At 64.7% G+C, this 57,671-nt stretch carries 53 protein-coding genes and 1 tRNA gene (2 of these 54 cut by a window edge); 37 read left to right on the top strand and 17 right to left on the bottom strand.

Translation table 11 applies throughout. The annotated features are described in order from the left end of the window. Positions 1–1,079: the 3' portion of a cisplatin damage response ATP-dependent DNA ligase gene (locus LB538_RS09870; protein WP_224526786.1), read on the top strand. 523 nt of this gene lie to the left of the window's left edge; the window shows 1,079 of its 1,602 coding nt (coding positions 524–1,602); the start codon falls outside the window, past its left edge; its stop codon occupies positions 1,077–1,079. A gap of 37 nt (positions 1,080–1,116) precedes the next feature. Here LB538_RS09870 and LB538_RS09865 read toward each other — a convergent pair whose 3' ends face one another. Continuing rightward, positions 1,117–2,313: a hypothetical protein gene (locus LB538_RS09865; RefSeq protein ID WP_224526789.1), complete on the bottom strand. Its 1,197-nt coding sequence runs from the start codon at positions 2,311–2,313 to the stop codon at positions 1,117–1,119. Positions 2,314–2,650: 337 nt separating this feature from the next. On the opposite strand from LB538_RS09865, the gene LB538_RS09860 reads away from it, so the two are divergent. The 9 genes from LB538_RS09860 to LB538_RS09820 all read left to right on the top strand — a co-directional run bounded on the left by LB538_RS09860 (position 2,651) and on the right by LB538_RS09820 (position 9,727). Continuing rightward, positions 2,651–2,726, top strand: a tRNA-Thr gene (locus LB538_RS09860). Between the two features lie 1,437 nt (positions 2,727–4,163). Further along, complete coding sequence (locus tag LB538_RS09855; RefSeq protein WP_095766010.1) at positions 4,164–4,352, top strand: YodC family protein; 189 nt, start codon at positions 4,164–4,166, stop codon at positions 4,350–4,352. 154 nt (positions 4,353–4,506) lie between these two features. Continuing rightward, positions 4,507–4,950 carry an EF-hand domain-containing protein gene (locus LB538_RS09850; RefSeq protein WP_224526792.1) on the top strand — a complete coding sequence of 148 codons (444 nt, stop codon included), beginning with the start codon at positions 4,507–4,509 and terminating at the stop codon, positions 4,948–4,950. A 45-nt stretch (positions 4,951–4,995) separates the two neighbouring features. Next, positions 4,996–5,538, top strand: a complete 543-nt coding sequence (locus LB538_RS09845) for an RNA polymerase sigma factor (RefSeq protein WP_224526795.1) — start codon at positions 4,996–4,998, stop codon at positions 5,536–5,538. A gap of 74 nt (positions 5,539–5,612) precedes the next feature. Further along, positions 5,613–6,062: a hypothetical protein gene (locus LB538_RS09840; protein WP_224526799.1), complete on the top strand. Its 450-nt coding sequence runs from the start codon at positions 5,613–5,615 to the stop codon at positions 6,060–6,062. Then, positions 6,059–6,502, top strand: coding sequence for a periplasmic heavy metal sensor (locus LB538_RS09835; protein WP_224526801.1), 444 nt, complete (start codon positions 6,059–6,061; stop codon positions 6,500–6,502). The genes LB538_RS09840 and LB538_RS09835 overlap by 4 nt, the downstream gene beginning before the upstream one ends. Before the next feature lie 108 nt (positions 6,503–6,610). Then, positions 6,611–6,898, top strand: a complete 288-nt coding sequence (locus LB538_RS09830; protein ID WP_224526803.1) for a GCG_CRPN prefix-to-repeats domain-containing protein — start codon at positions 6,611–6,613, stop codon at positions 6,896–6,898. Positions 6,899–6,995: 97 nt separating this feature from the next. Beyond that, a complete protein-coding gene (locus LB538_RS09825; protein WP_224526805.1) occupies positions 6,996–8,453 on the top strand; it encodes a DUF1800 family protein in 1,458 nt (485 codons plus the stop codon). A 35-nt stretch (positions 8,454–8,488) separates the two neighbouring features. Beyond that, positions 8,489–9,727, top strand: coding sequence for a DUF1501 domain-containing protein (locus tag LB538_RS09820; protein ID WP_224526807.1), 1,239 nt, complete (start codon positions 8,489–8,491; stop codon positions 9,725–9,727). Positions 9,728–9,778: 51 nt separating this feature from the next. On the opposite strand, the gene LB538_RS09815 is transcribed toward LB538_RS09820, so the two are convergent. Continuing rightward, positions 9,779–10,045: a GCG_CRPN prefix-to-repeats domain-containing protein gene (locus LB538_RS09815; RefSeq protein WP_224526809.1), complete on the bottom strand. Its 267-nt coding sequence runs from the start codon at positions 10,043–10,045 to the stop codon at positions 9,779–9,781. A gap of 67 nt (positions 10,046–10,112) precedes the next feature. On the opposite strand from LB538_RS09815, the gene LB538_RS09810 reads away from it, so the two are divergent. Continuing rightward, positions 10,113–10,571: a hypothetical protein gene (locus tag LB538_RS09810; RefSeq protein WP_224526811.1), complete on the top strand. Its 459-nt coding sequence runs from the start codon at positions 10,113–10,115 to the stop codon at positions 10,569–10,571. A gap of 22 nt (positions 10,572–10,593) precedes the next feature. On the opposite strand, the gene LB538_RS09805 is transcribed toward LB538_RS09810, so the two are convergent. The 5 genes from LB538_RS09805 to LB538_RS09785 form a co-directional block, all read right to left on the bottom strand. Further along, a complete protein-coding gene (locus LB538_RS09805; protein WP_224526812.1) occupies positions 10,594–12,165 on the bottom strand; it encodes an indolepyruvate oxidoreductase subunit beta family protein in 1,572 nt (523 codons plus the stop codon). After that, positions 12,158–14,311, bottom strand: coding sequence for an indolepyruvate ferredoxin oxidoreductase subunit alpha (locus tag LB538_RS09800; RefSeq protein WP_224526814.1), 2,154 nt, complete (start codon positions 14,309–14,311; stop codon positions 12,158–12,160). The genes LB538_RS09805 and LB538_RS09800 overlap by 8 nt, the downstream gene beginning before the upstream one ends. A 61-nt stretch (positions 14,312–14,372) precedes the next feature. After that, positions 14,373–14,855, bottom strand: a complete 483-nt coding sequence (locus LB538_RS09795; protein ID WP_224526817.1) for a MarR family winged helix-turn-helix transcriptional regulator — start codon at positions 14,853–14,855, stop codon at positions 14,373–14,375. Beyond that, positions 14,855–16,426, bottom strand: coding sequence for a phytoene desaturase family protein (locus LB538_RS09790; RefSeq protein ID WP_224526819.1), 1,572 nt, complete (start codon positions 16,424–16,426; stop codon positions 14,855–14,857). Before LB538_RS09790 ends, LB538_RS09795 begins: the two co-directional genes overlap by 1 nt. 303 nt (positions 16,427–16,729) lie before the next feature. Continuing rightward, entirely contained in the window at positions 16,730–17,521 is a 792-nt protein-coding gene (locus tag LB538_RS09785) for a cyclase family protein (protein WP_224526820.1), read from the bottom strand. 121 nt (positions 17,522–17,642) lie between these two features. On the opposite strand from LB538_RS09785, the gene LB538_RS09780 reads away from it, so the two are divergent. The 13 genes from LB538_RS09780 (at position 17,643) to LB538_RS09720 (ending at position 31,564) form a co-directional block, all read left to right on the top strand. Continuing rightward, positions 17,643–19,217 carry a phytoene desaturase family protein gene (locus tag LB538_RS09780; protein ID WP_224526822.1) on the top strand — a complete coding sequence of 525 codons (1,575 nt, stop codon included), beginning with the start codon at positions 17,643–17,645 and terminating at the stop codon, positions 19,215–19,217. A 91-nt stretch (positions 19,218–19,308) separates the two neighbouring features. Continuing rightward, entirely contained in the window at positions 19,309–20,835 is a 1,527-nt protein-coding gene (locus tag LB538_RS09775; RefSeq protein ID WP_224526824.1) for an ABC transporter substrate-binding protein, read from the top strand. A gap of 181 nt (positions 20,836–21,016) precedes the next feature. Continuing rightward, a complete protein-coding gene (locus LB538_RS09770; protein WP_224526826.1) occupies positions 21,017–22,024 on the top strand; it encodes an ABC transporter permease in 1,008 nt (335 codons plus the stop codon). Further along, a complete protein-coding gene (locus LB538_RS09765; RefSeq protein WP_224526828.1) occupies positions 22,017–22,865 on the top strand; it encodes an ABC transporter permease in 849 nt (282 codons plus the stop codon). The genes LB538_RS09770 and LB538_RS09765 overlap by 8 nt, the downstream gene beginning before the upstream one ends. After that, positions 22,862–23,740 carry an ABC transporter ATP-binding protein gene (locus tag LB538_RS09760; protein ID WP_224526830.1) on the top strand — a complete coding sequence of 293 codons (879 nt, stop codon included), beginning with the start codon at positions 22,862–22,864 and terminating at the stop codon, positions 23,738–23,740. Before LB538_RS09765 ends, LB538_RS09760 begins: the two co-directional genes overlap by 4 nt. Then, complete coding sequence (locus tag LB538_RS09755) at positions 23,733–24,557, top strand: ATP-binding cassette domain-containing protein (RefSeq protein WP_224526832.1); 825 nt, start codon at positions 23,733–23,735, stop codon at positions 24,555–24,557. The genes LB538_RS09760 and LB538_RS09755 overlap by 8 nt, the downstream gene beginning before the upstream one ends. Positions 24,558–24,635: 78 nt before the next feature. Next, on the top strand, positions 24,636–25,235 hold the full coding sequence (locus LB538_RS09750) for a VOC family protein (protein WP_224526834.1): 600 nt from the start codon (positions 24,636–24,638) through the stop codon (positions 25,233–25,235). A gap of 192 nt (positions 25,236–25,427) precedes the next feature. Continuing rightward, positions 25,428–27,722 carry a bifunctional salicylyl-CoA 5-hydroxylase/oxidoreductase gene (locus tag LB538_RS09745; RefSeq protein ID WP_224526837.1) on the top strand — a complete coding sequence of 765 codons (2,295 nt, stop codon included), beginning with the start codon at positions 25,428–25,430 and terminating at the stop codon, positions 27,720–27,722. After that, a complete protein-coding gene (locus LB538_RS09740; protein WP_224526838.1) occupies positions 27,719–28,492 on the top strand; it encodes an SDR family NAD(P)-dependent oxidoreductase in 774 nt (257 codons plus the stop codon). The genes LB538_RS09745 and LB538_RS09740 overlap by 4 nt, the downstream gene beginning before the upstream one ends. After that, entirely contained in the window at positions 28,486–28,950 is a 465-nt protein-coding gene (locus tag LB538_RS09735; RefSeq protein WP_224526841.1) for a MarR family winged helix-turn-helix transcriptional regulator, read from the top strand. The genes LB538_RS09740 and LB538_RS09735 overlap by 7 nt, the downstream gene beginning before the upstream one ends. Then, positions 28,947–29,759 carry an enoyl-CoA hydratase family protein gene (locus LB538_RS09730; RefSeq protein ID WP_224526844.1) on the top strand — a complete coding sequence of 271 codons (813 nt, stop codon included), beginning with the start codon at positions 28,947–28,949 and terminating at the stop codon, positions 29,757–29,759. The genes LB538_RS09735 and LB538_RS09730 overlap by 4 nt, the downstream gene beginning before the upstream one ends. Positions 29,760–29,990: 231 nt before the next feature. Further along, on the top strand, positions 29,991–31,139 hold the full coding sequence (locus tag LB538_RS09725) for an acyl-CoA dehydrogenase family protein (protein WP_224526849.1): 1,149 nt from the start codon (positions 29,991–29,993) through the stop codon (positions 31,137–31,139). Between the two features lie 29 nt (positions 31,140–31,168). Then, on the top strand, positions 31,169–31,564 hold the full coding sequence (locus tag LB538_RS09720) for a RidA family protein (RefSeq protein ID WP_224526853.1): 396 nt from the start codon (positions 31,169–31,171) through the stop codon (positions 31,562–31,564). On the opposite strand, the gene LB538_RS09715 is transcribed toward LB538_RS09720, so the two are convergent. Further along, positions 31,565–32,656 carry an LLM class flavin-dependent oxidoreductase gene (locus LB538_RS09715; protein ID WP_224526856.1) on the bottom strand — a complete coding sequence of 364 codons (1,092 nt, stop codon included), beginning with the start codon at positions 32,654–32,656 and terminating at the stop codon, positions 31,565–31,567. 120 nt (positions 32,657–32,776) lie between these two features. Between LB538_RS09715 and LB538_RS09710 the strand changes: the two genes are divergently transcribed. From LB538_RS09710 to LB538_RS09690, 5 genes are all read left to right on the top strand, one after another. Next, positions 32,777–33,547, top strand: a complete 771-nt coding sequence (locus tag LB538_RS09710) for an HpcH/HpaI aldolase family protein (RefSeq protein WP_224526858.1) — start codon at positions 32,777–32,779, stop codon at positions 33,545–33,547. Positions 33,548–33,705: 158 nt separating this feature from the next. Then, positions 33,706–34,905: a pyridoxal phosphate-dependent aminotransferase gene (locus tag LB538_RS09705; RefSeq protein ID WP_224526861.1), complete on the top strand. Its 1,200-nt coding sequence runs from the start codon at positions 33,706–33,708 to the stop codon at positions 34,903–34,905. Positions 34,906–34,978: 73 nt separating this feature from the next. Continuing rightward, positions 34,979–35,776, top strand: a complete 798-nt coding sequence (locus LB538_RS09700) for an ABC transporter substrate-binding protein (RefSeq protein ID WP_140543112.1) — start codon at positions 34,979–34,981, stop codon at positions 35,774–35,776. Between the two features lie 216 nt (positions 35,777–35,992). Next, positions 35,993–36,667 (top strand): amino acid ABC transporter permease, encoded by a 675-nt coding sequence (locus LB538_RS09695; protein WP_095766038.1) that lies wholly within the window; start codon positions 35,993–35,995, stop codon positions 36,665–36,667. Positions 36,668–36,709: 42 nt separating this feature from the next. Continuing rightward, a complete protein-coding gene (locus tag LB538_RS09690; protein WP_224526863.1) occupies positions 36,710–37,996 on the top strand; it encodes a cysteine desulfurase-like protein in 1,287 nt (428 codons plus the stop codon). Between the two features lie 208 nt (positions 37,997–38,204). Here LB538_RS09690 and LB538_RS09685 read toward each other — a convergent pair whose 3' ends face one another. The 5 genes from LB538_RS09685 to LB538_RS09665 are packed head-to-tail and all read right to left on the bottom strand — an operon-like array spanning position 38,205 to position 43,443. Further along, positions 38,205–39,029 carry a dipeptide ABC transporter ATP-binding protein gene (locus LB538_RS09685; RefSeq protein WP_095766040.1) on the bottom strand — a complete coding sequence of 275 codons (825 nt, stop codon included), beginning with the start codon at positions 39,027–39,029 and terminating at the stop codon, positions 38,205–38,207. Continuing rightward, a complete protein-coding gene (locus LB538_RS09680) occupies positions 39,026–39,877 on the bottom strand; it encodes an ABC transporter ATP-binding protein (protein WP_095766041.1) in 852 nt (283 codons plus the stop codon). The genes LB538_RS09685 and LB538_RS09680 overlap by 4 nt, the downstream gene beginning before the upstream one ends. Further along, entirely contained in the window at positions 39,877–40,785 is a 909-nt protein-coding gene (locus tag LB538_RS09675) for an ABC transporter permease subunit (protein WP_095766042.1), read from the bottom strand. The genes LB538_RS09680 and LB538_RS09675 overlap by 1 nt, the downstream gene beginning before the upstream one ends. Next, a complete protein-coding gene (locus tag LB538_RS09670) occupies positions 40,786–41,793 on the bottom strand; it encodes an ABC transporter permease subunit (RefSeq protein WP_140629740.1) in 1,008 nt (335 codons plus the stop codon). 51 nt (positions 41,794–41,844) lie between these two features. Beyond that, on the bottom strand, positions 41,845–43,443 hold the full coding sequence (locus LB538_RS09665) for an ABC transporter substrate-binding protein (RefSeq protein ID WP_095766043.1): 1,599 nt from the start codon (positions 43,441–43,443) through the stop codon (positions 41,845–41,847). A 458-nt stretch (positions 43,444–43,901) separates the two neighbouring features. On the opposite strand from LB538_RS09665, the gene LB538_RS09660 reads away from it, so the two are divergent. From LB538_RS09660 to LB538_RS09635, 6 genes are all read left to right on the top strand, one after another. Next, positions 43,902–45,860, top strand: coding sequence for a long-chain fatty acid--CoA ligase (locus LB538_RS09660; RefSeq protein ID WP_224526866.1), 1,959 nt, complete (start codon positions 43,902–43,904; stop codon positions 45,858–45,860). Continuing rightward, positions 45,857–46,558, top strand: coding sequence for a class I SAM-dependent methyltransferase (locus LB538_RS09655; RefSeq protein WP_411909001.1), 702 nt, complete (start codon positions 45,857–45,859; stop codon positions 46,556–46,558). The genes LB538_RS09660 and LB538_RS09655 overlap by 4 nt, the downstream gene beginning before the upstream one ends. 157 nt (positions 46,559–46,715) lie before the next feature. After that, the gene (locus LB538_RS09650) at positions 46,716–47,594 is read left to right on the top strand and encodes an alpha/beta fold hydrolase (protein WP_224526868.1); all 879 of its coding nucleotides are present in this window, start codon (positions 46,716–46,718) and stop codon (positions 47,592–47,594) included. Positions 47,595–47,634: 40 nt separating this feature from the next. Further along, a complete protein-coding gene (locus tag LB538_RS09645; protein WP_224526870.1) occupies positions 47,635–47,961 on the top strand; it encodes a hypothetical protein in 327 nt (108 codons plus the stop codon). A 37-nt stretch (positions 47,962–47,998) separates the two neighbouring features. Continuing rightward, complete coding sequence (locus LB538_RS09640) at positions 47,999–48,868, top strand: DMT family transporter (protein ID WP_224526872.1); 870 nt, start codon at positions 47,999–48,001, stop codon at positions 48,866–48,868. A 12-nt stretch (positions 48,869–48,880) separates the two neighbouring features. Beyond that, on the top strand, positions 48,881–49,435 hold the full coding sequence (locus LB538_RS09635) for a CGNR zinc finger domain-containing protein (protein ID WP_224526874.1): 555 nt from the start codon (positions 48,881–48,883) through the stop codon (positions 49,433–49,435). 26 nt (positions 49,436–49,461) lie between these two features. On the opposite strand, the gene LB538_RS09630 is transcribed toward LB538_RS09635, so the two are convergent. Both LB538_RS09630 and pgi read right to left on the bottom strand, forming a co-directional pair. Continuing rightward, on the bottom strand, positions 49,462–50,187 hold the full coding sequence (locus tag LB538_RS09630) for an HAD family hydrolase (RefSeq protein ID WP_095766047.1): 726 nt from the start codon (positions 50,185–50,187) through the stop codon (positions 49,462–49,464). 6 nt (positions 50,188–50,193) lie between these two features. Beyond that, on the bottom strand, positions 50,194–51,837 hold the full coding sequence (gene pgi, locus LB538_RS09625; protein ID WP_224526877.1) for a glucose-6-phosphate isomerase: 1,644 nt from the start codon (positions 51,835–51,837) through the stop codon (positions 50,194–50,196). A gap of 459 nt (positions 51,838–52,296) precedes the next feature. On the opposite strand from pgi, the gene LB538_RS09620 reads away from it, so the two are divergent. Further along, the gene (locus LB538_RS09620) at positions 52,297–53,790 is read left to right on the top strand and encodes a PLP-dependent aminotransferase family protein (protein WP_095766049.1); all 1,494 of its coding nucleotides are present in this window, start codon (positions 52,297–52,299) and stop codon (positions 53,788–53,790) included. A gap of 221 nt (positions 53,791–54,011) precedes the next feature. Beyond that, positions 54,012–55,601, top strand: a complete 1,590-nt coding sequence (locus LB538_RS09615; RefSeq protein WP_224526879.1) for a trimethylamine methyltransferase family protein — start codon at positions 54,012–54,014, stop codon at positions 55,599–55,601. Positions 55,602–55,777: 176 nt separating this feature from the next. On the opposite strand, the gene LB538_RS09610 is transcribed toward LB538_RS09615, so the two are convergent. Further along, entirely contained in the window at positions 55,778–56,176 is a 399-nt protein-coding gene (locus tag LB538_RS09610) for a hypothetical protein (RefSeq protein WP_224526882.1), read from the bottom strand. 130 nt (positions 56,177–56,306) lie between these two features. Then, a protein-coding gene (locus LB538_RS09605; protein WP_224526886.1) for an IlvD/Edd family dehydratase crosses the window boundary here: on the bottom strand, positions 56,307–57,671 show its 3' portion. Its footprint extends 441 nt past the window's final position; the window shows 1,365 of its 1,806 coding nt (coding positions 442–1,806); its start codon lies beyond the right edge, outside the window — the gene reads right to left on this strand; the stop codon is at positions 56,307–56,309.

Here is a 57,671-nt window from a genome sequence, read left to right as displayed (position 1 = left end):
TGGCGCCGCCTTACACCGAGCTGTTCGCTTGGCTCGAGGGCCGGGCGGAAAAGCCGACGAGCGCCGCGCTGGCGCTGTTCCGTCCGGTGATGCTGTCCAATGCCGTCGACGACGGCGACCTCGAAAAGCTCGATCCGGCCGATTATGCGGCGGAATGGAAGTGGGACGGCATACGCGTGCAGGCGGTGTGCGAAGGCGGTGTGCGCCGGCTTTATTCGCGCACCGGCGACGACGTGTCGGGCGCCTTCCCGGACCTTGCCGCCGCGATGAATTTCGAGGCGGCGCTGGACGGCGAGCTTTTGGTCGGCGACCCGCGCGAGGCGACCGGAACCTTCTCCGACCTGCAGCAGCGACTAAACCGCAAGAGCGTGTCGCCAAAGATCCAGCAGCAATATCCGGCCTTCATGCGCTGCTACGACGCGCTGCAGATCGACGGCGAGGACCTGCGCGCGCTGTCTTTCGCCGAGCGCCGCAAGCGGCTCGAGGCTTTCGTCAAAACCCTCGACCCCAGCCGCTTCGATCTCTCGCCGCTGGTCGCGTTTTCCGACTGGGAGACGCTGGAGCGGCTGCGCCAGGCGCCGCCGCATCCGATCATCGAAGGGGTGATGCTCAAGCGCTGGGATTCGCCCTATCTTGCCGGCCGGCCGAAAGGCCCGTGGTTCAAGTGGAAGCGCGACCCGCACACCATCGACGCGGTGCTTATGTATGCGCAGCGCGGCCACGGCAAGCGCTCGAGCTTTTATTCCGACTACACGTTCGGCGTCTGGTCCGGTCCGGAGGGCTCGGAAGAGCTGGTGCCGGTCGGCAAGGCCTATTTCGGCTTCACCGACGAGGAACTGAGAGAAATCGACAAATATGTGCGCGACAACACGATCGAGCGTTTCGGGCCGGTGCGCTCGGTGCGCGCCGACCGCAGGAACGGCCTGGTGCTGGAGGTGGCGTTCGAAGGCCTCAACCGCTCGACCCGCCACAAATCTGGCGTCGCGATGCGCTTTCCCCGCATCTCACGGCTGCGCTGGGACAAGCCGGCGGCGGAAGCCGACCGCATCGAGACGCTGCAGGCATTGCTGGATAGCTAAAGATCGAGCGCCGGCGTTGGCGGATAGAGCGGCGCGATCACTGCGCTATCGAGACGCGTATCTCGTAGATATCGACGGACTTGCCCTTCTGGTCGAAATCGGAATTGACGGCGATCGTGCCGGCGGCGCCCGGATGCTTGTTCGGGAACTGCACGTCGAACAGATATTCGTTGCGCTCGTGGCCGACCGCGTAGCGCTTGCGGCCGCAATCGCCGAGATCGCCGAAATTGCAGTCGATCGAGATCTGCGTCTCCTTGCCTTCTTCCGAACGCGCAACGATGTCGAACATGGCGTGCTTGCCGGCAAGTTTCTCCAGCACGCCCTGGCCGACGTCGAAGGCGATGGCCGAACCGGACGCGCCCGAGCGGATGCGCAGGAACTGGCCTGTATCGTCCTTCATCACCTCGGCGGCGGCGTCGGACGGGGCGCTGACATGGGTCGGGTCGGCGGGCGAGAAGACGTTGATCCAGTTCTTCGACTGGTCGGCCTCGCCCGGTTTCTGCGGCGAGCCTGGCTCGGTCGGCTGCGAGGAGTCCTCGTCGTCCAGCGCCGGCGCCGGCTCCGGCGGGCCGGTGTTGAGCTCGGCCGCCGTCTTGAAGACACCGGTCTGCTTGGCGAAGTAGAGGCCGATGCCGGCGGCCGCGAGCAATGTCGCGACGACGAAGATCGCGGTGAGCGGCAAGCGCCCGCCCCTGATGCGCCGCTCGTCGCGGTCGGGCGCGACCTGGGCGCCATTGCCGACGGGAGCACCCGGCGAATCATCGAGCGAGGGCGCATCGGGAAGCGCTGTCTCATCCGGCATGATGTCGGGCACGCGCGGCAGCACACGCGCACGCGGCCGGTCCGACGCATCGGGCTGGACCGGGCCGTCGACGGTGATCGAGGGCGAGGGCGCGGTTTGCGACGGCGGCAGCGGCGCGTCGACAGACGGCGCGGCCGATTCGGACGGCGCTTCAACGCGGGTGGCCGGTGCGCCATTGCCGGTGGGCGCTACGTTTTCCGGCGGCAGCGTCACCTCCGGCACGGCCGGCAGGAACTCCGATTCGATCTCGGTGATCTTGGCCTGGACTGCCTTGCGGCGGCTGATGGCGGCCTCGACCGTGACGTTCGGATTGGCCTGCAGGACGCGGTCGAGCGCGGCAAAGGCGGATCGATAGACCCTCTCGCGGAACGCCCGGTCCTCGGCATTGCCTTTCTCGAAGGCATTGCGGATCGCTTTCTCGATAGGGTCCAAGCGAGCTCCCTCTGCGCGTTCGCTCCCGGTTGTCTGGTCGTCAGCCGCAGACGACCGATCGATCAACGGCGAGCGGCTGCCTTGCCGGCCAAAGCCATTTCGGCATTTTTTGTTGAAGAATCAACATTTTTCGTCACCGCGGCTGCAGCCGCGCCGGCCAGCCGGATGCGAAGGACCGCTTACCCGCACGCCGCCGCGGGCCGCTCCGGCGCCCGTCGCGTGATAACCGTAGATCGGAATTGCCGCCGGCGAGGCCGGAATTCACTGCTGCCCATCTTGAATTAGGGAGCGGTTGAGTCTATCACCCAGCCCATTCTGGAAGCTCAGCGCTTCCCGGGCCGCTTTAGCTCAGTTGGTAGAGCACATCATTCGTAATGATGGGGTCGCGTGTTCGAGTCACGCAAGCGGCACCAAAAGACCTGAGCGACCGCGAACTTCACCGTCTGATCAGCTAACTTTCTCCCTGCTCGCCTAGACCGTGCTTCGGAATTTCCTTTAGCCCTAACATTTGTAGGCGCGACCAGTTCGGCCGTGTGCACATGATAGGGCGCTCGGTCCTGGCGGGGCCGAGCCCAACCACCTTCACCCGCTGGCTTCGGCCGGCGGGTTTTTTCATTCTGTCACAGCTCGGCGACAACCGTCTAGGCATTCCAGTCAATGGACTTCGGTCGTATGTACTTTAAGACTGTAGCCCGAGTGCGGAACAAATACCACAAAGTTCTCTTTTCTTCCGAGTGAGAACTCAAGAAAAGGAGAAAAGCCATGTCTGACGGCCCTACAGTCGTAAACTCTGGTGGTGGCGGAACAGCCGTTGCGATAATCCTTGGCATCATCGCAGTTGTTGCCCTACTATTCTTCACGGGGGTGATAAACATAAATGGGGGCGGAGGTAAGGATGTGAACGTTAGCGTGAACACGCCCAAGGTTGAGGCGCCGTCCGCACCGTCCGTCTCCAAGCCCGCCGCTCCCGCCAAACCGGCACCGGCACCTGCTAACGGGGGCTAGGGCGGATCTTCCTCACAGGCTCCGGCGAAATGCTGGGCCTGTGAGGTCCAGCGGTTCACGTCCCGCGATTCGCCGGTCCCCGCCATCTCTGCCCAGGCGCATTAGCGGAGGCCGAGCGCTTGAGCGGTCTGCCGTGAACCATGGGCCATCGGCGGATGACAAAAAGTCACCGGCGGGGGCAACCTGCCCCAACGGAATAAGGGGCTATATCTTTGGTCCTTTCGGACCAATGCGTTCGGCAGGATGGACCTCGGTCGATTGTGGGCTGGCGGGCAAATCAGACAGTCTCGCGATCGCACCGGCTGATAACCCCAAGCCCCCCGCCCTATCGGTCGGTGCATGCCCGGCTTGCGGACCTCAAAATCCTAACCACAAAAGCGAGCCGGGCTTCCATCCGCGTGTCCACGCCGAGACGCAATTTTTGTCGGAATTCAATGAGGAGTTGGACGGTCTATCACGTCGGTTTCAGAGCAGGGGGCGGCAGACCGCTTCTAACTGAAATCGGAAGCGTTGAAGCAGACGATCTTTTGGCAGCGGTGACGAAGGCACAAGCGTTGTGGCCCAATGAAAGGTCTATGACCGTCCGCCCAGCCGAAGACAACCAATCGGCACAGCCGCCGGCCCCACTGCGCGACACCGATTGAACCCAAGGAGCGGTCGGGTCGCTCGCTTCGGCTCCAAAGCACCGGGATGATTCGGCCACGCATAACCGTGCTACCCGGCGTGTCACACAAGCGGCATCATTCTCACGCCTTCCCAGGCTGCACCACGTGATCGGCGCATCTCGGCCATTGTCGGGAACAGCTGTTGGTGGGAAACTCCCTTTGTCAGCATGGGAGGTCGAAATGCCCAATAGTTTCAAGACCGGAGACGTCGTCAGGCTGAAGTCCGGAGGCCCCGAAATGACTGTCAGCGACGGGGCGGCTTCCGGCACGTATCTGTGCCACTGGTTCAACCGCGAGGGCGACGTCTGGACGCCGCAACATGCAGGTTTCAAGCAGGACCAGTTGGTGGCGGTCGACCAGCCGAGATAGCCGTCGCCTCCTGTCCTTAGCAATCCTTCGATCCGGCTGCGCCGGATCCGGTAGGTTGGTGTCCGGTCGAAAAAGGCCGACGGATTTTGCTCTGTCTCGCGTTCAATGGTTGAAGCGTGGCCGCCAATGGCCGCGCCCAACCGGAGACGAGAGCATGATCCGCCCCACCATATTCGTCGTTGCCCTTGGCCTGCAGACCGCGGCCGCGGTCGCCCAGACAACGACGCCGCTCCCTGCCCCGGCCCAGACGGCGCCGAGCAGCCCGGCTCCGGCCGCCAAGTCTGACCAACCCCAATCCGGCCTGACGCTGGAAAAGTTCGAGGCGCGCCGGGAAAGGGCGTTCATGCGGGCCGACACAGACAATGACGGCAAGGTCAGCCTCACCGAATGGACCGCTTTCCAGACCGCGCGCAAGGCCAAGGGCGATCCGGCCAAATCCTTCGCGCGCATCGACGCCAACAAGGACGGTTTCGTCGACAGGGGCGAGCTCGACGCCTTTCTCGCCGAGCGCTTCGCCAGGCTCGACAAGAATAGCGACGGCGTGCTCGGCGCCGACGAGAGGCCGGGCCATAAAACCGCTCCCAATCAGGAGCAATGACCAAGAGGCTATGCCGCACAATGACAGCCGCGAGCGCCCGACGTGATGGGCGCCGATCCGGACGAGGAACTGGTACGCCGCATCGGCACCGGCGACACCGCCGCGGTGCAGGCGATGGTGGCGCGCAAGCTGCCGCGCATCCTGGCCCTGGCCGCCAGGATGCTTGGCGACCCGGCGGAAGCAGAGGACGTCGCCCAGGAGACTTTCGTGCGCATCTGGCGCCATGCCTCGGGCTGGCGCCAGGGGCACGCACGCTTCGACACCTGGGTCCACCGCGTCGCGCTCAACCTCTGCTACGACCGGCTGCGGCGCCGGCGCGAATGGACGACGGACGAGCTGCCGGAGGTGGCCGATGAAACGCCGCTTCCCGATGCAATGCCTGGCGACGAAGAGCGCAGGGTCAACCTGGCGCTGCAGCGCATCGCGCCGCGCCAGCGCGAAGCGATCGTGCTGGTGTATTATCAGGAGCTATCCAACATCGAGGCCGCCGGCGCCATGCAGGTCAGCGTCGATGCGCTGGAAAGTTTGCTCGCGCGGGGTCGTCGCTCGTTGCAGGCCATGCTCGTTGGAGACGATGGCGATGACTGAGACAGCAAAGGCATTGCCGGCGTTGCGGGCAAGGACGTGGGGGGCCAGGTCGGGATGGCGGAAGGGGGAACGGGATGGCTGAGAAGACCGCAGACGGGCCAATGGATTCCGGGCGCTTCGCTGCGCTGGCGGATGCCTATGGCGGCGCCTTGCATCGCTGGCCGCCGGGCGAACAGGCGGCCGCGATGCTGTTTGCCGACACCAACGAGGGCCGAGCTATCCTGGCGCGCGCGGGCAGGCTCGACGCCATGCTCGACCGGCATCGGGTCGACGCACCCAGCCCGGCGCTCCATCGCACCATTGTCGTCCGGGCAGCGGCCGAGGTCAGGCAGAGCCGCCGCCGACGGTTCTGGTGGCTGGGCTTCGGGCTTGCGGGTGTCGGCCTGGCCGGCGCCGTGGCCGGGCTGGCGCTGGTGGCCGTCGTCAGCCCGGATATGCAGCCCGACCATTATGTGATGGATGCCAACGCGACGTCGTTCGGCGATGCCGGTCCCGACGCCGATCCTTACGAGGAAGATTTATGAGCCCCCGTCTTGTCGCGGCATCGCTGGTGCTGAATGTTTTTCTGATCGGCGCGGTGGCCGGCGGCGCCGGCTGGCTGATCGGCAAGTCCAATCCGGGCTATTCGCTGGAATCGGCCGGCGGCAGGTTGCCGGCCGCCGACCGCAAGGTCTTCCGCCAGGCGTTACGCGAGGTGCGCCGGGAGTCGCGGGACGTGATCCTCGACGGACAGGCCGCGCGGCGCGAGGCGGCAAACCTTCTGCAACAGCCGGCTCTCGACACCAACGCGCTTGCCGCCGCCCTGGAGCGCGCGCGCAATGCCGATGTCACCGTGCGCACCCGGATCGAGCAACGCATCATCGAATTCGCCGCATCGGGCTCGCCGGAGGACCGCCGGCTGCTGGCGGACGCCTTGTTGCGACGCGCCGGCCGGCAGCCGCCGCCTGCAAAAAAATCGCCATAGGCGGCGACGGAAACGGCGAGCACGCTCCGTTCAAGGGGAAGAGGGACAGGCCTGCGACCGCCTTTGGCGGCAGGTTCTCTTCAACCTCGAAACTCTCGGGAGTATCGCATGAACAGTCTGACAAAATATTCGATCGCGGCTGCCCTCGCCCTCGGCGGAACGGCCGCCGCAAGCGCCGCCTCTGCGATGCCGATCGCACCGGTTGCGCCCTCACCGGCGCTTGTCGAGCACGTCGCCTGGGGCTGCGGCCCGGGCTGGCATCCCAACAACTGGGGCCGCTGCGTGCCCAATCGCCGCGTGATCTATCCCGGCTATTACTATTGGGGCGGACCGCGCGTCTATATCGGCCCCGTCTGGCATCCCTACCATCGCTGGCACCACTGGCGCCGCTGGTAACTACCCTTCGCGATGCCGGTGCTGCGGCCGGCATCGTGAGTATCCCCGATGATCCATGAAACCGACGCGATCTGCGCCGGGTTCAACGGAGGCTTCGTTGGCCGCACCGTTTGCAAATTCCGTCTCGCCGGACCCCGCCCTGGTGGCGCTCAACCGCTTCGGCCTCGGCGCGAAACCCGGCGACGAGTTTGGCAAGATCGCCGCCGATCCGCGCGGCTACCTCGAGGCCGAGCTCAAGCAGCAGGACATCGCGCTCATTTCCCCCGACGACCCACGGAATGCCGGGTTGCTGGACAGCACTGCGGCGATCCAGGCCAGCATGGCGGCAGCCATGGAGCGCAAGGCGGCGCGCGCCGAGACGGCGGCCGCCGCTATGCAGCCGATGGCAACGGATGATCCAGCCGGCCCGGCCGCGGCGAAAGCCAAACCCGCGGTGCCGCATGTCGAGGCCGATATCTATCGCGACGAGGCGCAGGCCCGGTTCGACAAGGCGCTCACTGCGACGCCCGGCTTCGTGGAGCGCCTGGTCGGCTTCTGGTCGAACCATTTCTGCGTTTCCGTCGCCAAGGCGCCGGTCGTGCGGGCCTGCGCCGGCGCCTTCGAGCGCGAGGCGATCCGCCCCTTCGTGCTCGGCCGCTTCGCCGACATGCTTTTGGCCGTCGAGCACCATCCGGCCATGCTGTTCTATCTCGACAACCGGCAGTCCATCGGCCCCGATTCCCGCGCCGGCAAGCGGCGCGGACGCGGCCTCAACGAGAACCTCGCCCGCGAGATCCTGGAATTGCACACGATGGGCGTCGGCAGCGGCTATGCCCAGGCCGACGTCACCAGTTTCGCGAACATGCTGACCGGCTGGACGATGGCCGGCCGCGAGGGGCGGCTGGGCGAGCCGGGAAGCTTCGTCTTCAACGCCAATGCGCATCAACCGGGCCAGGCGGTGCTGCTCGGCAAGACCTATCCCGACGACGGCATGGGCCAGGCGGAGGCGGCGCTCAACGACATTGCCCGTCACCCGACCACCGCGCGGCACATCGCCAGCAAGCTTGCCCGCCATTTCATCGCGGACGATCCGTCCCCGGCAGCGGTCGCCCGCCTGGCCACGGTCTTCAGCAAGACCGACGGCGACCTGCTCGCGATCGCGTTGACGCTGATCGACATGCCCGAAACCTGGTCGACGCCGCTCACGAAGCTGCGCTCGCCACTAGACTATGTCGTGGCGCTGCGCCGGGCGGTGGGCACCATCGCCGGCAACGAACCGCAACGGTCGCTTCGCTGGCTGAGCGTACTCGGCGAGCCGCTGTGGCGACCGCCGGGGCCGAACGGCTTTTCCGACCGGACGGATGCTTGGACCTCGGCCGAGGGCCTCAAGACGCGGCTGGACATCGCCTGGCAGGCGGCGAAGCAGGCGGACCATATCGGCGATCCAGACGAGATGCTGGCGTCGCTGATCGGCACCTCCGTCTCGGCCGAGACGCGGCAGGCGATTTCGCGCGCGGAGTCCAGGCAGCAAGGCCTGGCGCTGCTGTTGATGGCGCCGGAATTCCAGCGACGGTAAGCCCCAGCGCCGGTAACAGTGATGGAGATGCGGCCATGAGCCTTTTTTGCGAAACCCCCAGCCTGTCCCGGCGCGCGGTGCTGATGAGCGGCGGCGCGCTGTTTGCCTGGGCCTATCTGCCGCGCTTCGCGCGCGCAGCCGACAAGCGCGACCCGCGCCTGATTGTCGTCGTGCTGCGCGGCGCGCTGGACGGGCTGTCGACCGTCGGGCCGGTTGGCGATCCAAACTATGCCGGCCTGCATGGCGACATCGCGCTTTCGCTCTCAGGCGCCAACCCGGCATTGCCGCTTGACGGTTTCTTCGCCGTCAACCCGGCAATGCCGGTGTTTGCGCGCCTGTTCAAGGCGGGCCAGGCGGCGGTCGTTCATGCGGCCGCGACCGGCTACCGCGACCGCTCGCATTTCGATGGCCAGGACGTGCTGGAAACCGGCCTGCCGGGCCCCGGCAACGCCACCACCGGCTGGCTCAACCGGGCTTTAGCCAGCCTGCCGGCGGGCGAGCGCGTGGCGAGGCTCGGCGGGCTGGCGGTCGGGCCGTCGACGCCGCTGGTGATCCGTGGCGCCGCGCCCGTGCTCGGCTGGGCACCGCAGGCGCTGCCGACGCCCGGCGATGCGCTGGCGGAGCGTGTGCTCGATCTCTACAACCATCGCGATCCTGCGCTGGCGGCCGCGCTTCAGAAAGGGCTCGACGCCGACCGCATGGCGCTGGGCGACCAGCTCGACGGCAAGACGATGAAGCCGAAGGGCGGCCTCGACAATGCCGGCGGCATGCGGCAGTCGGCGCAAGGCGCGGCGCGGCTGATGGCTGCCGACGACGGACCGCGCATCGCGGCGCTCGCCTTCGACGGCTGGGACACCCATGTCAACGAAGGCGGCGCCACAGGGAGGCTCGCCAATCTGCTCGGCGGCCTCGACGGGGCGTTCGAGGAGCTCGAGAAAGGGCTTGGCGAGCGTTGGCGCGACACCGCGGTCGTCGCCATCACCGAGTTCGGCCGCACGGCGCGCATCAACGGCACGGTCGGCACCGACCATGGCACCGGCACGGTGGTGCTGCTCGCCGGCGGCGCGATCAAGGGCGGCCGCGTCATCGCCGACTGGCCGGGACTGAAGCCGGCGCAGCTCCACGAACAGCGCGACCTGGCGCCGACCAGCGATGTGCGCGCGGTGCTGAAGGGGCTGCTGGCCGACCAGTTCGGGCTGTCGCCGGCGGTGCTTGGCGACAAGGTGTTTCCGGAGTCGGCGGCGGTGAAGCCGATGCGGGATTTAGTGGCGTGAGCCGTGAGTTTGCCGGTCAGCGCGGGCATCGACCGCGATCCTCTCGACGGATCACCAGCTCCAATAACCGGGGTGCCAGCGGTGATGCGCCCAGAAGCCGGGATGCCAATGGCGCACCGGCCGGATGAACCGGCGGCCGTTGGGCACGCAATTGCCCCAGCGGTTCACGTGCCGGCCGGGACCGCAGCGCCAGCCGACGGTTTCGATGGGCAGCCGCGCAGCAATAGGCTTGGCCATTGGCATGGCCTGCGAGCCGACACTGGACAGCATCAACGTGCCGGCAGCCATGGCGAGAGGCAGAAAGTATTTTGCGAACATGCGTTGTCTCCGTAAATTTCCCTACCTCCGTGAAACGGAGTACAGGGCCGAATTCCGTCGGAGCGCGATGGATCACATCCTCGTTAGCGGCCAGATCGGCGGCAGCAATCCGGATATCCTCTCAATTCCCTTAGTCCCTCGACATTTCCAAGTTGTTTTGCTTTTTTGTCTGGAGATGGGGGAGAATATGTCTGTTTTCGTTCTTGTTGTTATTGGTGCCGGTGCGGCTGGCTTAGCAGGAATTGTCAGCGCTGCAAAAAAGTCTGCACAGAAGAAACGTCGCGCTTTGCTTTTAGCAAAATATGGCGACGAGGAGATCGCGGATTGGATCATGATCCGGCGAATTTGGCAGGGCATGACCTTTGAGCAATTGATCGATTCCTGGGGAAAGCCAGCGGATATGACCGAGCGGGTCTATAAAACGAAAGTCGCGCACACGTTGAAATACAACCAAACTGGCAAGAACCGCTATAGCGATCGCGTTATAGTAGAGAATGGCATAGTGGTCGGCTGGGATCAGAAATAATCGCCATTTATTTAAGGTGATTCTAGTTGAGCGTCGCCACGGTCTTCAGCGCGCCGTCCAGCATGTCGCCTTTCTCGTCCTTGAGAGCCGCCTCGCGCAGGCGGCGGATCCAGTCGGCGGCGTCCTCCCTGCCCTTGAGCATCGGCAGCGCCGACAGCACGCGATCGAATTTCGACTGGGCGCGGGCGTGGGTGTCGCTGTAGCCCTTGATCAGCCGGCGGCAGTTCAGGATTTCGGTGGCAAGCGCGTAGTCCTGCGGCACATAGCCGAGCGCCAGGCCGTACCAGCGTTCGAGATGTCCTATCTCGACCCTGTGGCGCAGCAGGCGGCGGCGCCAGCGGCGCAGGCCGCCGATGAACCACAGCATGGCGAAGCCGGTGAAACTGTCGGTGCGGATGTGGCGGCCGCGGTTGATGCGGCGATCGAGGAAGGCGGCGAGTTTTGGGCGGCTCTCGATGTAGCTGCCAAGCCCGGCCGGCAGCGTGCCGCAGAACTCCTCGATGCGCGGATGGAAATATTCGGTGACCTGCAGGACCGAGCCTTCCTTGACGCCGACCTCCTTGCGCACCCGCTTGTCTCGCGTCGAGCGTGTCTTCAAATCCGCGACGCGGATCATGTCGTCGTAGCACATGGCGTTGGCGAGATGCTTTGCCGCGGCGATCGACAGCGCGTAGCCGCGCTCCGCATTGTCAAGCGCCACCGCTCTGTCCAGCCGGTCGAGATACTCGCCGCCATAGGCGATGTCCTGGTAATCGACGACCTTCTTCAGCCCGCGCTCGGCCATGTCGCGCACGGGCTCAGGGAGCGAGGCGACGCGAGCGGCAAGCGCCTGCCAGCCCTTGAGCAGGGTTTCCGGGCCGCTGACCCGCCCCGTTGGCCTGGGCTGGGCAACGGCAGGTTCCGCCGCCGCCTTTTCCCCGGCCGGCGCTGCCGCGATCCCGCGCGCGCGGTCGTAGGCCGCGCCGAAGGCGGCGAGGCTCGGCTTGACGCCACGGCCGCCGGCGCCGATCGCCTGCTCGTAAGTCTCGCGGGTGAAGGGCAGCGCGTCGGAACCGGCCAGCGCGCCGAGCAGGCTGGCCGAGATCATCGTGCCATTCTCGGCGGCGATCTTTTCCATGTCGAAGGCGATGAAGCGCCTGGCCGCAGCCTGCGCCGTCGCGTGCACTTTTTCCGATGAGGCGCGGCCGTCGCCCGGCTCGATCTTTTCCGAGACGGCGGCGATCCGGTGCGAGGACGCAATCAGCGTCGTGCGCTCGGGCGTGACGAAACCGCGGATGATGGCGCGGCCGGCTTCCATCAGCTCGGCCGCGATCAATATGTCGACATCGCCCTGCGAGGGCGACAGCGCGAAGACCGGCAGCCGGCCGGTGTCGCGGGCCATCTCGATATAATAGATCGTGGCGCCGGTGCGCTGCGCGACGCCGGCCACGGAGGTCGATTGGGCGATATAGCCGTTGCGCTCGGCGACGTCGGTGATCCAGTCGGCGAGCACGCCGCCGCCCTGGCCGCCGACGGCGAGCACGGCGAGTTTTATCACCCGCTCGTCGTCAGAGGCGCCCGCCTTCGGGCGCAGGGGAGAAGCCTGGTCAAGCATCGGCAAACATCAAGCGGCGGCTCTCCCGGCGGCGCTGCAGAAGGCCGATCGCGGCGCGGCGCGCGCTTTCGAGGAAACGGTCCCAGCGGCCGGGATTGTGGACGACATCGGCGCGGTAGAAGGATGGGCAGAGCACGGCGGCGTCCGCCACCTCGCCACAATTGCCGCAGCCGACGCAGTTCTGATCGATCGAGGCGACCGGATCGTCGCGCAGCGGATCGTCGAGCGACTTCACCGACAGCGACGGGCAGCCGGACAGCCGCATGCAGGCATGGTCGCCCGTGCAGATGTCCTCGTCGACGCCGAATTTCGGCTTGACCACGCGCTCGCCGCCCTTGATCGCCTTGTCGACCAGCGGCTTCTCGCGGCGCTGGCGGTTGAGCATGCACTCGGACGAGGCGACGATAACCTTCGGACCCTTCTCCTCGGTGGTCAGCGCCTCGCGCAGCGCGGCTTGCATCTTGCCGACATCATAGGTGCGGTCGATGTGGCGCAGCCATTTGACGCCCATGCCCTTCACCGCTTCGTCGATCGGATGCTTGGTCGACTTGGTGCGGTTGTTGGCGCGCGAGGACAGGATGTCCTGGCCGCCGGTGGCGGCGGAGTAGAAATTGTCGACTATGACGATGACGCCGTCATTCTTGTTGAACACCGCATTGCCAATCGAGGAGGTCAGGCCGTTGTGCCAGAAGCCGCCGTCGCCGACGAAGGAGATCGAGCGGCGCTTTGCTTCCGGCGAATTGAAGGCGGAAGCCGAGGCCGGTCCCAGCCCGTAGCCCATGGTGGTGGCGCCAAGCTCGAAAGGAGGCATGATCGAGAACAGATGGCAGCCGATATCGGAAGCGATGTGGTGCTTGCCGAGCTCTTGCTCGACAAGCTTGGTCGCGGCGAAAATCGGCCGCTCAGGACAGCCGACGCAGAAGCCCGGCGGACGTCCAGGCACGACATTGATGAGGTCGGCCGTATCGACGCCTTCACCCACCTTGTTCGGAGCCCGGACCTTGCCCGGCAGCAGATGCGGGGCATTGGCGCGCAGGAAGGAGCCGATGCCGTCGAGCATCACCTGGCCGGTATATTCGCCGGCCATCGGCAGATGCTCCTTGCCGACCAGTTTGGTGCCGCGCCCGGCCTTGTGCAGCATCGCGGCAAAGGCCTGCTCGATATAATTGGGCTGGCCTTCCTCGACGACCAGCACCGCCTGCTTGCCCTCGCAGAAGGCGAGGAACTCATCGTCGACCAGCGGGTAGACGGCGTTCAGCACGTAAAGCGGCACGTCGGTCTCGCCATAGGTGTCGGCAAGGCCGAGCCGCTGCAGCGCGCGGATGACGGAATTATACATGCCGCCCTGCATGACGATGCCGACCGAGCCGTGATCCGGCCCGAACATCTCGTTGATCTTGCGGCTCTTGATGAAATCCACCGCCGCCGGCCAGCGCTTGGCGACCTTCTCCTTCTCATGCAGGAAGGAGGCGGGCGGCAGCACGATGCGGCCGGTGTCGCGGCGCGGCGCGGACAGCGCATCGGCGACCGACATCGGCGGGCGCTTGTTGTCCTTGGCGATGAAGTGGCCATGGACGTGACAGCAGCGGATGCGCACCTGCAGCATCACCGGCGTGTTCGACACCTCCGACAGCTCGAATCCGTCCTCGACCGCCTTGACGATCGATGGCAGGTTCGGGCGCGGGTCGAGCAGCCAGACCTGGCTCTTCATGGCGAAGGCATGGCTGCGCTCCTGCATGATCGAGGAGCCCTCGCCATAGTCCTCGCCGACGATGATCAGCGCGCCGCCGGTGACGCCGCCGGAGGCCAGGTTCGCCAGCGCGTCGGAAGCGACGTTGGTGCCGACCGTCGACTTGAAGGTGGCGGCGCCCCGGATCGGATAATGCACGGAGGCGGCCAGCATGGCGGTGGCAGTCGCTTCGGAAGCGCTCGCCTCGAAATGCACGCCGAGCTCGCCCAGAATGTCCTGCGCGTCGGCCAGCACATCCATCAGATGGCTGATCGGCGCGCCCTGGTAGCCGCCGACATAGCCTACGCCGCACTGCAAGAGCGCCTTGGTGATGGCGAGGATGCCCTCGCCGGCGAATTCCTCGCCGGCGCCAAGCCTCAGCTTTTCGACTTCCTTGGCAAAAGACCGTTCGGCCATCTCCGCCTCCTTCCGTTGCCGCCTTCCCGTTGCCTTTGGGCAGGCGGCGCGTGCGTCAAACTCAGATGTCGTGTTTGCGAATGTTCCTGAGCATCTTCTGCAGGATCGCGATCAGCGCGGCGTATTCGGCATCGTCGATACCGTCGAACATGGCTTCGAAAGCGTCATGCATTGCGGGCCAGGCGCGGGTGAACAGCGCCCGCCCGTCATCGGTCAGGAACACATGGCGGATGCGGCTGTCGGTGACGCCCTGCTCGCGCCGCACCAGGCCCTGGCCTTCCAGCGAGTCGAGCGTGCGGCTCAAGGTCGACTGCTCGATGACCGTGTAGACCGAGAGATCGTTGACGGTGACGCCGTCGGCGACTGACAGCACGGCCAGCGTGCGCACCTGCGGGATGGTCAGGCCCTGCTTGCGGAAGTCGTCGCGCAAAGTGGCGTTGTAGCGGCCCATGATGCGGTTCATCAGATAGGGCGCGAATTGCTGCAGGCCGATCTGGCCGAGGGTCGAGATGCGCTGGCGCTTTTCGGCGAGCTTCTGTTCCATCATAGCCTCCCCGCCAGCAGAAAGCCGGAGCCGCCGCCGAGGCCGGCGCCTGGATGGGTCGAGGCGCCGATATGATAGAGGCCCTTGATGCCGGTCTCGTGGTTGCGGCTCGCCTTGAACGGCCGCCACAGGAAGGACTGGTCGATGGTCGACGAGCCGCCATAGGGATCGCCGCCGACAAGGTTGACGTTCAGGGCTTCGAGATCGGCCGGCGAATAGGCGCGGCGCGCGATCACGCTCTCGCGGAAACCGTCGATGTGGTTGGCGAGGATCGCCTCGACCCGGTCGGCATAGGCTTCGCGCAGCGCTTCGGTCCAGCGGCCGTCGGCGGGCGCTTCAAGCTTGCCGGCGGCATCGCCCTTGATGTGGCGCGGCGCCTCCGGCAGTTGCAGCCACAGGATCGCCTTGCCATCGGGGCAGCGCGACGGGTCGAGCGCGTGCGGCTGGCCGACGCAGATGGTCGGCACTTCCGGCAGCAGGCCGCGCACCGCCTCGTTGCAGGCCTTCGACACGCCATCCAAACCCGGCGTCAGATGCAGCAGCGCGACCTTGTCGAGGCCCTCGCCGCGCCAGGCCGGCGGCTTGTCCAGCGCGTAGTGGATCTGGAAATTGCCCTTGCCGTAGCGATAAACGCGCGTCGCTTCGACGTCGCGCTTTGGAGCCGCATCGCCGAGCAGGCGGCTATAGAGCTGCGTCGGCGTAACCGAGCAGATGACGCTCTTCTCGGCGTTCAACGTCTCGCCGGAGGCGAGCCGCACGCCGCCGGCGCGTCCGCCGCTCTGGACGATCGAGGCGACGTCGGCGTTGACGCGGATCTCGCCGCCGCGTTCCCTGATCAGCGCCTCGAAGGCGGCGAGCAGGTTCTTGGCGCCGCCCTTGACGATCGGCGCGCCGGCCGCCTCCAGCGCGAAGGCGATAACCTTGGCGATCTGGCCGGAGAAGGCATCTTCCGGCCCGAGCCCGGCATGCAAAACCCAGGGTGCCCAGAGCGCGCGGACGAGGCCGGAACTGTAAGTCGTTTCCAGCCAGCCGCGGGCGGGCACCAGCGCCTCGCCCATGAAGGCGGCAAGGTTGCGCGGGCCGCGCCGCCAGGCCTCGCCGGCGATGAGCTTGGTCGTCGGGTAGGACCAGAGCGCGCCGCCGAGCAGGCCGAAGAGAAGACCGGCATTGCGTTCGATGTCGCCGACATCGCCGCGATGGCGGTCGCCGTCGCCGGAGGCGATCCGGTTCAGCGCCGCAATGTTGGCGGCACGGTCGGTGGTGAGCACGGCATGGCTGCCGTCGGGCGTGAGCACGCCTGTCGGGGTGGCGGTGTGGCAGAACTCCAGTCCATGCCGCGCAAGGTCCTTGCCGAGCGCGGCGAACGCCGGCGAGGTGATGAACAGCACGAAAGTCGTGGCCATCACATCATGGACGAAGCCAGGCGCCGTGATCTCGTCGGTGCGCATGCAGCCGCCGAGACGATCGTTGCGCTCGAGCACGAGCACCTTGGCGCCCTTGGCGCCCAGCATCGCCGCGCAAACCAGGGCGTTGATGCCGCTGCCGACGATGATGTGATCGGGGGCGGTCATTGGAGGCTCGCGGGTACGAGGGCGTCAATCGCGCGAAGCCGAGTTCCTTCGCGCCCCCCTCTGTCCTGCCGGACATCTCCCCCTGTAGGGGGGAGATCAGCAGTTTTGGCGCCCCACATCGTGCTGCGACGTGGGAGATTGGCGAAAGCAGGGGTGACATCCAATCTCCCCCCTAGAGGGGGAGATGTCCGGCAGGACAGAGGGGGGCGCCGTAGAGCGCTAGCGCTACAGAACGGTAGTCCCAACGTCCCGATCACTCCATCGCCCGCAAGCATGATCTTCTCCCGAAGACCGTCGCCTCGCCTATTTGCCCGGCACCAGCGCCAATGCGCGGATCGGGCTGCCGGTGCCGTGCTCGATCTTGAGCGGGGCGGCGATCAGGATCGCGCCCTTCGGCGGCAGCTGGTCGAGATTGCACAGGCTGGCGAGTCCGTAACGGTTGGCCTTGTGCATCAGCGTGTGGGCCGGGAACGGCGGCTCCATGCCGCCGGCCTTGCCGGCGTCGGTGCCGATCGTCTCCGAGCCCCAGCCCTTGATGTCCTTACTGATCAGGAACTGGATGGCTTCCGCCGTCGGGCCGGGCGTATGCGGGCCGGTCTCGTTGGCGTTGAGGAACTCGGCCTCGGAGCCGTTGCGCTTGTACCAGTCGGTGCGCATCACCACCCACTCGCCGGGATTGATCGCGCCGTGCTTGGCTTCCCAGGCCTTGATGTGGTCGACGGTGAGCAGGAAGTCGTGGTCGGCGGCGGCCTCCTTGGAGCAATCGATGACGTTGACTGGGCCGATGAAGTTCTGCGCCGGAATGGTGTCGGTGGCGCCGTCCGGATAGTCCTTGCCGGTGATCCAGTGCTGCGGCGCGTCGAAATGCGTGCCCGAATGCTCGCCGAGCTTCAGCCAGTTCCAGGCCCACCACGGGCCGTTCTTGTCGTATTTGGAGATCTCGTGGATCTCGACCTTCGGCGTGTCGACGGCGAGTTCCGGCGGCAGCTTGATCAGCGGCGTGTTCGGCCCGAGCGGCGCCGTCAGATCGACCACCTTGATGGCGCCCGAAAGCAGCTGGCCGGCGACCTCGCCGAGGAGTTCTTGCGTGTCCATGGTCTTTTGTTCCCTCTTGTTCGTGACCTTCAAGGCTCGTTGCGGCCCTTAATATACCTACTAGACGAAAACATATGCATCTGCAATTATCTTTAAGCATAAAGCATTTTTGGGGCGGGGCGTGAGCGAGTTCGACGCCATCTTTGTCGGGGCGGGCCACAACAGTCTGGCATGCGCCGCGCATCTGGCGCTCAAAGGCTGGAAAATAGCGGTTTTCGAACGCAGCGAGGCGATCGGCGGCGCGGTACGGACCGCCGAGTACACGCTTCCGGGTTTCCGGCACGATTTCGGCGCGATGAATTTGAGCCTCTTCGCCGGCTCGGCCTTCCACCGGAAATATGCAAATGAATTGAAAAGCCACGGACTGGAATTCGCGCCCGCGGCTGATTGTTTCGCCAGCGCCTTCCCGGACGGCAAATGGTTCGGCGTCAGCAACGACCTCGAAAGGACCGCATCGCGGTTGGCCGCCTTCTCCGCGGCGGACGCGGCCACATGGCGGAAACTGGTCGCCGCCTTCCCGGGTGAGGCCGAACATCTGTTCCGCCTGCTGGGTTCGCCGATGAGCGCAAGGGCGCTGGCCGGCACAGGCTGGAATCTCTGGCGCAAGAAGGGTTTTTCCGGCGCGCTCGATACGGCCCGATTGCTGTTGTCGTCACCGCGCGCGTGGCTCGAGGAAAATTTCGAGACGCCGCATGTGCGCACGACACTCGCGGCCTGGGGCATGCATCTCGATTTCGCGCCCGACATCGCCGGGGGTGCTGTGTTCCCCTATCTGGAATCGATGGCCAACCAGAGTTTCGGCATGGTGCTCGGCAAAGGCGGCGCCGATACCATTATCCGGGCGCTTGCCGGCATGCTCAAGGCGGCCGACGGCAAGATCGTAACAGGCGCGGAGGTGTCGGAGATCACGGTGGCCGGCAGCCGGGCGTCGGGCGTGCGGCTGGCATCCGGCGAAACCCATGCCGCAAGCAAGGCGGTCATTGCCGGCGTCGCGCCCAAGGCGCTGGCAGGCGGGCTGCTGCCCAATGGTTCCGGTGACGCCGGTTTCGATGCGGCGATGAAGACATTCCGCCACGCGCCGGGCACGATGATGATCCATATGGCGCTGGACGACTTGCCCGACTGGAGCGCCGGCGCCGAGCTTCGCCAATTCGCCTATGTACATCTGGCACCGTCGCTCGACGCCATGTCGCGCGTCTATCAGCAGGCGATCGCCGGGCTGCTGCCTGACCAGCCGGTGCTGGTCGTCGGCCAGCCGACGGCGGTCGATCCGTCGCGCGCACCGCCAGGCAAGCATGTGCTGTGGGTGCAGGTGCGCATGCTGCCGGCGGAGATCGTCGGCGATGCCGCGGGCAAGATCGCGCCCGCGCACTGGGATGCGGTCAAGGACGCCTATGCCGAGCGCGTGCTCGACATCATCGAGAGCTATGCGCCGGGATTGCGCAAAAAAATCCTCGGCCGTGCGATCTTCTCGCCGCTCGACCTCGAGCGCGAAAACCCGAACCTCGTCGGCGGCGACCAGATCTGCGGCAGCCATCACCTGGCGCAGAATTTCCTCTTCCGCCCGGCGCGGGGCTTCGCGCGCTGGAACACGCCGGTCTCGAACCTTTACCTCACCGGCGCCGCGACATGGCCCGGCGCCGGCACGGGCGCAGGCTCGGGCTACATGCTCGCCCAACAGCTGGGAGGAAGTTGAGCCTAAGAAATCCGGGATGGACAAGGCGCGGTTGCCCACCACCGAATGAAAACGCCGCGCAGACAAATGACAACCAACAAGGGGAACGACCATGACCATCAACAGACGTGACTTGCTTGGATATGGCGCAGCGGCGCTCAGTGCCGCCACGTTTGGCCTGCCGAGGGCAGCAAAGGCGGCGGACGAACTCACCATCGCCTACAACGTCAATCTGCCTTCCTGGGACCCGACGACCGGCCCCTCGGCCGTCAACCCGACCATCCAGGGCCTTTATCAATCGGTGTTCGACCAGATCATCGGGCAGAAGCCGGACCTTTCCTTCACGCCCGGACTGCTCACCGAATGGGGCTGGAACGACGACCGCACCAAGGTGACGATGACGGTGCGCGACGGCGTGAAATGGCATGACGGCTCGCCCTTTACGGCCGAGGACGTGGTGTGGTCGCTGCAGCGGGCCGGCGACGAGAAGACCGGCAATCCGATCCAGTTCGTCTGGAAGAACGTCAACAACTTCAAGATCGACGGCAACAAGATCACCGGCGATGTCGTGCAGTTCGACCCGGTCTATTTCAAGTGGATGTCGTTCCTGACCGGCTACATCCTGCCGAAGGCCTATTACGAGAAGGTCGGCGCGGAAGGCTTCGAGAAGGCGCCGATCGGCACCGGCCCCTATATGGTCGACAAGTTCGAGCGCAACGCCTTCCTGCGGCTGAAGGCCAATCCGCACTACTGGGGCACGAAGCCCGCCTTCGAGAACGTGACGATCAAATTCGTGACCGACGCGGCGAGCCGCGTCGCCGAGATCGAGTCCGGCTCCTCGCAGGTGACGCTCGAAATCCCCTATGAGGAATATGACCGGCTGATTGCGAAGGACGGGCTTGCCGGCTCGATCAAGAATGTTTCCGACATCGGCATGATCTTCTTCAACGACATCGAGGCGATGCTGGACAAGAACGTCCGCCAGGCCGCCGTGATGGCAGTGGACAAGGAGCTTCTGGTCAAGCGGCTGCTGCGCGGCTACGGCCAGCCGATCGCGACGCTGGAGACGCCGGAATACGCCGCCTTCGATCCATCGATCAAGGTCGAGCACAATCCCGAGAAGGCCAAGGAGCTGCTCGCCGCCTCCGGCTATTCGCCCAAGAAGCCGGCCAAGTTCACCATCCAGACGACCAAGGGTTTCAAGCCCAAGGACTACGAGATGATCCAGGCGATCGTCGGCATGTGGCGCAAGGTCGGCATCGAGGCCAATATCGAGGTCTACGAGATCGCCAAGCATTACGAGCTGCGCGCCGCCGACAAGCTGGCTCCGGCCGCTTTCTACAACTGGGGCAACTCCATCGGCGATCCGACCACCTCGACCGGTTTCGCCATGTATGGCCCGAGCCCGCATTCGGTTTGGGACAGCCAGGACCTGATCGACATGATCAACCCGCTGTGGGGTGAGAAGGACGAAGCCAAGCGCATCGCTGGCTGGAAGGCCGTCGACAAATACATCGCCGAGCAGGCCTATGTGCTGCCGCTGATCCAATATGCGCAGCCGATCGTGCATTCGAAGAAGGTCAATGTCGTGCAGCATGTGTCCGGCGCGCTGCTGCCGGCGCTGATGACCCCGGCCTGAGTGTCGGCCTTGACCCCTGCCGGTCTTCGCCCGGCAGGGCCCCTCATCCGGCCGCTTCGCGGCCACCTTCTCCCCGAGGGGAGAAGAGACTAGCTCAGCCGTCTGCGACCTCTTCTCCCCCCAGGGAGAAGGTGGCCCGAGGGCCGGATGAGGGGGAGTCCGTTCAGAGTGATTAGGGCGCATGCTGCTGCAAAGATTCCTCGTTCGTCTGCTGACGATGATGGTGACGCTTTTCGGAGTCGCCGTCGTCGTCTTCGTCGTCATCCGCGTCGCGCCCGGGGACCCGATCGCGATGATGCTGCCGCCCGGCGCCAGCAATGACGATATCGCGCGGCTGCGCGCGCTCTATGGACTCGACAAGAGCATCGTGCAGCAATTCTTCATCTGGCTCGGCGGCGTGCTGCATGGGAATTTCGGCACGTCGATATCATTGCGCCAGGACGTGCTCGGCCTGGTCTTCAACCGGCTGCCGGCGACGCTGGAGCTGGCGACGGTCGCGCTGCTGATGGCGATCACGATCGGCACGACCGCCGCGATCCTCGGCGCGCGCTCGCGCGGGACGGCGATAGAGGCCGGCATCGACATCGCCAGCGGCGCGACGCTCTCCATCCCCGATTTCCTCTGGGGCCTGGTGCTGATCCTGCTGTTCGGCGTGCTGGTGCCGGTGTTCGACATATCGGGCCGGGTGTCGCCGCAGCTCGATCTGCCCTTCGCCACCCAGTTCTACTTGGTCGAGAGCATCCTCAGGCTGCGTTTCGACCTGACTTGGGACCTGTTGAAACACATGCTGATGCCGGCCGTCGCGCTGGCGCTGCCGCTGGCGGCGATCATCGCTCAATTGCTCAAACAGTCGCTGAAGGAAGTGCTCGACCTCGACTATGTGGTGCTGGCGCGCGTGAAGGGTTTTTCCGAGACACAGGTGATCCTGCGCGAGGCGCTGAAGAACGCGGCGCTGCCGACGCTGACGCTGGTCGGCGTTCAGTTCACCTTCCTTATCGGCGGCACCGTCATCGTCGAGCGGCTGTTTTCCTATGAAGGCCTCGGCAACATGGCGATCGACGCCGTCATCAACCGCGACCTGCCGCTGATACAGGGCATCGTGCTGGTGTTCGCGCTGCTTTTCGTGCTGATCAACCTCGCCGTCGACATGACGTATGCGCTGCTCAATCCGAGGCTGCGCCATGGATGAGGCAAGTGTCGCCAGGCGAGGTTTGAGCCCGAGGCTGTGGCTGGCCGGCGGCTGGCTTCTGCTGGCGCTGCTCGCGGCCATATTCGCGCCGCTGATCGCGCCGCAGGATCCGCTGGCGCAGGATCTGATGCTGGAGCGGCTGCCGCCCTTCTGGCTGGACGGCGCCGAGCCCGGCTATTGGCTGGGCACCGACAGCCTGGGACGTGATCTGTTGTCGCGGCTGATCTTCGGCGGCCGCATCGCCTTCATCGTCGCCTTCGCGGCGGCGACATCCGCCTGTGTTCTCGGCTCGGCGCTGGGGCTGATCGCCGGCTATTTCGGCGGCTGGGCCGACCGCATCATCTCGCGCATCGTCGATGTCTGGATGGCCTTCCCGCCGGTGCTGTTCGCGATCCTTCTGGTGGCGGTGCTGGGCACCGGCCTGAGCTCCGTCATCCTCGCCATCGCGATCATCGATTGGACGCGCTTCTGCCGGGTGATCCGCGCCGAGGCGATGAGCCAGGCGCGCATGGATTATGTCGAAAGCGCGCGCATTGCCGGCTATGGCCGCATCGGCATCATGCTGCGCGAAGTGCTGCCCAATGTGCTGCCGTCGGTGGTGGCGCTGCTGTCGCTCGAAATGGGCATCGCCGTCATCGTCGAGGCGATCCTGTCCTTCGTCAATCTGTCGATCTCGACCGACGATCCGACCTGGGGCAGCATCATCGCCGAGGGACGGTTGTCGATCCATCAGGCCTGGTGGGTGCTGGTGTTCCCGCTGATCACGCTGATCCTGACCGTGCTCTCCTTCAGCCAGTTCGGCGAAGCGCTGAAGGCGCGCTTCGATCCGGTGCTGCGATGAGCGCGTGCCTGGACATCCGCGGTTTGAGCGCCGTGCTGCCCAACGGCCAGCGCGTGCTGCGCTCCGTGTCGCTCGCCGTCCAGCCGGGCGAAGTGCGCGCGCTGGTCGGCGAGAGCGGCGCCGGCAAGACGATGATCGGCAAGGCGGTGCTCGGCGTGCTGCCGAAAAGCGTGCGCATCGTCGAAGGCGAGATGCTGATTGAGGGCGAGGACCTCGGCCGCCTCGATGCCAAGGCGCGGCGGACCTTGATCGGCGCGCGCACGGCGCTGATCCCGCAGGATCCGCTCACCGCGCTCAACCCGTCGCGCCGCATCGGCCCGCAAATGACCGACCGGTTGGTGCGCATCCTTGGCTGGAGCACAGAGAGGGCCGACAAGCGCATCCGGCAGCTGCTCCACGAGGTGCAGATCCGCGATCCCGAGCGCGTGCTGAAAAGTTATCCGCATGAATTGTCCGGCGGTATGCGTCAGCGTGTGCTGATCGCGGCGGCTTTCGCGGCGGAGCCCCGATTGATTGTCGCAGACGAGCCGACGACGGCGCTGGACGTGACGGTGCAAAAACAGATCCTGCGGCTCATCGCGCAGTTGCAGCGCGATCATGGCACGGCGATCCTGTTCGTCACCCATGACCTCGGCGTGGTTGCCAAGATCAGCCAGAAAGTGTCGGTGCTCTATGCCGGCAAGGTGGTCGAAGAGGCCGAGACCGAGGCGCTGTTTGCGGCACCGCAGCACCCCTATACGCGGGCGCTGATGGCAGCGACACCGCGTTACACCGACCCATACGCCTCGCTGAAGCCGGTGGACGAAAGCGTGCTTGCCGGATTGGCCGTGGAGATCGCCGCCGCCGACAAGGACTGGAGACCCGGCCATGGTTGAGCCGCTGATTTCCGTGCGCGGGCTGAAGGTGGCGCTGCCCGACATGACGCGCAAGCCGATGATCGGCCGCGCGCCGCTGGCCGAAATCCTGAAAGGGCTCGACTTCGACCTGCCAAAGGGATCTGTCACCGGCATCGTCGGCGAGTCCGGCTCGGGCAAGTCGACGCTCGGTCGCGCGCTGGTCAGGCTGATCGAGCCTAGCGCGGGTTCCATCGGCTTCGAGGGGCGCGACATCAGCCGTCTTTCGGAAACCGAGCTGAGACCGCTGCGCCGCGACCTGCAGATGATCTTCCAGGATCCAATGTCATCGCTCAATCCGCGGCATACGATCTTCAACATCATCGCCGCACCCTTGAGGCAGAACGGCCTTGGCGACAGGCTCAAGGAACGCGTCGCGGAAGCGCTGCAGCGCGTCGGCCTGCCGCAGAGTTTTGCCAGCCGCTACCGCCACGAATTGTCGGGCGGCCAGCGGCAGCGTGTCGGTATCGCACGAGCGCTCGCGCTGTCGCCGAAATTCGTGCTGGCCGACGAGATCGTCTCCGGCCTCGACGTCTCGACGCAGGCGCAGATCCTGACGCTGCTGGAAAAGCTGGCGGCCGAGATGGGGCTGACGGTGGCCTTCATCAGCCACGATTTGTCGGTGATCCGGCGGCTTTGCCAGCAGGTCATCGTGATGCGCGAAGGCAGGATCGTCGAGGCCAGTGCCACCGACGCGCTGTTCGAGAACCCGAAGGAGACTTACACGCGCGACCTGCTCGCCGCCATTCCGCTGCCGGAAATCGACCCGGACTGGCTGCGGCCCAAGGCATCGGCATGACGTGAGTTTTGATCCGCACGCCGACCAGCGGGCCTCGGATGTGCGCAAGGACAAGTCAGCCCGCCAACGGAGGGTGACATGAAATACGCAATCCAGGCAGCGGCCTTCGCGGCCTCTTTGTTCGGCGCAATAGGAGCAGCTTCCGCGGATTCGATCCCCGGCATGCGCGGGCACGACCACACCGGCATCACCGTGCCCGACATGAAGCAGGCCGTCGACTTCTTCACCAATGTCGTCGGCTGCAAGAAGGCGATGTCCTTCGGGCCGTTCGCGGACGACAAGGGCACCTTCATGCAGGATCTGCTTGGCGTCGATCCGAAGGCGGTGATCGAGGAGATCACCTTGGTGCGCTGCGGCTACGGATCGAACATCGAGCTGTTCAAATATACCGCGCCCGACCAGAAGGATTTGACACCGAAGAACAGCGATATCGGTGGCTTCCACATCGCCTTCTATGTCGACGATGTCGCCGCCGCGAAGACCTATCTCGAGGCCAAGGGCGTGAAGACCCGGATGGGGCCGCTGCCGGTGAAGGAAGGGCCGGCTGCAGGCCAGACCATCCTCTATTTCCAGGCGCCGTGGGGGCTGCAGCTCGAGACGATCAGCTACCCCGAAGGGATGGCGTATGAAAAGGGCGCCGAGACGGTGCTGTGGAGCCCAAAGGATCCGACCAAGTGACTAACCAAACAGGCTGGCGTTGATCATTCAATTATAAAACTTTAAGCTTGAAATAATGGCCGGCCAGCGCGATACTGACAGTTGGGTCGCCGGCTTGCCGGCGTTCCCGATGCCTTAGAGCGTTTCATGCAATTCCGGACGGAAAACCGCTACGCATTTTTCCTGGAATTGCTCTAGAGGAGATCGCAAGACATGAAGGTTGCGGTTCTCGGCGGCGGACCAGCCGGCCTCTATTTTGCCATCTCGCTCAAGCTGCGCGATGCCGCGCATGAGGTGACGGTCTATGAGCGCAACCGCGCCGACGACACATTCGGATGGGGCGTGGTTTTGTCGGCGGAGACGCTGGAGAACCTGACCAGGAACGATCCGGTCAGCGCCGTCTGGATCAAGAAGCATTTCGCCTATTGGGACGACATCGCCGTCATCCATGACGGCGTGCGCACGGTGTCTTCAGGTCATGGCTTTTGCGGCATCGGCCGCAAGCGGCTCCTGATCCTCTTGCAGCGGCGCGCCCGCGAGCTCGGCATCAAGATGATGTTCGAGACCGAGATTTCCGATCCGAAACCCTTTATGGAAACGCATGACCTGGTGGTCGCCGCGGATGGGTTGAACTCGAAATCCCGCGCCACGTTCGCCGACGTCTTCAAGCCGGACATCGACACCCGCAAATGCAAGTTCGTGTGGCTCGGCACCACGCAGAAATTCGACGACGCCTTCACCTTCATCTTCGAGAAGACCGAGCATGGCTGGGTGTGGGCGCATGCCTACCAGTTCGACAGCGAGACCGCGACCTTCATCGTCGAATGCAGCGAAGCGACCTGGGCTGCGTTCGGCTTCGGCCAGATGACGCAGCAGGAATCGATCGCGGTCTGCGAACGCATTTTTGCAAAGCATCTCGGCGGCCACCCGCTGATGACCAACGCCAACCACATTCGAGGTTCGGCGTGGATCAACTTCCCGCGGGTGCTGTGCGAGCGCTGGTCGTACAAGAACCTGGCGCTTATGGGGGATGCGGCGGCTTCAGCGCATTTCTCCATCGGCTCCGGCACTAAGCTCGCGCTGGAGAGCGCGGTGGCGCTCGCCGACTATGTCGAGTCAGAGGCCGACCTCGAGGCGGCCTTCCGCAAATATGAGGATGCGCGGCGCACCGAGGTGCTGAAGCTGCAATCGGCGGCGCGCAATTCGCTGGAATGGTTCGAAGAAGTCGAACGATATCTCGGTTTAGATCCAGTTCAATTCAACTATTCGCTGCTCACCCGCTCGCAGCGCATCAGCCACGAGAACCTTCGGCTGCGCGATGCCGAATGGCTGGCGGGCGCCGAGGAGTGGTTCCAGCGCAAGGCCGGCGCCGGCGGCAACATGCTGCGCCGCGCGCCGATGTTCGCGCCGTTCAAGCTGCGCGACATGGCGCTCACCAACCGCATCGTCGTCTCGCCGATGGCGCAGTACAAGGCCGTCGACGGCTGTCCGACCGACTGGCATTTTTCGCATTATGCCGAGCGCGCCAAGGGCGGCGCCGGCCTGCTCTATATCGAGATGACCTGCGTCAGCCCGGAAGGGCGCATCACGCCCGGATGTCCTGGCTTCTACAGACCGGAGCATGAGGTCGCGTGGAAGCGGCTGGTCGATTTCGTCCATGCCGAGACCGAAGCAAAGATCTGCGCCCAGATCGGCCATTCCGGCGCCAAGGGCTCGACCCGGGTGGGCTGGGAAGGAACCGACGTGCCGCTGCCGGACGGCAACTGGCCGGTGATGGCGCCTTCGGCCGTGCCATGGTCGCCGAAGAACCAGGTGCCGAAGGCGATGGACCGCGCCGACATGGATCTGGTTCGCGATCAGTTCGTCGCCTCGGCCGAGATGGCCAAACGCTGCGGCTTCGATATGCTGGAGATCCATGCCGCGCATGGCTACCTGCTGTCGGCCTTCATTACGCCGCTGACCAACCGCCGCACTGACGACTATGGCGGCTCGCTGGAAAACCGCATGCGCTATCCGCTGGAAGTCTTCCATGCGGTGCGCGCCGTGTGGCCGGCTGAAAAGCCGATCTCGATGCGCATCTCGGCCAATGACTGGGTGGGCATCGAAGGCGTCACGCCTTCGGATGCGGTCGAGATTGCCAGACTTCTGCACGGAGCGGGCGTCGACCTTTGCGACGTGTCGGCCGGGCAAACCACCATCGCCGCCAAGCCGGTCTACGGCCGCATGTTCCAGACGCCGTTTTCCGACCGCATCCGCAACGAGGTCGGCATGGCGACGATGGCGGTCGGCAATATCTATGAGCCGGACCACGCCAACTCGATCCTGATGGCCGGGCGCGCCGACCTGGTGGCGCTGGCAAGGCCGCATCTTGCCGATCCCTACTGGACGCTGCACGCGGCGGTGACGCTCGGCGACCGCGGCGTCAAATGGCCCGATCCCTATCTGCCGGGACGCGACCAGATCTACCGGCTGGCCGAGCGCGAAGCGGCTGCGGGGCTCAAAGTATGAGCGCCGTGCGCGAAATTGCCGGCAAGCACGCGCTGGTCACCGGCGGCGGCTCCGGCGTCGGCAAAGGCATTGCGCAAGCGCTGGCGGCACAAGGTGTGGCCGTCACCATATGCGGGCGGCGCGAAGCGACGCTGGCTGAGGTTACAAAGGAAAACGACCGCATCTTTGCCGTCACCGCCGATGTCACGAACGAGGCCGCCATGGCGGACGTGTACCAGAAGGCGGAAGCCGCACGCGGACCCTTTGACATCGTCGTGGCCAACGCCGGCATGGCGGGCAGCGTGGCGGCGCACAAGACCGCGCTGGCCGACTGGCAGCGCACGCTCGACGTCAATCTCACCGGCGCGTTCCTGACCGTGAAGCCGGCGCTCGCCGGAATGCTCGCGCGAAAGACAGGCCGGATCATTTTCATTGCCTCGACCGCAGGCCTCAAGGGTTATGCCTATGTCGCACCTTACGTCGCGGCCAAGCACGGCGTTGTCGGCCTGATGCGGGCCTTGGCTGCCGAGACCGCCAAATCCGGTGTCACCGTGAATGCCGTGTGCCCGGGCTTCGTCGAAACCGAGATGCTAGAGGAGTCCGTCCAGCGCATCGTCGAGAAGACCGGACGTTCCACCGGCGAGGCGCGCGCGAGCCTTGCGGCGACGAACCCGCAGGGGCGGTTCATCCAGCCGGAAGAAGTCGCGGCGGCGGTGCTTTGGCTGTGCAGCGACGCCGCGCGGTCGATCACCGGGCAGGCCATTTCGATTTCGGGAGGCGAGACATGGTAGCGGGACCGACTTCCGCCGGACCGGGCAAGGACAGGCTGCGGCTGTGGATACGCCTGCTGCGCGCCTCGCGCACCATCGAGGCGGAGCTGCGCGAGCGTTTGAAGAAGGAGTTCGACACCACGCTGCCGCGCTTCGACGTGATGGCGGCGCTCTACCGCTCGCCGGATGGCATGCTGATGAGCGACCTGTCGCGCTTCCTGCTGGTGTCAAACGGCAATGTGACGGGCATCGTCGACCGACTGGTGTCCGAAGGGCTGGTGATGCGGGCGCGCCGTAACGGCGACCGCCGCACCTCGATGGTGCGGCTGACCGAGGAAGGCTCGAAGTCTTTCGCCGCGATCGCCGCCGCGCATGAGAATTGGGTCGGCGAGCTGCTCGGCAATGTCAGCGAGGACGAGGCGCGGCAGCTGACCGGCATGTTGAAATCGTTCCGCAGCAATTGGGAGGGACGCGAATGAGCGCCGTGGCCAAGCTCAAGCCGAAGCACTTCCTCTGGCAGGTCGAAGGCAAGATCGCGAAGATCCGGCTCGACCGGCCGGAGCGCAAGAACCCGCTGACCTTCGACAGCTATGCCGAGCTGCGCGACACGTTTCGCGAGCTCGTCTATGCCGACGACGTCGATGCCGTGGTGTTCCTGCCCAATGGCGGCAATTTCTGTTCGGGCGGCGATGTCCACGACATCATCGGGCCGCTGGTCAAGATGGACATGAAGGCGCTGCTCGCCTTCACGCGCATGACCGGCGATTTCGTCAAGGCGATGCTCAACTGCGGCAAGCCGATCATCGCGGCCGTCGACGGCGTCGCGGTCGGCGCCGGCGCGATCATCGCCATGGCCTCCGATATCCGCATCGCCACGCCGGAGGCAAAGACCGCCTTCCTGTTCACCCGAGTCGGGCTGGCCGGCTGCGACATGGGCGCCTGCGCGATCCTGCCTCGCATCATCGGCCAGGGCCGCGCCGCCGAACTGCTCTACACCGGCCGCACCATGAGCGCCGCCGAAGGCGAGCGCTGGGGTTTCTATAATCGGCTTGTCGAGCCCGCGGCCCTGGAGGACGACGCGCTCGACATGGCGGCGCGCATCGTCTCCGGCCCGACCTTCGCGCATGGCATCACCAAGACGCAGCTCAACCAGGAATGGTCGATGGGCCTCGAGCAAGCGATCGAGGCGGAAGCGCAGGCGCAGGCGATCTGCATGCAGACCGGCGATTTCGAGCGGGCGTACAAGGCGTTCGTGGCCAAGGAAAAGCCGGTGTTCGAGGGGAGTTGAGGATGGGTGTGTTCTTGGAGAGGTTGGCGGGACAGCGCCCCCCTCTGGCCTGCCGGCCATCTCCCCCTCTAGGGGGGAGATCGGATGTCGCCCTCGCTTTCGCCAACCACCAACGCCGCAGGATTGAGCGGGACGCCAAAACTGCCAATCTCCCCCCTAGAGGGGGAGATGTCCGGCAGGACAGAGGGGGGCGCCGTAGAGCGCAACGCCCTAAGCACTGCGGAGGTGCAAATGCCTGACCGCACCTTCCTCTCGTGGCCCTTCTTCGAAGATCGCCACCACCAACTCGCCGAGCGTCTGGAAGCCTGGTGCCAACAAAACCTTCCCGTCGACCACCACGACGTCGACGCCGCCTGCCGCGATCTCGTGGCGATGCTCGGCCGCGACGGGTGGCTGAAGCCGACGGCGCTCGACCCGGCCAAACCCGGACCGCTTGATGTGCGCACGCTCTGCATCACGCGCGAGACGCTTGCCCGCCACGACGGACTCGCCGATTTCGCCTTCGCCATGCAGGGGCTGGGCACCGGCGCGATCACGCTGTTCGGCACGCCGGACCAGCAGCGCTGGCTGGAGAAGACGCGGACCGGCCAAGCGATCTCCGCCTTTGCGCTCTCCGAGCCACGCTCGGGGTCGGATGTCGCCAATATGGAAATGACCGCTGTCCGCGAAGGCGGCGACTATTTGCTCTCGGGCGAAAAGACTTGGATCTCCAATGGCGGCATCGCAGACCTCTACGTGGTGTTCGCCCGCACCGGCGAGGCGCCCGGCGCCAAGGGGATTTCCGCTTTCGTCGTGCCGGCGGAGACGAAGGGGCTCAGCGTCGCCGAGCGGCTCGAGGTCATCGCCCCTCACCCTCTGGCGCGGCTCTCCTTCGATAATGTCCGCATTCCGGCTTCCGGCCTGATCGGCGAGCCGGGTGACGGTTTCCGCGTCGCCATGTCGGTGCTCGACGTGTTCCGCTCGACGGTCGGCGCGGCGGCCCTCGGCTTCGCGCGGCGCGCGCTGGACGAAAGCATCAAACGCGCGGCCGAGCGAAAACTGTTCGGCGCGCCGATGGCGGAACTGCAGATGGTGCAGGGTCACCTCTCCGACATGGCGCTGGATGTCGACGCGGCTGCGCTCCTCATCTACCGCGCCGCCTGGACCAAGGACATGGGCGCCGCGCGGGTGACGCGCGAGGCCGCGATGGCCAAGCTCTTCGCCACCGACAAGGCGCAGGAGGTGATCGACAAGGCGGTGCAGTTGCATGGCGGCGATGGCGTCCGCAAGGGACACATCATCGAGAGCCTCTATCGCGAGATCCGGGCGTTGCGCATCTATGAGGGCGCCTCGGACGTGCAGAAGGTGGTCATCGCCAGGCAGGTGATGGGCGGGGCGTGACAACGAGTTTGAACCAGGGGGAACTGGACATGCACACCATCCTGCAGCCGGAAGGCTGGGCCAAACCGATCGGCTACGCCAATGGTGTGGCCGCGCATGGCCGGCTCGTCTTTATCGGCGGCCAGGTCGGATGGAATGCCGCATGCCGGTTCGAGACCGACGACTTCGTCGGCCAGGTGCGCCAGACGCTCGCCAACATCGTTGCCGTGCTCGCCGAAGCCGGCGGCGAGCCGCGGCACATCACCTCGATGACTTGGTACTTTACCGACAAGGCCGAATATGTCGGCAACCTCAAAGGCATCGGCGAGGTCTATCGCGAGGTGATCGGACGGCATTTTCCGGCGATGGCGGCGATGCAAGTGGTGGCGCTGGTCGAGGACCGTGCAAAGGTGGAGATTCAGGCGACGGCTGTTATCCCCGAGTAGTTACTCGCGAAGCCCGGCCTGCCGCAGCAGCGGCAGAACATGGTCGCAGAAATAGGGCAGTTCCTGGGTGTAGTTGACGAAGGACAACGCGATGCCCTGGTAGCCATGCCCGGCGATTGCGACCATATCGGCGGCAATCTTTTCAGGGGTTCCGATCAACGGATAAGTGCCGGCGCCGCCGGCAAAGCGCTGGCGGTAGCGGTCATAGGCGTGCGGGTCATGCGACTGAGAGAATTCCTTCTTGCCGGCCATATGGGCGTCGACGGCTTCGTGGTCGGCCATCGTGACGGCGTAGCGCGTGTAGTAGGCCTGCGCCTCTTCCACCGTCGGGCGGCAGACGACATGCGCAACCGTATAGACGCCGACATCGCGGCCCGCCTTGTCGGCGCGCTCACCGATGTCGGCGACATGCTTGCCGGCATCGTTCATCTCGGAAAAGGTCGTGAACAGATAGTCGCATCTGGCGGCGGCGAAATCCCGGCCCGGGCCGCCGAAAGCGGCATTCATCGTCACCGGACGCGGAACCTGAAGACTGGCCGGCCGGCTCACCGCGTCCTTGAGCCGATAATAAGCGCCTTCATAGTCGAGAGGCTCGCTCGATGCATAAAGCCGCTCGAGGATTTCAATCCATTCCGCCGCCTGGTCATAGCCTTTCTCGACCAGCGGCGTGCCGAACATGCCGAATTCCTTCGGGTTCCAGCCGCAAACGATGTTGAGCCCGGCGCGGCCCTGGCTGATGTGGTCGACCGTCGCCAGCGCCTTGGCGGCGTAGAGTGGATGCACCAGCGGCACATGCACCGTCATGAACAGGCCGATCTGCTCCGTCACGGCCGCGAGCGCCGCCGCCCAGGTGAAGGTCTCGAAGGAGAATTCGCGGACCCTGTTGCGGCCGCCGAAACCGCGCCAGCGCGCTATCGGCAGCATGAATTCGAGCCCGGCGCGATCGGCTATCTGGGCGGCCGTCAGATTATCCCGCCAGCTCGCCGTCCAGCGTTCCGGCACGTCGGTGATGGCAAGCCCGCCATCGGCGTTGGTCGAGAAGACGCCGAGCTTCAGTCTGTTCGGGCCGTGCAGGGGATGGGCTTTGATCATCTTGGCAACTCGCGGCGGGACGCCACACGCTAGGCTGGCGTGAAAATATTTCAAGCCTGAAATAGCTTCGCCTCGCCGTCATTTGCGGGTATGCATTGGGCAACTCAAAAAGGGGATGGCATGAGCGAGTTCCGCCAGAAGTGCATCGGCAAGACGAACCTCGTCGGGTCATTCGCCGCCATTCCCCATCCGGTCGCCGTCGAGGTCATGGCGCTGTCCGGCCTCGATTTCCTCTGCATCGACTGGGAGCACGCGCAGATCTCGCGCGACATGATCGAGACCATGGTGCGGGCAGCCGACGTGCATCGCGTGCCAGCTATGGTCCGGGTTCCCGGCCATGCGCCGGAAGCCATTCAGGCGGCGCTGGACAGCGGCGCGCAAGGCGTGCTCGTGCCGCGCGTCTCGACAGCGGAGCAGGCCGCGATGGCGGTGAAGGCCTCGCGCTATCCGCCGCAAGGCGCGCGCGGTGTCGGTCCCGGCCGGGCCGCGGGCTATGGCTATCGTATTCCCGAATATCTTGCCTCCGCCAACCGAACGATCGTCGCGATCCAGGTTGAGACATCGGAGGGACTGGCCAATATCGAAGCGATCGCGGCGGTCGACGGCGTCGACGTGGTCTTCGTCGGCCCTGGCGATCTCTCGGTGTCGATCGACGCGATCGGCTCGGCAGGCGCGGACAAGCTCTCCGAGGCGATCGGAACAATCATTCGTGTAACGATCGCACATGGCAGGACTGCCGGCATATTTTGCGCCAGCCCCCAGACCGTCAGCCGATGGGCAGCCATCGGCGCGAGTTTCTTCGTGCTGGCCAGCGACACGATGTTTCTCGGCGCCGGCGCCGCGGCCAACGGCACCGCCGCCCGCGCCGAACTGGCGCAAGGGGCCGGCTAGGCGAGAGCATATCGGCAAGGCAGAGGGTCGCCAAACTTTAAGCTTAAAACTTTCGCCTTGAAAAGCGCCGTACTTTGGATAGCATCAAGATCGCGACTGTCCGGCTGGAGGGGCTTTTCCGGTCCATCGCAGTGTTCCGGGTGAGAGGGGTTCGGTCCTTGTCGTTCATATTGCCCCATTCATCGTCCAGCGCGCGCTATGCTTTCGATGGCGTGCGCGCCCAGATTCGCGATCTGCACACCGAAAACATCGCCAACCTTGCGGTTCGCGCGCGGGAACTCGGCGATGTCATCGCGCTCTGGTACGGCGAAGGCGATATGGTGACGCCAGCCTTCATCCGCGACGCGGCGAAGGCCGCCTTCGACGAAGGCCTGACCTTCTACGTTCCCAACATGCGCGGGCACGGCCCGCTGAACGAGGCGCTTTCAGAATACCAGACGCGCATCCACGGCCGCTCGATCCCGATCGCGCGGACCACGGTGACGCCGGGCGGCATGCAGGCGCTCTATCTGGGGCTGGAACTGCTGGTCGATACCGGCACCAACGTCGTCTATGTCGCGCCGCAATGGCCCAACATCCACAACGCCATCCATCTGATCGGCGGCGAGCCGCGCCCGTTCTCGCTCGACTTCAAGGGCGGCTGGCAACTCGATCTCGACCGATTGTTTGCAAGCTGCGATGCGCGCACCCGCGCGATCTTCCTGTCGACGCCGTCCAATCCGACCGGCTGGACCGCGACGCGCGAGGAGATGCAGGCGCTGCTCGACTTCAGCAGGCGCACCGGCATCTGGATCATCTCCGACGAGGTCTACGGCCGGCTCTATCTCGAGGGCGACGTCGCCCCTTCCATCCTGCAGATCGCCGAGGACGGCGACAGGGTGCTGTCGGTCAACAGCTTCTCGAAGGCCTGGGCGATGACCGGCTGGCGCATCGGCTGGCTGACGCATCCGTCAGGCGTTGCCGACCAGCTCGGCGCGATGACGCAATATGTCAACAGCGGCACCGCCGCGCCGATCCAGGCCGGCGCCGTCGCGGCGATCCGCCAGGGCGAGCCGCTGGTCGAGGAAATCAGGCAGCGGATCAGGATAGGCCTCGACCTCGCCTATGAGCGGCTGGCGCAAATCCCAGGCACCATCCTGCCGACCAAGCCGCGCGGAGGCATGTATGCGTTCTTCGCCCTGGAGGGCGAGAACGACGCGCGCCGCGCCTGCGCCCGCATTCTGGAGACGGCGCGGGTCGGGCTTGCGCCCGGTCACCTGTTCGGAACTTCGGCGGCGGCGTTCCTGCGCATGTGCGTGTGCCGCGACAGCAACCAGATAGAAACGGCGCTTCAACGCATGACCGCCGCAATGAATTGACGCCCTGCCGGAAGCGGGGCGGCAAAAAGCCGTGCGGGGAAAACCCGCCCGTTCAACAACAGAGGGAACAGAAATGAGCTTTACTCGTCGCAACCTGCTTCTCATGGCCGCCGCTATCGGCATCGCCGCCGGCCCCGCCACCGCTTACGCCGCGGATGTGCTCAATGTCGGCGCTTACCCGACCAATCCGCCTTTCGAATACAAGAACGAGAGCGGCACCTTCGAGGGTTTCGAGGTCGACATCGTCAACGAGGCGGCCAAGCGCATCGGCATGACCACCGACATCGCCGATCTCGGGTTCCAGGCGCTGTTCGCCGCTACCACCTCCAAGCGCATTGACGTCGCCATCTCCTCGATCACCATCACGCAGGAGCGGCTGAAGTCGCAGTCCTTCACGCAGCCCTATTATGACTCCGACATGGGCATCGCCACCAAGGCCGACAGCCCGATCAGCACCGAGGCGGACCTCAAGGGCAAGGTCGTCGGCGTGCTTTCCGGTTCCACCGGCGAAACCTGGGTCAAGGACCATCAGCAGGCCGACGGCTTCAGCGACGTGAAGGGCTATGACACGCAGCAGAACCTGTTGCTCGACCTCAGCGCCGGCCGCGTCGATGCCGCCGTCAGCGATATCCCCGGCATGCAATACTCCTTCAAAAAGATGAAGGACCTCGTCGTCAAGCAGCGCATCAAGACCGGTGAGCAATACGGCCTGATGATGACCAAGGACCACCCGCTGCTCGGCAAGCTGAACGACGCGCTGACGGCGATGAAGAAGGACGGGACGCTGGCCGCGATCCACAAGAAATGGTTCGACAGCGATGCTCCGGCGGACTCCTCCACGGTCAAGGAAATGCCGCTGCCCAAGGCCTGAGCGGCGACGAACACAACAGGACGTGCCGGCGCGAGAGGCCGGCACGTCCGTTTTTTCACCCATGAGCCCTGCCATCGCCGAAGCCGGTGCGGCAAAATCGGTGTCGGTGCGCGGCTCTGGCGTCTGTCTCCTTGATTTAATGCAATTGCGGACGAAAAGTCGTTTCGCACTTTTCGTGGAATTGCTCTGGACGCAAAACGGTTCGGGAACGCTCCCATGTCGCTGATCGACACCTTCTTCAATCCCGGCGTTATTGCAGCCAGCTTGCCGGCGCTGCTGCGCGGCTTTCTCAACACGCTGCTGCTTGGGGTGATGAGCATCGTCATCGGCATAGCGGCGGGGCTGGCGATCAGCCTCGTGCGGCTCTATGCGCCGAAGCCGCTGCGGCTGCTCGCAGTCGGCTACACCGACATCTTTCGCGCTTTGCCGGTGCTGGTGGTTTTGATCCTAATCTATTACGCGCTGCCCTTCCTCGGCATACGCCTGTCGTCCTGGGCGTCCGCCGTGACGGCTTTCGCCATCATCATGTCGGCTTACTCGGCCGAGGTATTTCGCTCCGGCATCGAAAGCATTCCGCGCGGCCAGTTCGAGGCGGCGCAGGCGCTCGGCCTGCCGTTCATGCTGACCCTGCGCAAGGTCGTGCTGCCGCAGGCGATCCGCGTGGTCATCCCGCCGATGACCAGCAACTGCGTCTCGATGTTCAAGGACACCTCGCTCGCCTCGACCGTAGCACTGCCGGAGCTGCTCAAGGAAGCGACCAATGCGCAGTCGCTCTACGCCAATCCCTCGCCGCTGATCGGCGCGGCGCTTGTCTACCTCATCTTCCTCTGGCCGATGGTGCGCCTCGTCAGCCTGCTCGAGCGCCGCTTCCAGACCGAGAAGACGCGCTGAACCCCGTCCACCGATCGTCCAAGTCCCCGCAGGAGCCTGCCCGTGAACAAGCACCAGTCCGACAATACCAACGCCGCGGCGTTCCCGGTCGAGAAGATCCGCGCCCTGTTTCCGGCGCTTCAACAGGCCGGCGACTTCATCTTCCTGGACAATGCCGCCGGCGCGCAGATCCCGCAAAGCGTGCTCGACGCCGTGACCAATCATCTGGTTTCACACAATGTGCAGCGCGGCGGCCGCTATGGCCGCAGCGTCACCGTCGATCAGTCGGTCGCCGACGCACGCGAGAGCGTGGCGCTGTTGATCAATGCCTATAGCCCGTCCGAAATCTGCTTCGGCATGAACGCCACCTCGTTCATCCGCCTGGTCAGCCTCGGCATCGGCCAGATGCTCGCGAAAGATCCTGGGGGGCGTGACGAGATCGTCGTTACCGACATGGATCACGACGCCAACATCGCCACATGGCTGGCGCTGGAATCCGCCGGCGCCAAGTTCAAATGGTGGCGCATGCGCGAGGACGGCAATCTGCATGTCGACGACCTCAAGCCGCTGGTGTCGGAGCGCACGCGCCTCGTCGCCTGCACGGTGACGGCGCATTCGATCGGCTCGATCGTCAACGTCGCCGCGGTGGCCAGGATCGCGCATGCGGCCGGCGCCGAAGTGTTCCTGGATTGCGTGCATTACGGCCCGCATGGGCTGATCGACGTGCAAGCCTGGCAGTGCGACTATCTCGTCTGCTCCGGCTACAAGAATTTCTCGCCGCATATGGGCTTCCTATGGGGTCGCTTCGACACGCTGAAGCGGCTGCCGACCTTCCGCGAGGACTTCATTCCCGACGAGCCGCCCTACAAGGTCGAAGCCGGCACCTTCATCTATGAGAACGTCTCCGGCATGGACGCGGCGGTGCGCTACCTGGAATCGATCGGCCGCAACTTCCTTCCCGAAAACAACCGCTCGCGCCGCGACAACATTGTCGCCGGCATGAACGCCATCCGCGATTATGAGCTGATGCTGGCGCGCGAGATGATGAAGGTGCTGAAGGATTGCAATGCCACGATCTACGGCGTCGCGGACGAGGCGCGCATCCATGAGCGCGTGCCGACCTTCTGCTTCAACATCGGCAAGCTGTCGCCGCAGCGGATCGTCGAGGAGATGGCCGCCATGCAGATCGGCATACGCGACGGCCACATGTATGCGCCGCGGCTGATGAAGCGGCTGAATCTGTCGATGGACAGCGGCGCGATCCGCGCCTCGCTGGTGCATTACAACACGGTGGAAGAGGTGCACCGGTTTGGGGAAGCGCTGCGGGCGATTATTGCGAAGTTGCGGTGATCCCGACCACCTCCGCGTCGTCATCCACGGGCGAAGCAAGGAGCGAAGCGACGCGCGCAGACCCGAGGATCCATTCCGTGACGTGAGAGCGCCGCTCACGGTGCAGAAATTCTACTCCGCTGCATTCTTCGGCTGAGGTACCGGAATGGATCCTCGGGTCTTCGCGCCGCTTCGCGGCGCTCCGCCCTAGAATGACGAAGCAGGAGGCCTACGCCGCCTTCTTCGCCAGCCGCGCCTTGATGCTGGCGATGTCGGCGCGCGGCGTCGCGGCGAAGAGCGTCTTGGTGTAGGCGTGCTTGGGGTCGGAGAAGACCTCGTCGCGCGGGCCGTATTCGACGGCTTCGCCGAAATACATGACCATCACGTCGTCGGCGATATAGCGGACCACCGAGAGGTCGTGGCTGATGAAGACATAGGTCAGCTGGAACTCGTCCTGCAGGTCGGCAAGCAGGTTCAGCACCTGCGCCTGCACGGAGAGGTCGAGCGCCGAGACCGGCTCGTCCAGAACCAGCAGGCTCGGGTTCAGCATCAGCGCCCGGGCAATGGCGATGCGCTGGCGCTGGCCGCCCGAGAACATATGCGGGTAGCGGTTGTAGTGCTCGGGTCCGAGACCGACCTTCTTCAGCATCTTCATCGCCAGGTCGCGCCGCTCTTCGGCCGGCTTGTCGGTGTTGATGAGCAACGGCTCGCCCAGCACATCTCCGATCTTCTGGCGGGGATTGAGTGAGCCATAAGGATTCTGGAACACGATCTGCACCTTGCGGCGCATTTCCTTAGTGAGCCCGTCCCTGGCGATATCGACCTTGTTGCCGTCGATGAAGAGCTCGCCTGAGGTGGCCGGATCGATCAGCGTGATGATGCGGGCGAGCGTGGACTTGCCGCAGCCGCTCTCGCCGACGACGGCAAGCGTCTTGCCCTTCTCGACGCTGAAGGACACGCCCTTCACCGCATGGACGGTGCGCGCGCCGCGGAACAGGCCGCCGCCGACATGGTAGTCGCGCTTGATGTCCTTGCCTTCGACGACCTTGGTCATGCGCCGGCTCCTGAAGGTGCGGGCTCGAACAGCATGTCGGAGACGGTCGGCAGCCGGTCGCCGACGGCGTTCTCCGGCAGCGCCGAGAGCAGCGCGCGCGTATAATTGCTCTTCGGCGATTCAAAGAGCGACAGCACGTCGGCCTCTTCCATCTTGCGGCCCTTGTACTGGACGATGACGCGGTCGGCGGTTTCGGCCACCACGCCCATATTGTGGGTGATCATGATCAGGCCCATGCCGTATTTGGCCTGCAGCGAGACAAGCAGGTCGAGGATCTGCTTCTGGATGGTGACGTCGAGCGCGGTGGTCGGCTCGTCGGCGATCAACAGCTTCGGATTGCACGCGATCGCCATGGCAATCATGACGCGCTGACACTGGCCGCCCGACATCTGGTGCGGGAAGGAATTCAGCCGCTCCTCCGGTTCCGGAATGCCGACCTGCTTGAAAAGCTCGATGGCGCGCGCCCGGCGCTCGGCCTTGTCCATGCCCATATGGAAACGCAGCACTTCCTCGATCTGGAAGCCGACGGTGAAGCAGGGATTGAGGCTGGCGACCGGCTCCTGGAAGATCATGGCAATGTCCTTGCCGATGATCTTGCGGCGGTCGGCCGGGTCGATCTTCAACAGATCGCGGCCGTTGAAGGCCATGCGGTCGGCGGTGACGGTCGCCGTCCATGGCAGCAGGCCCATCACCGCCAGCATCGACACCGACTTGCCGGAGCCGGATTCGCCGACGATGGCGAGCACCTCGCGCTCGTCGACATGGAGCGAGACGCCGTCGACGGCGCGGAACGGACCGGACGCGGTCTGGAATTCGACGACGAGGTTCTGGATGTCGAGCAGCGCCATCACGACCTCCTGAGCTTGGGATCGAGGGCATCGCGCAGCCCGTCGCCGACGAGGTTGATGGCAAGCACGGTAATGAGGATGGCAAGACCCGGGAAGGTCACCACCCACCAGGCGCGCAGGATGAATTCGCGCGCCGTGGCAAGCATGGTGCCCCATTCCGGCGTCGGCGGCTGGGCGCCGAGGCCAAGGAAGCCGAGCGCGGCGGCTTCCAGGATAGCATTGGAGAAGGACAGCGTGCCCTGGACGATCAAAGGCGCAAGGCAGTTGGGCAGGATGGTGGCGAGCATCAGCCGCAGATGGCCGGCGCCGGCGACCTTCGCCGCCACGACATATTCGCGGCTCTTCTCGGCCATCACGGCGGCACGCACCAGCCGGGCGAAATGCGGCTGCAGGACCAATGCGATCGCCAGCATGGCGTTGAACAGGCCCGGGCCGAGGATGGTGACAAGCACCAGCGCCAGGAGCAGCGACGGAAAGGCCAGGATCAGGTCCATGACGCGCATGATCGCAACGTCGACCCAGCCGCGGAAATAGCCCGCCAGCAGGCCGAGCGTGATGCCGCCGGTGAGCGCCAGCGTGACCACCACGGCGCCGATCAGCAGCGAGAAGCGCGCGCCGTAGAGCAGGCGCGAGAGGATGTCGCGGCCGACCGGATCGGTGCCGAGCAGATATTGCGTCGAGCCGCCGGCCTGCCAGGCGGGGGGCCGCAGAAACGCGGTCTTGTCCTGGACGTCGGGCGCATAAGGCGCGAGCAGCGGCGCGAACAGCGCGGCGAGCACCAAAAGGAGAAAGACGAACAGGCCGATGACGGCGCCGCGGTTCACGGAGAAATAGTGCCAGAAGGTCTTGAGGCCTGTGAGCCGATCCGGGCTGCCGGCGGCCATCGGGGCGATTTCGGTCTGGGTCATTTATGCCGCCCTGATGCGTGGGTTGATGACGGCATAGAGCACATCGACGATGAGGTTCACCGCCATGACGATGAGCGCGATCAAAAGCAGACCCGACTGCACGACGACATAGTCGCGCTTGAAGATGGAATCGACCATCCACTTGCCGATGCCCGGCCAGGCGAAGATGGTCTCGGTGAGGATGGCGCCCGCAAGCAGCGTGCCGACCTGCAGGCCGATGGTGGTGACGACCGGGATCAGCGCGTTGCGAAGGGCATGCACGCCGATGACGCGCGCTGCCGAAAGGCCCTTGGCCCGCGCGGTGCGGACATAGTCCTCGCCCAGCACCTCGAGCATGGCCGAGCGCGTCTGGCGCGCGATCACCGCCAGCGGAATGGTGCCGAGCACGATCGCCGGCAGGACGAGATGGCTAAGCGCGGAGCGGAATGCATCCCACTTGCCATAGAGGAGGCTGTCGACGGTCATGAAGCCGGTGATCGGCTTGAAGAAGAACTGCAGGCCGATGCGGCCCGAGACCGGCGTCCAGCCGAGATAGCCCGAGAAGAAGATGATGAGCAGCAGGCCCCACCAGAAGATCGGCATCGAATAGCCGACAAGGGCCGTGCCCATCAGCGACTGGTCGAACCATGAGCCGCGCTTGACGGCGGCAAAAATGCCGGCGGGAATGCCGATCACCATGGCGAAGATCATGGCGAAGAAGGACAGTTCCAGCGTCGCCGGGAAGAGCGTCTTGAATTCCTCGAGGACCGGCCGCTTGGACGAGATGGAAACGCCGAAATCGCCGGTGGCGACCTCACCCACATAGCGCGCATACTGCTCCCAGATCGGCAGATTGTAGCCGAACTGTTGCTTGAGCTCTTCGTAGCGGGCGGGGGCGACGCCATGCTCGCCGGCCATGGCGAGGATCGGATCGCCCGGCAGCAGCCGGACAAAGGCGAAGGCACAGATGGTGATGCCGACCAGGGTCGGAATCAGGAGGGCGATTTTGTTGAGAAGATATCGGAGCATCATCAAATGGAACGGGGCGGCGCTGGAAGTTGCGCCGCCCCGTTCGCAATATTACTCGGACTTGTCAACGCCGTCGAAACGGTGAATGCCGAGCGGGTCCATCTTGAAGCCGGTGACATTATTGCGAACGACCGCGTAAACCTGGCTGTGAGCCAGCAGGAAAGCGGGCGCTTGCTTAGCGAAGATCACCTGCGCCTGCTCATAGAGCTTGGTGCGCTCGGCCTGGTCGCTGGTCTTCTTGGCTTTCTGGATCAGGTCCTCGAAATCCTTGTCGCACCAGCTGGAGTAGTTCGAGACGCCGATGGCCGAGCAGGCGAAGAGAGTGGCGAAGAAATTGTCCGGATCGCCATTGTCGCCGGTCCAGCCGATCTGGAAGGCGCCGGGACGGTCCTTCTTCTTGCCTTCCTCGCGATACTTCGTCCACTCGTAGTTGACGATGTTCGCCTTGACGCCGACCTTGGCCCAGTCGGCCTGGATCAGTTCAGCCGCGCGCTGGAAGTTCGGGTTGTAGGGACGAACGCGGTCGGCAGCCCAGAGCTGGATTTCCTTCAGGCCGGCATCGGCGAGAACCTTCTTGGCCGCTTCCGGATTGTAGGTATCGGTCTTCACGTCCTTGTTCCACGACCACATGGTCGGCGGAATGAGGTTCTCGGCGGGCGTCGCGCCGGCATCCTGGAACAGCGACTTTATCAGGGCCTCCCGGTCGATTGCCTGGTTGAGCGCATGGCGCACTTCCGGCTTGTCGAGCGGCGGGATGGTGGTGTTGTAGCTCATATAGCCGATGTTCAGGCCGGCCTGATCCATCAGCGTCACGTCCTTGTTGGTCTTGATGGTGGCGATGTCGGCCGGGTTCGGATAGGGCGCGACGTCGCATTCGCCGGCCAGCACCTTCTGGATGCGGGCGGTCGCGTCAGGCGTGATGGCGAAGACGAGATCGTCGATCTTTTCCTTGCCCTTGAAGTAGTCGGGATTGGCAGCATAGCGGATGACCGAATCCAGCTGGTAGTCGACGAACTGGAACGGGCCGGTGCCGACCGGCTTGGTCGAGAAGTCGGCCATCTTGCCGTCCTTCTGGAGCTGGTCGGCATATTCCTTCGACACGATCGAGGCGAAATCCATGCCGAGATTGGCCAGCATCGGCGCGTTCGGCTCGGTCAGCGTCAGCTTGACGGTGAGGTCATCGACCTTCTCCCACTTGGCGACGTATTTCGGCATGTCCATGCCGGTGTAATAGTCCCAAGTGAGGTTCGGCAGATACTTGTCGCCGTTCCACGGGTTCTGCTTGTTGAACTGGCGATCGAAGGAGAAGACGACGTCATCGGCGTTGAGGTCGCGCGTCGGCTTGAAATAGTCGGTGGTCTGGAACTTCACGCCCGGATGCAGATGGAAAGTATAGACCAGGCCATCGTCAGAGATTTCCCACTTGTCTGCCAGGCCGGGCTCGATCTCGGTGCCACCATGCTTGAATTCGACCAGGCGGGAATAGACGGTGCGCGAAGACGCATCGAAGTCGTTGCCGCCGGTCGTCGTACCCGGATCGAAATTGGCCGGCGACGCTTCCGAGCAATAAACGAGCGTCTTAGCACTGGCCATGCCGCTGAGGACGCTTGCAGCCAGCAACGCGGCTGCAAAAGTCATTGTCTTTTTCATTGACCACTCCCTGATGTTCTCTCAAGCCCCTCTATCAGGCTCGCGAAGGGCGCATATAAGCACCGTTTCTTCGCCTTTGGAACACCTCGTTTGCGTACCCCATGGGAAGCAGGAAAAGAATCTAGCTTTTGCTCAAACCGCAGAAAAAATGAGTAGTTTTTTCTGCTCACGACATTATTAACGACGGCATTTTTTTATTGATCGCTCACCTATTAAAACCAGCCGACAGGGCCCGACTGCCGGAGATCTGCCCGCCGCCGGACGTGCTGCGGAAGGTGTCCGGATCATCGGATTTCGACGGCAAATCTTTCCCCGCCCTGCCGCTGGGGCAAGGCTTGCACCGTCGCCGATAGAGGCAATACATAGACTGTGGGCGGGATTTCCCGGAAATCCGCGACGGCGTGGAGGACGCTTCCCTGGAAGCGGACGCCGAGATTGAAGGCGACAGGGAGAGACAGGTGGCAAAAGCAGCCAAGACGACAGCCCCGGTGAATGCAAAGGCCAAGGGCGCCGCCGCAAGCGATGCGCCCAAGACCGCCAAGGCCGCAGCCACAGCGAAGGCGAAGACGACTGCAAACCCCGCAAAATCAGCCCCAAAGCCGGCCGCTGCCAAGCCCGCGGCGGCAAAAGCCGGAAAAGCGGCCGCGAAGTCGCCCGCCGCGAAGACGGCGCCAGCGACGGGCAACGCGAAGCCTGCGTCGAAGAGCCTGCCGAAGGCGATCACCGAGCTCACCGTCGGCCTGCCGGAAAAGCCGTGGCTGAAAAGCTATCCCAAGAACATGCCGGCCGAGATCGGCGCCCTGCCCTACAAGTCCATCGGCGAGTTCCTCGTCGGCGCCTGCAAGCAATTCGCCGGGCGGCCGGCTTTCGTATGCATGGGCAAGTCGATCACCTATGCCGAGGTCGAACGGCTGTCGTCCGCGTTCGGCGCCTATCTGCAGGCGAGAGGCCTGGAAAAGGGCGCGCGCGTGGCGCTGATGATGCCGAACGTGCTGCAATATCCGGTGGCGATGATGGGCATACTGCGCGCCGGCTATACGGTGGTGAACGTGAACCCGCTCTACACGCCGCGCGAGCTGGAGCACCAGCTGAAGGATTCCGGCGCGCAGGCGATCGTCATCCTCGAGAACTTCGCCGGCACGCTGCAGGCGGTGATCGCCAGGACGCCGGTGAAGCATGTCATCGTCGCCACCATGGGCGACATGCTGGGCGGACTCAAGGGCGCCATCGTCAACCTCGTGGTGCGACGGGTTAAGAAGATGGTTCCGGCATGGTCGCTGCCCGGCCATGTGAAGTTCAACGCCGTGCTCAAGACCGGAGCGAGTATCGCCTTCAAGCCGCCCACGGTCTCTGGCGACGACATCGCCTTCCTGCAATATACGGGCGGCACCACCGGCGTCTCGAAGGGTGCGGTGCTGCTGCATCGCAACGTGCTTTCGAACGTCGCGCAGAATTCGCTATGGGTAGAGGACGCCTATACGGTCAAGCCGAAGCCGGCGCATCTCAACTTCATCTGCGCGCTGCCGCTCTATCACATCTTCGCGCTGACGGTGAACGCGCTGATGGGCATGCAGCAGGGCGCGCAGAACGTGCTGATCCCCAACCCGCGCGACATCCGGGGCTTCGTCAAGGAACTGGCGAAATACCCGATGCACATCTTCCCCGGCCTCAACACACTGTTCAACGCGCTGCTCAACAATGAGGAGTTCCGCAAGCTGGACTTCAAGCCGCTGATCCTGACGCTGGGCGGCGGCATGGCGGTGCAGAAGGGCGTGGCGGAGCGCTGGAAGGCGCTGACCGGCTGTCCGGTGAGCGAAGGCTATGGGCTCTCTGAAACCTCGCCGGTGGCGACCGCCAACAAGTTCAGCTCGGCCGATTTCACCGGCACGATCGGCCTGCCGCTGCCTTCGACCGAGATCGCCATTCGGGACGACGACGGCAACAACGTGCCGCTCGGCGAAGTGGGCGAGATCTGCATCCGCGGCCCCCAGGTTATGGCCGGCTACTGGAACCGGCCCGACGAGACCGCCAAGGCAATGACCAAGGACGGCTTCTTCAAATCCGGCGACATGGGGTTCATGGACGAGCGCGGCTACACCAAGATCGTCGACCGCAAGAAGGACATGATCCTGGTCTCCGGCTTCAACGTTTATCCCAACGAACTGGAAGAGGTGGTGGCGCATCACCCCGGCGTGCTCGAAGTGGCGGCCATCGGCGTGCCGGACGAGCATTCCGGCGAGGTGCCTAAATTGTTCGTGGTGAAGAAGGATCCGGCGCTCACCGTCGAGACATTGATGGCCTATTGCCGCGAGAACCTGACCGGCTACAAGCGGCCGAGATTCATCGAGTTCCGCACCGAGTTGCCGAAGACACCGGTCGGCAAGATCCTGCGGCGGGCGCTGCGGGACCAGGTTTGAGCGATTGTTCCGCCGACAAGGCACGGGAGCGAGGCAAGCGGCTCGATCCGGCGGACTTCATCAAGGCGAACATGCGGCTGGCGCCGGTGCCGTCAGTGCCGGAGGTCCGGCTCTATCAGGCGCATCCCGGCAGCGGACTGCGGCGGCTGCTCGAACCGGAAGACGAGAGCGACGGAAGCCGGCCTGACCCACAGCCGCCCTACTGGGCCTATGCCTGGGCCGGCGGCACCGTGCTGGCACGCTATATCCTCGACCGTCCGTCGATCGTAGCCGGCAAACGCGTGCTCGACCTCGGCGCCGGCTCGGGGCTGGTCGGCATCGCTGCGGCAAAAGCCGGCGCGAGCGCAGTGATCGCAGCGGAGATCGACCGCAACGGCATCGTGGCGCTCCGCCTCAATGCGCAAGCCAACGGCGTCGCCATCCAGACACGCGACGAGGACCTCACCGACGGCCCCCCGCCGGTGGTCGACCTGGTTCTCGCCGGCGACGTCTTTTACGCGCAGGATGTCGGGCAACGGATGATCCCGTTCCTCGACCGCTGCCTAACCGCCGGCATCGATGTGCTGGTCGGCGATCCCGGCCGCGCCTGGCTGCCCAGGCCACGGCTTTGCCTGCTCGGCGAATATCACGTGCCGGATGTCGGCGGAAACGGCGGCAGCGAACCCAGGCCCAGCGCGGTGTTCGCTTTTGTCCGATAAAGGGCGACTAAGGAGTCCAGCAATCGCCCCTCGCCTCACCTCGGGCGCCACGGGTCATACAGCACTTTCTTATTCATGGGTCCGAGAGCAAAGCTCGGAACAGGGACCAGCTAAACCCGTTTTACCAGTTCTAACGGATAGAAGAGACGGAGCCGTCATGGAAATCCACGACACAAATCACCGTCGATCAAAGATCGGCGGCCACACGATATTTCTGCGGGAAGCAGGACCGCCCGATGCTTCCGTTCTTCTTTTGCCGCATGGCTACCCGTGCTCGTCTTACCAGTTCAGACGCCTGATGCCGGGCTTGGCCGACCGCTGGCGAACAGTAGCATTCGACTGGCCTGGATTCGGCTACAGCGACACACCGGACCTCGCCGAGTTCGACTATGATTTCAACGCCTATGCCGGCGTTCTCGCTGACGTTGCCGATGCGCTGCATTTGGAGCGTTATGCGCTCTGGCTCCACGATTACGGTTCTCAGATCGGCCTCCGTCACGCGATAGCGCATCCCGACAGGATCGCGGCGCTGATCATCCAGAACGGCGACATCTACGAGGACGTGCTCGGGCCGAAATACGACACGATCAAAGCCTGGTGGGTGGACAAATCGGCAGAGAGGCACCGTCCACTCGAGGAGGCGGTCAGCGAGGAGGGATTCCGCAAGGAGTTCATCGGCGAGATATCTCAGGACGTCGCCAGCCGCGTCCCTCCGGATCTGTGGAAGCTGCATTGGCCGCTGATGAGCACACCGATCCGGAAGGCGGTGTCGGTCCGGCTGATGGAAAAGCTCGAGCAGAACATCGAATGGTTCCCGCGATACCAATCCTATCTGCGAGAGCACCGTCCGCCGACACTCATCGTCTGGGGACCGCAGGACGGCTACATGCCCGAGCAGTCGGCGCTCGCCTATCGTCGCGATCTCCCGGATGCGGAACTCCATATCCTCGACGATGCCGGCCATTGGCTGTTGGAAACACATTTCGAGGAAGCCCTGCGGCTGGTGCGCGACTTCCTCTCGCGAACGTTGCCGTAGGCACGGCTCTCTGCGAAACCCGGAACCCAAGGAGACGAACATGGCGACGAAACCAACCATCGCACGCATCTGGCGCGGCCGCACCCATCGCGATGTCGCGAACAGCTACGAAACCTATTTGAAGGCAGAGGGCATTCCTTCGCTTCGGCAGACTGCGCTCGGCGTCCAGCTCTTTCGCGAGGACCGGGAAGAGGAGACCTGGTTCACGACCATCTCCTACTGGCCCGACATCGAAGCGATGACCGCATTCACCAAGGGCGACCCGATCAAAGTCCATCATCTGGACCGCGACCCCGAGTTTCTGATCGAACTGCCCGAGCGCATCGAGATCCATCGCATCCTCGTCGACGATCAGAATCTGCGCTGACGTTGCCGTCATGAGCAACCTCGCCCTGTTCGGGCTCATGGCGCTGATCTGGGGGCTGACCTGGGCGGCAGTCAAGATCGGCCTGGAGGCCGGCGTTCCCCCGATCCTTCTGGCGGGGCTGCGCTATCTGCTGACCGCGGGAATCCTGGCATTTTGGACACAGGGAGCCTTATCGGCCTTCGCGGAAGGCCGGTCGATGCGAGTCATCATATCGGCCCTGCTGACGAATGCCGGAACCTACGGACTGCTGTTCTGGGGCATGCAAACGGTCCCGTCCGGCCTATCCGGCTTGGTCAATCTCGCGCTGGTTCCGGTGCTTCTGTTTGGCTTGGCAGTCCTGCTCAGAGAAGAGCGGCCCACTTGGCGGCACGGCCTGGCGCTGGCGCTCGGCTGCACAGGTCTCCTTGGCCTCTTCTGGACGCGTCTTGTCGAGCAGGAATCCGGAAACGGATTGGGCCTTGCCGCTATCGTGGCCGGCACGGCGTGCTACTGCGCGGGGAGCGTCATTGCGCGGCCGCTGATCGGCCCGATCAAGCCCCTGACGCTCACCGCGATCCACGCCGTTCTCGGCGGCGCAGCGCTGATCGTCGTCTCGTTCCTTCTGGGCGAGGTTTCGGCGACGCTGCCAGGAAAAATCGACGTCGCTCCGGCTGCGGCAAGCCTGTTGTTCCTCTCCCTCCTCGGAACCATCGTAGCCTACACGATCTATCTGCGTCTGCTTGAACAATGGGGCACCGCCCGCGCCGGGCTCTATGCCTTCATCTCGCCCATCGTTGCACTGGCCGTAGGCGTTTGGCTGTTCGGCGAAAAGGTCGGAGCGGCCGAGATCGGCGGCGCCGCACTGTTGTTGGTAGCCGCAGGATTGGCGTTGTTTGGGCGCGACCGCCCCAACGCAGCGAGGAAATGAAAGCCGTCGCCGATGTCATTTCCCCATCGTATCGCCGGCAACCTGGCCCTTGACCTCGCCAACACCATCAGTCGGCGCGGCACCGACCGGGAAATCGACCATCTCGCGACGGCGGCGGACATCCTGGCGTGGTCAAAGCAAACGGGCCTGATCGACGATGATTTCGCGCTTCCTTCGGCCGACCACAAAGCTTTGGTCAAAGACTTTCTCGCCCTTCGCCGCGCCGTAAACGACGCCGGCGCGGCAATCGCTCATGGCGACGAACCTCCCGCTGCCGCGCTCGATACCATCAGAAAATACGCGGCCGAAGCGCTCAGAACCGCCGCGCTCGCTGGATCGCCGGTGTCGTTGCATTTTCGAGGCGCCAATCGCATCACCGGGGCAATCGCGTGGTCGGCTCTCGACCTGCTTCGCGGCGACGAACTATCGCGTCTCAAACAATGCCCGCCGCACGACTGCCGCTGGCTTTTCATAGATCGAACGAAGAACGGTTCGCGACGGTGGTGCGAGATGAACAGCTGCGGCAATCGGGCCAAGAAGCAGTCGCATCGGAGAATGGCTGATTGAGGCGTCTTCCTGGGACGGCGCCTGGTCTAACCCGCCGGCACGTTCACCCGCGCAGTCAGAAAATCCGGCAGGTCGGCGACCGAGTCCAGAACGACGTCCGCCATCGGCGCCAGCGAGTCGCGCGTGCCGGTGCCGGAGAGCACCCCCACCGCCAGGCCGCAGCCGCCGGCGCGGGCCATTTCGAGATCGTGTCGGTTGTCGCCGACCATGGCGATCTCGCCGGGCCTCAACCCGGTCAGGTCGCAGAAAGCGACGACCGTGTCGGGCGCCGGCTTGGAGTTAGCAACGGCGTCATAGCCGAAGGCGGCATCGAAGAGCTGCGCGATGCCCAGCGTGGCCAGCGTCTTTTCGGCGCCGCTGGTCGAATCGTTGGTGGCGACGCCCATGCGATAGGATCGTTTGTGCAAGGCCCGCAACGAGTCGACGACGCCCGGCAGCGCGACCGCCATAGCCGAACCTTGCGCCGAGGTGATCTCGTTGAAGCGGGAAACGGCGTGCATCTGGTCCTCCTCGGACAGGCGCGGAAACCAGAGCTCGACGACGTCCATGTTCGAGCCGGAGGCGAAGATCGAATCCGGCTTGAAGCGCTTCGTGACGAAGTCGAAGCCGGCGGCGGCGAGCAACCGATCCGCCTTCCAGCGATCGCCCTCGGCGGCATCCATCGCCATGAAGTCGGCGACTCCGAGCCAGGTTGCGTTGAAGTCGACAAGCGTGCCGTCCTTGTCGAACAATATTCCCTTGATATCCGCCAATCCCGTTTACTCCGCGCCGCGCAATTGGTGGATATGTCCCACCAGCCCGGCAGTCGAGGCGTCGCGTTTTGCGGCAGTCTCCTTGCCTTCCACGACAGGCAGCAGGCCTGTCGCCAGTTCCTTGCCGAGCTCGACGCCCCATTGGTCGAAGGAATTGATGTTGAACAGCGTGCCTTCGACGAAGACGCGGTGCTCGTAAAGCGCGATGAGCCGGCCGAGCGTGCGCGGGTCGAGCTTTCTGTAGAGAATGGTCAGCGAGGGGCGATCGCCCGAGAAGACGCGGTGCGGCGCGATGCGGTCGACGTCGGCCGGCTTCATGCCCTTGGCCAGCATCTGGGCGCGCGCCTCTTCCAGCGTGCGCCCCTTCATGAGGGCCTCCGACTGCGCCAGGCAGTTGGCGAGCAAAAGATCATGCTGGTGTTTCAATTCGGGCTCGTGACCGACAGCGGCGGCGAGGAATTCGACCGGGATAAAGTCGGTGCCCTGATGCAGGAGCTGGAAGAAGGCATGCTGGCCGTTGGTGCCGGGCTCGCCCCAGACCAGCGGGCCGGTCGGCGTGGCGACCGCAGTGCCGTCCAGCGTGATGCTCTTGCCGTTCGATTCCATGTCGAGCTGCTGCAGATAGGCCGGCAGGCGCGACAGGCGCTGGTCGTAAGGAATGACGGCGCGCGCCGGATATTTGCAGACGACGCGATGCCACCAGCCGATCAGTCCCAGAAGCACCGGCAGGTTCTTCTGCATCGGCGCCGAGCGGAAATGCTCGTCCATCTCATGCGCGCCGTCGAGCAAGGCGCGGAAATTGCGCGGGCCGACGGAAATCATCACCGGCAGGCCGATGGCGCTCCAGACCGAATAGCGGCCGCCGACCCAGTCCCAGAAGCCGAAGACACGGTCCTGCTCGATGCCGAACTTCGCCACCAGGTCGAGGGCGGTCGAGACGGCGGCGAAATGCTTGCCGACCGCTTCCTTGCCCAACGCCTTCTGAACCCAATCGCGCGCCGTCTGCGCATTCGTCATCGTCTCGACCGTGGTGAAGGTCTTGGAGGCGATGATGAACAAAGTCGTCTCGGCAGACAGACCCTTCAGCGTGTCATGGATATGGGCGCCGTCGACATTGGAGACGTAATGCGCGCGCGGTCCGTCATGATAGGGCGCGAGCGCCAGCGTCACCATCGCCGGGCCGAGGTCCGAGCCGCCGATGCCGATGTTGACGATGTCGGTGATCTTCTTGCCGGTGGCGCCGGCCGCCTTGCCGGAGCGGATGGCGTCGGCGAAGGCGCCCATGGCGTCGAGCACGGCGATCACATCGGCCTTGGTGTCCTGGCCGTCGACGATCACGCTCTTGCCGGTCAGGTTGCGCAGCGCGGTGTGCAGCACGGCGCGGTTCTCGGTGATGTTGATCTTCTCGCCCTCGAACATGGCGGCGCGACGTCCCGCGAGGTCGGCGGCGGCGGCGAGCTTTTCCAGCATCGTCATCGTGTTTGCGTCGACGGCACATTTCGACCAGTCGAGCAGAAGGTCCCCATCGGTGGCGGAGAATGTCTCGAAGCGCTTGGGATCGGCGGCGAAGGCCTCGCGCATTGTGCCCTTGGCCGCCGCGCGCTGCTCACGCAGAGCGGTGACCTGCTTGTCGAAGGCTGACTGATCCACTGGCGGGCTCCTGGCGGGTTTTTAGACCATTTTAACAGGCTGGATGTTTCCGGCGCGTGTCGGCGCGTCATTCTATCGAGCCGATTTCCATTTCGTTCAAGCGCGGCTTTGCCGCACCGCATTCACGCTTTGATGAGGGGCGGTGTTGGATGGTGAGGTGCGGGAACTCGCGGCGGGGCGCTGGGCGGAGGGCGACGATGCTGTCGCATCGCGCCTTGGAACAGTGCCGCGACGATGCTGCGCATCGCGCCTCGGCAGGGCCGCGACGATGCTGCGCATCGCGCTTGGATGCTGCGCATCGCGCCTGAACGCGGCGACGACGCTTCGCGTCGCGCTTGATAGATCACTGGCATAAATCCCAGCGATCAGAAAAATTGATTGGCGCAACCCCTTATGCCACCCATACACTCCACTGGTCCAGCCAAGTGAAAACAGCTGGCCGTCCGAGGAAGATTTCCCATGCCACAGCGCAATGACACGGCCATATGGTCCGGCCTGTTCCGGATTTCGGCTGAATCCGGCCAAACCCTCCAGGCGCAGATCCGCCAGGCGATCGTCGCGGCCATTCTCGACCGACAGATCGCCGCCTCGATGCCGTTGCCGTCGTGCCGAATTCTCGCGGAAAAACTCGGGGTTGCCCGCGGCACAGTGGTGCTCGCCTTCCAGCAGCTGGTCGACCAGGGCTTCCTGGTGGCGCGCGAACGGCGCGGCCATTTCGTTAATCCGGACGTGCTGGCCACTCCCGCCAAGCCGCACCAGAAAGCGCCTGACCAGCAGAACGAGATCGACTGGAAGGCGCGCCGGCAGATCGCCGCGAGCGACATGCCGCCGCCGGCCAAGCACGACAACTGGATCAAGTCCTCCTATCCCTTCGTCTACGGCCAGTTCGATCCGGCGCTGTTTCCGACCGCCGAATGGCGCGAGTGCAACCGCATGGCGCTGGCGGTGCTCGAGATCCGCAACTGGGCGTCCGACATGGTGGATCGCGACGATCCGCTGCTGATCGAACAAATCCAGGCCAGGCTTCTGCCGCGGCGCGGTATCTTCGCCAATCCGGACGAGATCATCGTGACGCTGGGCGCGCAGAACGCGCTTTACATGCTTGCATCGCTGCTAATGACCAAGGGCTCGAAGGTGGCCATGGAAGACCCGGGCTATCCCGACGCCCGCTCGATCTTCCGGCTGGCCGGCGCCGATATCCAGCCGGTTCCGGTCGACCAGTCGGGCATCGTGACCTCGGCGATCCCCAGCGATTCCGGCTTCGTCTTCGTCACGCCCAGCCACCACTGCCCGACCATGGTGCCATTGTCGGCCGAGCGGCGGCAGGATCTCCTGGCGCGCGCCAACCGCAACAACCAGATCATCATCGAGGACGGCTATGACAGCCAGTTGCTCGATGAGGCGCCGCAGCAGGCGCTGAAGAGCCTCGATCGTTCCGGCCGCGTGATCTATGTCGGCTCGATGTCGAAGACGCTGGCTCCGGGTCTCAGGCTTGGCTACATCGTGGCCTCGGCCGGGCTGATCGCCGAGCTTCGCGCACTGCGCCGCTTCATGCTCAGGCACCCGCCGGCGAACAACCAGCGCGCCGTTGCGCTGTTCCTGTCGCTCGGCCATCACGAGGCGCTGGTGCGCAGGCTTTCCACCGCCTTCGACGAACGGCGCAAGCGTCTGGTCCATGCGATTTCCGCCTTCCTGCCAGAGTGGCGCTCGACCGATTCGGCGGGCGGCACATCGCTGTGGCTGGAAGGGCCGCGCGGCACTGATTCACGCGGCCTTGCGGAAGCGGCCGCTTCGCGCAGCGTCATCATCGAACCCGGCGACCGGTTCTTCGATCGCAGCGAAAAGCCCTCTCGTTTCATGCGCTTGGGCATCTCCTCGATCTCGCTGCAGCATATCGAGCCGGGCATCCGCGAACTTGCCACCGCCGCCGGGCGCAGGCCCGCCGCCGCCTGATCGCCACGGACCTCCTGAAAAAGAGCCGGCACCGCGCCGGCTCTTTTTGTTTGGGCGCATGTTTGCCGCTTTAGCACTCTGGCATATTCGACGGGATTGCTTGGCCCATAGGCTGTGCCAATGCCGGCGGCATAGTCGGAGCCAGAAGGGGACGAGGCAGCCGATGGTGGACCAACCGCCGCGTTCGCCGCGCAGAAAAAGACAAAAGGTGGAGTGCTTCCATGTCAGTGGCTCTCGAGAAGCAGGAATCGTCGTCGGACCAGCGTTCGCGGCGTTCCGGCGGGCGCGAAGCGCGCCGCGCGATGCGGGCAGCGCCCTTGGCCGACGACATCCGTCCGGTGCGGCCGGGGCTTGAAGGCGGCAGCTATGGCCCATTGAGCCAGAACGACCGCGAACGCATCCACGAAGCGGTGCTGACCCTCCTGGAAACGGTCGGCTTCGCCAATGCCATCCCGTCCTGCATCGAGGCGCTGACCCGGGTCGGCGCCACCCATGGCGATGACGGCCGCGTTCGGCTGCCGCGCGCCTTGGTGCTGGACACGATCAAAAAGGCGGCGCGCAACTTCACCCTCCATGGCCAGGATCCGAAGCACGACATGCTGATCCAGGGCAAACGCGTGCATTACGGCACGGCGGGCGCGGCGGTGCATCTGGTCGATGTCGAGAAGCGCGAATATCGCGAATCGCTGCTGCAGGATCTCTACGACGCCGCCCGTCTCGTCGATGGGCTGGACAACATCCACTTCTTCCAGCGCACCATGGTGCCGCGCGACATTCCCGACCCGCTCGATATGGATTTCAACACGCTCTATGCCTGCGTGATGGGGACGTCCAAGCATGTCGGCACCTCGTTCACCGTGCGCGAGAACGTCAAGCCGGCGCTGGAAATGCTTTATGCGATCGCCGGCGGGGAGGAGAATTTCCGCGCGCGGCCCTTCGTGTCGAACTCGAACTGCTTCGTCGTGCCGCCGATGAAGTTCGCCGAGGACGCCTGCGGGGTGCTGGAGGCCTGCGTCGAAGGCGGCATTCCGATCCTGCTTCTGTCGGCCGGCCAGGCCGGCGCCACGGCACCTGCCGCCATTGCCGGCGCCGTCGTGCAGGCGGTGGCGGAAGTGCTGATGGGCCTGGTCTATGTCAATGCCGTCAAGCCTGGACACCCGGCGATCTTCGGCACATGGCCGTTCGTTTCCGACCTCAGGACCGGCGCCATGTCGGGCGGCTCGGCGGAGCAAGCAGTGCTGACCGCGGCCTGCGCGCAGATGGCGCAATATTACGACCTGCCCGGCGGCTCGGCCGCCGGCATGTCGGACTCGAAGCTGCCCGACATCCAGGCCGGCTACGAGAAGGGCATCACCAATGTCATGGCGGGCTTGTCCGGCCTGAACCTGGTCTATGAATCGGCCGGCATGCATGCCTCGCTGCTCGGCTTCTGCCTCGAAAGCCTGATCATCGACAACGACATGCTCGGACATTGCCTGCGCTGCGTGCGCGGCATCGAGGTGACCGACGATGCGCTGTCGATCGACACCATCACCGATGTCTGCCTCAAGGGCCCCGGCCATTATCTCGGCAACGATCAGACGCTGAAGCTGATGCAGACGGAATATTTCTATCCCGCCGTCGGCGACCGTTTCTCGCCCAAGGAATGGAACGAGAAGGGCCGGCCCGACATCCTGTCGCGGGCAATCGCGGAGAAGAAGCGCGTGCTTGCCGAGCGCTTCCCGCGCCACGTCTCGCGCCTGCTGGACGACAAATTGCGCGCCCGCTTCGGCGAGATGATCAAATTGCCGCGCAGCAAGATGGGCGGCTAATATTCAGGTGAGGCCGGCCTGCAAACGATGCCTTCCTGCGCTTCCGGCCTTCGCCGGCCGAAGCACTCATGGGCGGCGGCGCGGAAGTTAAGGCTACGGCCGGCGTAGGCCGGTTCTCGGAAGACACCGTTTTCGACTCGGCCTGACCTGAATATCAACGCATACTATCCAGCGGTTCATTCCACACTCAGTCCGTAGCGCTCGACTACCTCGGCGTTGATCAGCTTGGCGTGCAGCGTCATCAGCACGATCTGCGCGTCGAAACTGTCGCCGGCCTCCAGCGCCGCCTCGATGCGGCGCTCGACCTGCAATGTCGGCTCGCGGCCGTTGGCCTGCTCGAACACATGGCGTCCGGCGACGCAATAGCCGCAGAGCTGCGCCACGGATGCATAGGCGTCCGCCGGCGGCTCATCGGGCCAGCGGTCGTTCATCAGGTTGACGATGGTGAGTTTCACGCCCTCTGGTACCAGCGCCGGATGCAGGTCGGCCGCACGCAACGCGTCGTCGAGCTGGCGCAGATCGCCGGAGCGGCCGAACATGCCGAGAAAGCCGAGGGAAGAGCGCCGTTTCGCCACGATGATCTGTCCCTTCCTGAGCTGCCGAGGTCGAGCTTATCTGTGGGTTCCTTGGAGATGAAACAAGGGCAACAGAAAAGGGCGGCTCGCCGTCGGCAAGCCGCCCCTTTGATCGGCCGAATAAATAGGCTTAGTGATTGTCGCGCGGCACGCCGCTGGTATGGGCGACGTCCTGGTATTTCACCGCCGGTTTCAGCACCATGCCGGCCGAGAACTGGTCGACCATGCCGCGCTGGATCTCCTGCCAAGGCGTCTGGTGCTGGGGATAGTGATAGCCGCCATTGGCCTGCAGCGCGGCGCGCCGCTTGGCGATCTCCTCGTCGCTGACGAGGATATTGGCCGTGGCCTTTTTCAGGTCGATGCGGACGCGGTCGCCGCTCTTGAGTAGCGCCAGCCCGCCGCCGATCGCAGCTTCTGGCGAGGCATTGAGGATCGACGGGGAGCCCGACGTGCCGGACTGGCGGCCGTCACCGATGCAGGCAAGGGCGTGGATGCCCTTCTTGATCAGGTAGGCCGGCGGCTGCATGTTGACCACCTCGGCGCCGCCCGGATAGCCGACCGGACCGGCGCCGCGCATGAACAGGATCGTGTGCTCGTCGATGCCCTGCGCCGGATCGTCGATGCGGGCGTGGTAATCCTCCGGCCCGTCGAAGACCATGGCGTTGCCCTCGAAGGCCTCCGGGTCGTTCGGGTTGGAGAGGTAGCGCTCACGGAATTCGGGCGAGATGCCGCTGGTCTTCATGATGGCGGAATCGAACAGGTTGCCCTTGAGGTTGATGAAGCCGGCATTGGCCTTGAGCGGCTTGTCGGCGCTGCGGACGACGTCGTGATTCTCGTTGACGGCATCCCGGCAATTGTCGCCCATCGACCTGCCGTTGGCGGTGACGGCATCGGGATGCGGCAGCAGGCCGCCCTTCATCAGTTCGGCGACGACTGCCGGCACGCCGCCGGCATGGTGATAGTCTTCGCCGAGATACTCGCCCGTCGGCTGCAGGTTGACCAGCAGCGGGATGTCGAGGCCGATCTTCTGCCAGTCGTCATTGTCGAGCGGCACGCCGAGATGGCGGGCGATGGCGTTGAGGTGGATCGGCGCGTTGGTCGAACCGCCGATGGCCGAGTTGACGACGATGGCGTTCTCGAACGCCTCGCGGGTCATGATGTCGGACGGCTTCAGATCCTCATGCACCATCTCGACGATGCGCTTGCCTGTCTCGTAGGAAATCTGGCCGCGCTCGCGGTAGGGTGCAGGGATAGCGGCCGAGCCGGGCAGTTGCATGCCGAGCGCCTCGGCCAGCGAATTCATCGTGGTAGCCGTGCCCATGGTGTTGCAATAGCCGGTCGACGGCGCCGAGGAGGCGACGATGTCCATGAACTCGTCATAGTCGATCTCGCCGGCAGACAGCCGCTGGCGCGATTCCCAGACGATGGTGCCCGAACCGGTGCGCTTGCCCTTGTGCCAGCCATTCAGCATCGGGCCGACCGAAAGCGCGATCGC

It is taken from the genome of Mesorhizobium sp. Ca11, assembly GCF_020165275.1.
In the GTDB taxonomy this organism is placed as follows: Bacteria; Pseudomonadota; Alphaproteobacteria; order Rhizobiales; family Rhizobiaceae; genus Mesorhizobium.
This window is presented reverse-complemented; position numbering and strand designations above follow the sequence as displayed.

Coding starts and splice junctions, on each gene's coding strand:
- LB538_RS09675 (WP_095766042.1), bottom strand. CDS start 40,785: ATGACCCAGACCGAAATCGCCCCGATGGCCGCCGGCAGCCCGGATCGG.
- LB538_RS09725 (WP_224526849.1), top strand. CDS start 29,991: ATGCCTGACCGCACCTTCCTCTCGTGGCCCTTCTTCGAAGATCGCCAC.
- LB538_RS09785 (WP_224526820.1), bottom strand. CDS start 17,521: ATGGACACGCAAGAACTCCTCGGCGAGGTCGCCGGCCAGCTGCTTTCG.
- LB538_RS09745 (WP_224526837.1), top strand. CDS start 25,428: ATGAAGGTTGCGGTTCTCGGCGGCGGACCAGCCGGCCTCTATTTTGCC.
- LB538_RS09740 (WP_224526838.1), top strand. CDS start 27,719: ATGAGCGCCGTGCGCGAAATTGCCGGCAAGCACGCGCTGGTCACCGGC.
- LB538_RS09730 (WP_224526844.1), top strand. CDS start 28,947: ATGAGCGCCGTGGCCAAGCTCAAGCCGAAGCACTTCCTCTGGCAGGTC.
- LB538_RS09635 (WP_224526874.1), top strand. CDS start 48,881: ATGTCATTTCCCCATCGTATCGCCGGCAACCTGGCCCTTGACCTCGCC.
- LB538_RS09835 (WP_224526801.1), top strand. CDS start 6,059: ATGAGCCCCCGTCTTGTCGCGGCATCGCTGGTGCTGAATGTTTTTCTG.
- LB538_RS09695 (WP_095766038.1), top strand. CDS start 35,993: ATGTCGCTGATCGACACCTTCTTCAATCCCGGCGTTATTGCAGCCAGC.
- LB538_RS09650 (WP_224526868.1), top strand. CDS start 46,716: ATGGAAATCCACGACACAAATCACCGTCGATCAAAGATCGGCGGCCAC.
- LB538_RS09765 (WP_224526828.1), top strand. CDS start 22,017: ATGGATGAGGCAAGTGTCGCCAGGCGAGGTTTGAGCCCGAGGCTGTGG.
- LB538_RS09845 (WP_224526795.1), top strand. CDS start 4,996: ATGGGCGCCGATCCGGACGAGGAACTGGTACGCCGCATCGGCACCGGC.
- LB538_RS09700 (WP_140543112.1), top strand. CDS start 34,979: ATGAGCTTTACTCGTCGCAACCTGCTTCTCATGGCCGCCGCTATCGGC.
- LB538_RS09775 (WP_224526824.1), top strand. CDS start 19,309: ATGACCATCAACAGACGTGACTTGCTTGGATATGGCGCAGCGGCGCTC.
- LB538_RS09805 (WP_224526812.1), bottom strand. CDS start 12,165: ATGCTTGACCAGGCTTCTCCCCTGCGCCCGAAGGCGGGCGCCTCTGAC.
- LB538_RS09640 (WP_224526872.1), top strand. CDS start 47,999: ATGGCGCTGATCTGGGGGCTGACCTGGGCGGCAGTCAAGATCGGCCTG.
- LB538_RS09790 (WP_224526819.1), bottom strand. CDS start 16,426: ATGACCGCCCCCGATCACATCATCGTCGGCAGCGGCATCAACGCCCTG.
- LB538_RS09645 (WP_224526870.1), top strand. CDS start 47,635: ATGGCGACGAAACCAACCATCGCACGCATCTGGCGCGGCCGCACCCAT.
- LB538_RS09770 (WP_224526826.1), top strand. CDS start 21,017: ATGCTGCTGCAAAGATTCCTCGTTCGTCTGCTGACGATGATGGTGACG.
- LB538_RS09750 (WP_224526834.1), top strand. CDS start 24,636: ATGAAATACGCAATCCAGGCAGCGGCCTTCGCGGCCTCTTTGTTCGGC.
- LB538_RS09670 (WP_140629740.1), bottom strand. CDS start 41,793: ATGCTCCGATATCTTCTCAACAAAATCGCCCTCCTGATTCCGACCCTG.
- LB538_RS09620 (WP_095766049.1), top strand. CDS start 52,297: ATGCCACAGCGCAATGACACGGCCATATGGTCCGGCCTGTTCCGGATT.
- LB538_RS09830 (WP_224526803.1), top strand. CDS start 6,611: ATGAACAGTCTGACAAAATATTCGATCGCGGCTGCCCTCGCCCTCGGC.
- LB538_RS09720 (WP_224526853.1), top strand. CDS start 31,169: ATGCACACCATCCTGCAGCCGGAAGGCTGGGCCAAACCGATCGGCTAC.
- LB538_RS09840 (WP_224526799.1), top strand. CDS start 5,613: ATGGCTGAGAAGACCGCAGACGGGCCAATGGATTCCGGGCGCTTCGCT.
- LB538_RS09715 (WP_224526856.1), bottom strand. CDS start 32,656: ATGATCAAAGCCCATCCCCTGCACGGCCCGAACAGACTGAAGCTCGGC.
- LB538_RS09850 (WP_224526792.1), top strand. CDS start 4,507: ATGATCCGCCCCACCATATTCGTCGTTGCCCTTGGCCTGCAGACCGCG.
- LB538_RS09710 (WP_224526858.1), top strand. CDS start 32,777: ATGAGCGAGTTCCGCCAGAAGTGCATCGGCAAGACGAACCTCGTCGGG.
- LB538_RS09735 (WP_224526841.1), top strand. CDS start 28,486: ATGGTAGCGGGACCGACTTCCGCCGGACCGGGCAAGGACAGGCTGCGG.
- LB538_RS09815 (WP_224526809.1), bottom strand. CDS start 10,045: ATGTTCGCAAAATACTTTCTGCCTCTCGCCATGGCTGCCGGCACGTTG.
- LB538_RS09685 (WP_095766040.1), bottom strand. CDS start 39,029: ATGACCAAGGTCGTCGAAGGCAAGGACATCAAGCGCGACTACCATGTC.
- LB538_RS09615 (WP_224526879.1), top strand. CDS start 54,012: ATGTCAGTGGCTCTCGAGAAGCAGGAATCGTCGTCGGACCAGCGTTCG.
- LB538_RS09855 (WP_095766010.1), top strand. CDS start 4,164: ATGCCCAATAGTTTCAAGACCGGAGACGTCGTCAGGCTGAAGTCCGGA.
- LB538_RS09800 (WP_224526814.1), bottom strand. CDS start 14,311: ATGGCCGAACGGTCTTTTGCCAAGGAAGTCGAAAAGCTGAGGCTTGGC.
- LB538_RS09755 (WP_224526832.1), top strand. CDS start 23,733: ATGGTTGAGCCGCTGATTTCCGTGCGCGGGCTGAAGGTGGCGCTGCCC.
- LB538_RS09760 (WP_224526830.1), top strand. CDS start 22,862: ATGAGCGCGTGCCTGGACATCCGCGGTTTGAGCGCCGTGCTGCCCAAC.
- LB538_RS09665 (WP_095766043.1), bottom strand. CDS start 43,443: ATGAAAAAGACAATGACTTTTGCAGCCGCGTTGCTGGCTGCAAGCGTC.
- LB538_RS09810 (WP_224526811.1), top strand. CDS start 10,113: ATGGATCACATCCTCGTTAGCGGCCAGATCGGCGGCAGCAATCCGGAT.
- LB538_RS09820 (WP_224526807.1), top strand. CDS start 8,489: ATGAGCCTTTTTTGCGAAACCCCCAGCCTGTCCCGGCGCGCGGTGCTG.
- LB538_RS09795 (WP_224526817.1), bottom strand. CDS start 14,855: ATGGAACAGAAGCTCGCCGAAAAGCGCCAGCGCATCTCGACCCTCGGC.
- LB538_RS09680 (WP_095766041.1), bottom strand. CDS start 39,877: ATGGCGCTGCTCGACATCCAGAACCTCGTCGTCGAATTCCAGACCGCG.